Origin of the sequence: Streptomyces caeni (genome assembly GCF_042678285.1) — a bacterium.
GTDB lineage: Bacteria > Actinomycetota > Actinomycetes > Streptomycetales > Streptomycetaceae > Streptomyces > Streptomyces caeni.
In genome coordinates, this window is the sequence record NZ_JBHUDX010000022.1 from 1 (window position 1) to 56,621 (window position 56,621).

The 56,621-nt window shown below is 71.8% G+C and carries 50 protein-coding genes, 5 tRNA genes and 1 pseudogene (1 of these 56 running past the window's edge); 41 read left to right on the forward strand and 15 right to left on the reverse strand.

Annotated elements, in window-relative coordinates:
* Positions 1-2,316: sensor histidine kinase (locus tag ACFSL4_RS08885; RefSeq protein ID WP_381080342.1), on the reverse strand; the 2,316-nt coding region annotated here is incomplete at its 3' end.
* Between the two features lie 600 nt (positions 2,317-2,916).
* Between ACFSL4_RS08885 and ACFSL4_RS08890 the strand changes: the two genes are divergently transcribed.
* From ACFSL4_RS08890 to ACFSL4_RS08930, 9 genes are all read left to right on the forward strand, one after another.
* Positions 2,917-3,099, forward strand: a complete 183-nt coding sequence (locus ACFSL4_RS08890; RefSeq protein ID WP_381080344.1) for a hypothetical protein — start codon at positions 2,917-2,919, stop codon at positions 3,097-3,099.
* 201 nt (positions 3,100-3,300) lie between these two features.
* Complete coding sequence (locus ACFSL4_RS08895) at positions 3,301-4,077, forward strand: fumarylacetoacetate hydrolase family protein (protein ID WP_381080346.1); 777 nt, start codon at positions 3,301-3,303, stop codon at positions 4,075-4,077.
* Positions 4,070-5,545 (forward strand): glutamate--tRNA ligase, encoded by a 1,476-nt coding sequence (gene gltX / locus ACFSL4_RS08900; protein WP_381080348.1) that lies wholly within the window; start codon positions 4,070-4,072, stop codon positions 5,543-5,545. The genes ACFSL4_RS08895 and gltX overlap by 8 nt, the downstream gene beginning before the upstream one ends.
* Positions 5,546-5,615: 70 nt before the next feature.
* A complete protein-coding gene (locus ACFSL4_RS08905) occupies positions 5,616-6,371 on the forward strand; it encodes an HAD family hydrolase (RefSeq protein WP_381080350.1) in 756 nt (251 codons plus the stop codon).
* 90 nt (positions 6,372-6,461) lie between these two features.
* A tRNA-Gln gene (locus ACFSL4_RS08910) sits at positions 6,462-6,533 on the forward strand.
* 39 nt (positions 6,534-6,572) lie between these two features.
* Positions 6,573-6,645: transfer RNA gene (locus ACFSL4_RS08915), tRNA-Glu, on the forward strand.
* 87 nt (positions 6,646-6,732) lie between these two features.
* A tRNA-Glu gene (locus tag ACFSL4_RS08920) sits at positions 6,733-6,805 on the forward strand.
* Between the two features lie 21 nt (positions 6,806-6,826).
* Positions 6,827-6,898 (forward strand) — tRNA-Gln (locus tag ACFSL4_RS08925).
* A gap of 28 nt (positions 6,899-6,926) precedes the next feature.
* Positions 6,927-6,999, forward strand: a tRNA-Glu gene (locus ACFSL4_RS08930).
* A gap of 63 nt (positions 7,000-7,062) precedes the next feature.
* On the opposite strand, the gene ACFSL4_RS08935 is transcribed toward ACFSL4_RS08930, so the two are convergent.
* A complete protein-coding gene (locus tag ACFSL4_RS08935; RefSeq protein WP_381080352.1) occupies positions 7,063-7,707 on the reverse strand; it encodes a MerR family transcriptional regulator in 645 nt (214 codons plus the stop codon).
* 87 nt (positions 7,708-7,794) lie between these two features.
* On the opposite strand from ACFSL4_RS08935, the gene ACFSL4_RS08940 reads away from it, so the two are divergent.
* A complete protein-coding gene (locus tag ACFSL4_RS08940) occupies positions 7,795-8,313 on the forward strand; it encodes a DUF4188 domain-containing protein (RefSeq protein WP_381080354.1) in 519 nt (172 codons plus the stop codon).
* Positions 8,314-8,397: 84 nt separating this feature from the next.
* Here ACFSL4_RS08940 and ndgR read toward each other — a convergent pair whose 3' ends face one another.
* The gene (ndgR, locus tag ACFSL4_RS08945; protein ID WP_030649197.1) at positions 8,398-9,114 is read right to left on the reverse strand and encodes an IclR family transcriptional regulator NdgR; all 717 of its coding nucleotides are present in this window, start codon (positions 9,112-9,114) and stop codon (positions 8,398-8,400) included.
* Between the two features lie 189 nt (positions 9,115-9,303).
* Between ndgR and leuC the strand changes: the two genes are divergently transcribed.
* From leuC to ACFSL4_RS08965, 4 genes are all read left to right on the forward strand, one after another.
* Positions 9,304-10,728 (forward strand): 3-isopropylmalate dehydratase large subunit, encoded by a 1,425-nt coding sequence (gene leuC, locus ACFSL4_RS08950; protein WP_381080356.1) that lies wholly within the window; start codon positions 9,304-9,306, stop codon positions 10,726-10,728.
* A gap of 5 nt (positions 10,729-10,733) precedes the next feature.
* A complete protein-coding gene (gene leuD, locus ACFSL4_RS08955) occupies positions 10,734-11,327 on the forward strand; it encodes a 3-isopropylmalate dehydratase small subunit (RefSeq protein WP_381080358.1) in 594 nt (197 codons plus the stop codon).
* 264 nt (positions 11,328-11,591) lie between these two features.
* The gene (locus ACFSL4_RS08960) at positions 11,592-11,801 is read left to right on the forward strand and encodes an SCO5555 family protein (RefSeq protein ID WP_381080360.1); all 210 of its coding nucleotides are present in this window, start codon (positions 11,592-11,594) and stop codon (positions 11,799-11,801) included.
* A gap of 148 nt (positions 11,802-11,949) precedes the next feature.
* Positions 11,950-12,579, forward strand: a complete 630-nt coding sequence (locus ACFSL4_RS08965) for an HU family DNA-binding protein (protein ID WP_381080365.1) — start codon at positions 11,950-11,952, stop codon at positions 12,577-12,579.
* A 76-nt stretch (positions 12,580-12,655) separates the two neighbouring features.
* Here the strand turns inward: ACFSL4_RS08965 and ACFSL4_RS08970 are convergent, their stop codons facing one another.
* Positions 12,656-12,859, reverse strand: coding sequence for a hypothetical protein (locus tag ACFSL4_RS08970; RefSeq protein WP_381080367.1), 204 nt, complete (start codon positions 12,857-12,859; stop codon positions 12,656-12,658).
* A 144-nt stretch (positions 12,860-13,003) separates the two neighbouring features.
* Positions 13,004-13,651, reverse strand: a complete 648-nt coding sequence (gene cofC / locus ACFSL4_RS08975) for a 2-phospho-L-lactate guanylyltransferase (RefSeq protein ID WP_381080369.1) — start codon at positions 13,649-13,651, stop codon at positions 13,004-13,006.
* A 223-nt stretch (positions 13,652-13,874) separates the two neighbouring features.
* Between cofC and ACFSL4_RS08980 the strand changes: the two genes are divergently transcribed.
* The 3 genes from ACFSL4_RS08980 (at position 13,875) to ACFSL4_RS08990 (ending at position 16,920) form a co-directional block, all read left to right on the forward strand.
* Positions 13,875-14,645, forward strand: coding sequence for a lysophospholipid acyltransferase family protein (locus ACFSL4_RS08980; RefSeq protein WP_381080371.1), 771 nt, complete (start codon positions 13,875-13,877; stop codon positions 14,643-14,645).
* Complete coding sequence (locus ACFSL4_RS08985) at positions 14,642-15,652, forward strand: NAD(P)H-dependent glycerol-3-phosphate dehydrogenase (protein ID WP_381080373.1); 1,011 nt, start codon at positions 14,642-14,644, stop codon at positions 15,650-15,652. Before ACFSL4_RS08980 ends, ACFSL4_RS08985 begins: the two co-directional genes overlap by 4 nt.
* Before the next feature lie 110 nt (positions 15,653-15,762).
* Positions 15,763-16,920, forward strand: coding sequence for a D-alanine--D-alanine ligase family protein (locus ACFSL4_RS08990; protein WP_381080375.1), 1,158 nt, complete (start codon positions 15,763-15,765; stop codon positions 16,918-16,920).
* 19 nt (positions 16,921-16,939) lie between these two features.
* Here ACFSL4_RS08990 and ACFSL4_RS08995 read toward each other — a convergent pair whose 3' ends face one another.
* Both ACFSL4_RS08995 and ACFSL4_RS09000 read right to left on the reverse strand, forming a co-directional pair.
* Complete coding sequence (locus tag ACFSL4_RS08995) at positions 16,940-17,419, reverse strand: DUF3515 domain-containing protein (RefSeq protein ID WP_381080377.1); 480 nt, start codon at positions 17,417-17,419, stop codon at positions 16,940-16,942.
* A gap of 20 nt (positions 17,420-17,439) precedes the next feature.
* A complete protein-coding gene (locus tag ACFSL4_RS09000) occupies positions 17,440-17,673 on the reverse strand; it encodes an Lrp/AsnC family transcriptional regulator (RefSeq protein WP_037654619.1) in 234 nt (77 codons plus the stop codon).
* A gap of 206 nt (positions 17,674-17,879) precedes the next feature.
* On the opposite strand from ACFSL4_RS09000, the gene ACFSL4_RS09005 reads away from it, so the two are divergent.
* A complete protein-coding gene (locus tag ACFSL4_RS09005) occupies positions 17,880-18,845 on the forward strand; it encodes a thiamine-phosphate kinase (protein ID WP_381080379.1) in 966 nt (321 codons plus the stop codon).
* 183 nt (positions 18,846-19,028) lie between these two features.
* Here ACFSL4_RS09005 and rpmB read toward each other — a convergent pair whose 3' ends face one another.
* Positions 19,029-19,214, reverse strand: a complete 186-nt coding sequence (rpmB, locus tag ACFSL4_RS09010) for a 50S ribosomal protein L28 (RefSeq protein WP_003993230.1) — start codon at positions 19,212-19,214, stop codon at positions 19,029-19,031.
* 293 nt (positions 19,215-19,507) lie between these two features.
* On the opposite strand from rpmB, the gene ACFSL4_RS09015 reads away from it, so the two are divergent.
* Entirely contained in the window at positions 19,508-21,190 is a 1,683-nt protein-coding gene (locus ACFSL4_RS09015) for a DAK2 domain-containing protein (protein WP_381080381.1), read from the forward strand.
* A 78-nt stretch (positions 21,191-21,268) separates the two neighbouring features.
* Here ACFSL4_RS09015 and ACFSL4_RS09020 read toward each other — a convergent pair whose 3' ends face one another.
* Both ACFSL4_RS09020 and ACFSL4_RS09025 read right to left on the reverse strand, forming a co-directional pair.
* Complete coding sequence (locus ACFSL4_RS09020; protein WP_381080383.1) at positions 21,269-24,181, reverse strand: tetratricopeptide repeat protein; 2,913 nt, start codon at positions 24,179-24,181, stop codon at positions 21,269-21,271.
* Positions 24,178-26,025 (reverse strand): HSP90 family protein, encoded by a 1,848-nt coding sequence (locus ACFSL4_RS09025; RefSeq protein WP_381080563.1) that lies wholly within the window; start codon positions 26,023-26,025, stop codon positions 24,178-24,180. The genes ACFSL4_RS09020 and ACFSL4_RS09025 overlap by 4 nt, the downstream gene beginning before the upstream one ends.
* A gap of 167 nt (positions 26,026-26,192) precedes the next feature.
* Here ACFSL4_RS09025 and recG point away from each other — a divergent pair, with 167 nt between their 5' ends.
* The 8 genes from recG to mutM all read left to right on the forward strand — a co-directional run bounded on the left by recG (position 26,193) and on the right by mutM (position 33,687).
* Positions 26,193-28,406, forward strand: coding sequence for an ATP-dependent DNA helicase RecG (recG, locus tag ACFSL4_RS09030; RefSeq protein WP_381080385.1), 2,214 nt, complete (start codon positions 26,193-26,195; stop codon positions 28,404-28,406).
* Positions 28,407-28,494: 88 nt separating this feature from the next.
* Entirely contained in the window at positions 28,495-29,082 is a 588-nt protein-coding gene (gene rsmD / locus ACFSL4_RS09035; RefSeq protein ID WP_381080387.1) for a 16S rRNA (guanine(966)-N(2))-methyltransferase RsmD, read from the forward strand.
* A gap of 26 nt (positions 29,083-29,108) precedes the next feature.
* On the forward strand, positions 29,109-29,588 hold the full coding sequence (gene coaD, locus ACFSL4_RS09040) for a pantetheine-phosphate adenylyltransferase (RefSeq protein WP_381080389.1): 480 nt from the start codon (positions 29,109-29,111) through the stop codon (positions 29,586-29,588).
* A gap of 123 nt (positions 29,589-29,711) precedes the next feature.
* Positions 29,712-30,869, forward strand: a complete 1,158-nt coding sequence (locus ACFSL4_RS09045) for a cell division initiation protein (RefSeq protein ID WP_381080391.1) — start codon at positions 29,712-29,714, stop codon at positions 30,867-30,869.
* Positions 30,870-31,080: 211 nt separating this feature from the next.
* On the forward strand, positions 31,081-31,719 hold the full coding sequence (locus tag ACFSL4_RS09050; protein ID WP_381080565.1) for a YceD family protein: 639 nt from the start codon (positions 31,081-31,083) through the stop codon (positions 31,717-31,719).
* A gap of 2 nt (positions 31,720-31,721) precedes the next feature.
* Positions 31,722-31,895, forward strand: a complete 174-nt coding sequence (gene rpmF / locus ACFSL4_RS09055) for a 50S ribosomal protein L32 (protein ID WP_007493396.1) — start codon at positions 31,722-31,724, stop codon at positions 31,893-31,895.
* 19 nt (positions 31,896-31,914) lie between these two features.
* Entirely contained in the window at positions 31,915-32,748 is an 834-nt protein-coding gene (gene rnc, locus ACFSL4_RS09060) for a ribonuclease III (RefSeq protein ID WP_381080393.1), read from the forward strand.
* 78 nt (positions 32,749-32,826) lie between these two features.
* On the forward strand, positions 32,827-33,687 hold the full coding sequence (gene mutM / locus ACFSL4_RS09065; RefSeq protein WP_381080395.1) for a bifunctional DNA-formamidopyrimidine glycosylase/DNA-(apurinic or apyrimidinic site) lyase: 861 nt from the start codon (positions 32,827-32,829) through the stop codon (positions 33,685-33,687).
* Here the strand turns inward: mutM and ACFSL4_RS09070 are convergent.
* Both ACFSL4_RS09070 and ACFSL4_RS09075 read right to left on the reverse strand, forming a co-directional pair.
* On the reverse strand, positions 33,677-34,081 hold the full coding sequence (locus ACFSL4_RS09070; RefSeq protein ID WP_381080397.1) for a winged helix-turn-helix transcriptional regulator: 405 nt from the start codon (positions 34,079-34,081) through the stop codon (positions 33,677-33,679). The genes mutM and ACFSL4_RS09070 overlap by 11 nt on opposite strands.
* A gap of 115 nt (positions 34,082-34,196) precedes the next feature.
* Positions 34,197-35,138, reverse strand: a complete 942-nt coding sequence (locus tag ACFSL4_RS09075; RefSeq protein WP_381080399.1) for a CAP domain-containing protein — start codon at positions 35,136-35,138, stop codon at positions 34,197-34,199.
* A gap of 141 nt (positions 35,139-35,279) precedes the next feature.
* On the opposite strand from ACFSL4_RS09075, the gene ACFSL4_RS09080 reads away from it, so the two are divergent.
* The 3 genes from ACFSL4_RS09080 to smc all read left to right on the forward strand — a co-directional run bounded on the left by ACFSL4_RS09080 (position 35,280) and on the right by smc (position 39,920).
* A complete protein-coding gene (locus ACFSL4_RS09080) occupies positions 35,280-35,561 on the forward strand; it encodes an acylphosphatase (RefSeq protein ID WP_381080401.1) in 282 nt (93 codons plus the stop codon).
* A 378-nt stretch (positions 35,562-35,939) separates the two neighbouring features.
* Positions 35,940-36,143, forward strand: coding sequence for a hypothetical protein (locus ACFSL4_RS09085; RefSeq protein WP_043444185.1), 204 nt, complete (start codon positions 35,940-35,942; stop codon positions 36,141-36,143).
* Positions 36,144-36,365: 222 nt separating this feature from the next.
* Entirely contained in the window at positions 36,366-39,920 is a 3,555-nt protein-coding gene (gene smc, locus ACFSL4_RS09090) for a chromosome segregation protein SMC (RefSeq protein WP_381080403.1), read from the forward strand.
* A 465-nt stretch (positions 39,921-40,385) separates the two neighbouring features.
* Here smc and ACFSL4_RS09095 read toward each other — a convergent pair whose 3' ends face one another.
* Positions 40,386-41,414 carry an LLM class flavin-dependent oxidoreductase gene (locus tag ACFSL4_RS09095; RefSeq protein ID WP_381080405.1) on the reverse strand — a complete coding sequence of 343 codons (1,029 nt, stop codon included), beginning with the start codon at positions 41,412-41,414 and terminating at the stop codon, positions 40,386-40,388.
* A gap of 135 nt (positions 41,415-41,549) precedes the next feature.
* Between ACFSL4_RS09095 and ftsY the strand changes: the two genes are divergently transcribed.
* Positions 41,550-42,752 carry a signal recognition particle-docking protein FtsY gene (gene ftsY, locus ACFSL4_RS09100; RefSeq protein ID WP_381080407.1) on the forward strand — a complete coding sequence of 401 codons (1,203 nt, stop codon included), beginning with the start codon at positions 41,550-41,552 and terminating at the stop codon, positions 42,750-42,752.
* Between the two features lie 99 nt (positions 42,753-42,851).
* On the opposite strand, the gene ACFSL4_RS09105 is transcribed toward ftsY, so the two are convergent.
* Positions 42,852-43,514 carry a bifunctional DNA primase/polymerase gene (locus ACFSL4_RS09105; protein ID WP_381080409.1) on the reverse strand — a complete coding sequence of 221 codons (663 nt, stop codon included), beginning with the start codon at positions 43,512-43,514 and terminating at the stop codon, positions 42,852-42,854.
* Between the two features lie 450 nt (positions 43,515-43,964).
* On the opposite strand from ACFSL4_RS09105, the gene nsdA reads away from it, so the two are divergent.
* The 5 genes from nsdA to ffh all read left to right on the forward strand — a co-directional run bounded on the left by nsdA (position 43,965) and on the right by ffh (position 51,725).
* Positions 43,965-45,440: a transcriptional repressor NsdA gene (nsdA, locus tag ACFSL4_RS09110; RefSeq protein ID WP_381080411.1), complete on the forward strand. Its 1,476-nt coding sequence runs from the start codon at positions 43,965-43,967 to the stop codon at positions 45,438-45,440.
* Positions 45,441-45,866: 426 nt separating this feature from the next.
* On the forward strand, positions 45,867-47,204 hold the full coding sequence (locus ACFSL4_RS09115) for an ammonium transporter (protein ID WP_381080413.1): 1,338 nt from the start codon (positions 45,867-45,869) through the stop codon (positions 47,202-47,204).
* Positions 47,201-47,539 carry a P-II family nitrogen regulator gene (locus ACFSL4_RS09120; protein ID WP_381080415.1) on the forward strand — a complete coding sequence of 113 codons (339 nt, stop codon included), beginning with the start codon at positions 47,201-47,203 and terminating at the stop codon, positions 47,537-47,539. The genes ACFSL4_RS09115 and ACFSL4_RS09120 overlap by 4 nt, the downstream gene beginning before the upstream one ends.
* Positions 47,540-47,567: 28 nt before the next feature.
* Positions 47,568-50,015 (forward strand): [protein-PII] uridylyltransferase, encoded by a 2,448-nt coding sequence (locus tag ACFSL4_RS09125; RefSeq protein WP_381080417.1) that lies wholly within the window; start codon positions 47,568-47,570, stop codon positions 50,013-50,015.
* A 159-nt stretch (positions 50,016-50,174) separates the two neighbouring features.
* On the forward strand, positions 50,175-51,725 hold the full coding sequence (gene ffh / locus ACFSL4_RS09130; RefSeq protein WP_381080419.1) for a signal recognition particle protein: 1,551 nt from the start codon (positions 50,175-50,177) through the stop codon (positions 51,723-51,725).
* Positions 51,726-51,812: 87 nt separating this feature from the next.
* Here ffh and ACFSL4_RS09135 read toward each other — a convergent pair whose 3' ends face one another.
* A complete protein-coding gene (locus ACFSL4_RS09135) occupies positions 51,813-52,679 on the reverse strand; it encodes an SAM-dependent methyltransferase (RefSeq protein ID WP_381080421.1) in 867 nt (288 codons plus the stop codon).
* Positions 52,680-52,904: 225 nt separating this feature from the next.
* Here ACFSL4_RS09135 and proS point away from each other — a divergent pair.
* From proS to rimM, 5 genes and pseudogenes are all read left to right on the forward strand, one after another.
* Positions 52,905-54,319, forward strand: a pseudogene (proS, locus tag ACFSL4_RS09140) (proline--tRNA ligase).
* A gap of 240 nt (positions 54,320-54,559) precedes the next feature.
* Entirely contained in the window at positions 54,560-55,162 is a 603-nt protein-coding gene (locus ACFSL4_RS09145) for a hypothetical protein (RefSeq protein ID WP_381080423.1), read from the forward strand.
* 303 nt (positions 55,163-55,465) lie between these two features.
* Positions 55,466-55,885: a 30S ribosomal protein S16 gene (rpsP, locus tag ACFSL4_RS09150; protein ID WP_381080425.1), complete on the forward strand. Its 420-nt coding sequence runs from the start codon at positions 55,466-55,468 to the stop codon at positions 55,883-55,885.
* Positions 55,886-55,887: 2 nt separating this feature from the next.
* Positions 55,888-56,127, forward strand: a complete 240-nt coding sequence (locus tag ACFSL4_RS09155) for an RNA-binding protein (RefSeq protein WP_381080427.1) — start codon at positions 55,888-55,890, stop codon at positions 56,125-56,127.
* A gap of 110 nt (positions 56,128-56,237) precedes the next feature.
* Positions 56,238-56,621, forward strand: the 5' portion of a protein-coding gene (gene rimM, locus ACFSL4_RS09160; protein ID WP_381080429.1) for a ribosome maturation factor RimM. 159 nt of this gene lie beyond the right edge of the window; 384 of the gene's 543 nt are visible here — the first part of the coding sequence; the start codon lies at positions 56,238-56,240; the stop codon falls past the right edge of the window.

Sequence of the window (56,621 nt, forward strand, 5' to 3'; positions counted from 1 at the left end):
GAAGACGGTGCCGTGCGTCGCACCGATCACGGCGACCGCGGACGCGCCGGCACCGACGGACGGACCGCCCTGCTGGGCCTGGCGACGGGCCGCGGCCACACCGGCGGCGGCCTGCGCGGCGGCCGGGCCGCCGGACTGCGGGGCGCCCTGGCCCGGCTTGCCCGCACCGGGCTTCTTGCCGCCCTGGGCGACGTCGACCGGGAGCATGACCAGCGCGGTCGTACCACCGGAGTCGGACGGACGCAGCTGGATGCGGATGCCGTGGCGCTGCGACAGCCGGCCGACCACGAACAGGCCCATGCGGCGGGAGACGGAGACGTCCACCGTGGGCGGCGAGGCGAGCCGCTCGTTGATCGCGGCGAGGTCCTCCGGGGACAGACCGATACCGGTGTCGTGGATCTCGATCAGCACGCGGCCGTCGGGCAGCGCGTGACCGGTGACCTTGACCTTGGTCTGCGGGGAGGAGAACGAAGTGGCGTTCTCGAGCAGCTCGGCGAGCAGGTGCACGAGGTCGTTGACGACCCGGCCGGCGACCTCGGTGGCCGGGACGGCGGCCAGCTCGATGCGCTCGTACTGCTCCACCTCGGACGCGGCGGCGCGGAGCACGTCGACCAGCGGGACCGGGCGGGTCCAGCGGCGGCCCGGCTCCTCACCGGCGAGGACCAGGAGGTTCTCACCGTTACGGCGCATACGCGTCGCGAGGTGGTCGAGCTTGAACAGCGAGGAGAGCTGGTCCGGGTCGGCCTCGCGGGACTCCAGTTCGGAGATCAGCGACAGCTGGCGCTGGATCAGGCCCTGGGAGCGGCGCGAGAGGTTGGTGAACATCGCGTTGACGTTGCCCCGCAGCAGGGCCTGCTCGGCGGCGAGGCGGACCGCCTCGCGGTGCACGTCGTCGAAGGCCGCGGCCACCTGGCCGATCTCGTCACGGGAGTGCACACCGACCGACTCGACGGACGTGTCGACGTCCTGCGGGTCGGCCTCGGACAGCTGCTTGACCAGCTCGGGCAGGCGCTCCTGGGCGACCTTGGTCGCGGTCTCCTGCAGCCGGCGCAGCGAGCGGATCATGGAGCGGGCCACGACGAAGGCGCCGACCAGGGAGACACCGAGGACGAGGAGGATCAGCGCACCGGAGATGAGGGCCTCGCGCTCCGAGGCGCTGCGCAGCTCGCGGGCCTTCTGCTCCATCTCCTCCAGGAGCGTGCCCTCGATCTTCTTCATCTGCTCGAGCTTGGACGTGTCGGCGTCGACCCAGTCCCGGTACGAGCGCTTGGGCTGCGACCGCAGGCCGGTCGAGCTCTTCAGCACACGGCTGGCGTACTGGTCGGCGTCCACGATCGTGGGGCTGCCCTGGTCGATCGGCTTGGTCAGCTCCTCGGCGCCGGTGCCGTAGATGCTCTTGAAACTGTCCAGCTCGGACCCCTGGCTGTCCAGGGCCGACAGGGCGTACTGGCGGTCGTTCTCGGAGAGGTCGCCGAACGTGCGGTTGTTCGCCGGCAGGGCCGCCGCGATGACCGCGCGCTGCTCGGACGCGTACTCCTTGGCGGTCGAGAAGGCCGACAGGGCGCGGGTGCGCTGGATCATCTCGGGGTTGCTGGTGGCCTGTGCCATGTCCTGGGACAGGCTCAGCAGCTGCGCGACCAGGCGGTGGTACGCCTCGACCGTCTGGGTGGAGTTCTTCGGGTCCTTGTAGGCGTTGGCCCGGATCGCGCTGAGGTTGCTCAGCTCGCTCGCGATGCCCACGACGTTGTCGCGCACGCCGGACAGCTGGCCCTTGTCGGAGGCGTCGCTGAGCGCCTGGGTGCCCTCCAGGAAAGAGGAGCGGGCCCGGTCCGTCTTGTCGCGGACGCCCTTGACCCCCAGGTCGGTCCCCGGCGCGCCGTTGGCGAGGGGGCCGGCCGACTGGTCCCGCTCCTCCTGGAGCGCCTCGGCCAGCTGGGTCGCCTGCCTGGTCATGTCGGTCAGCAGCTTCATGTTGTCGAGCTGCTGCATCTCGTCCATCGAGTCGCTGATGCGCAGGGCACCGAGCGAGGTGGCGGCGACCACGGGGAGCGCGAGCAGCGAGACCAGACGGGTCGAGATACGCCAGTTGCGCAGAGCTATTCGTGTGCCCGGTGTGATCGGGGGAGCGGCCTTGGGCGGTGGGGGCGGCGGCGGGGAGTCCGCGGACGCACCGGAGTGCCCGGGCTGCTCGGAGCCACCGCCGGCCGGCGCCGATCCCGGGTTCTGGGCGTGCTGGGGCGAGGAACCACGGTCGGTCCCGCCGTGCGGCTCCGGCTCCGCCGAAGCGCTGCCATCCCTCTTGAAACGTCCCTGCACTAGCGTCGCAACCTCTGGACCAGGCGCCCCTCCGCGTGAACGGCGGGGCGGTGTCGGCGTCATGAGGGGCGCTCTGAGCACGCCCCTCTGTTGGTCGTGAGTGACCGGCGCAGGTTCCCCCTTCCCGCCGCTCCTCGGCGCTGCGTTGCGCCCCTGCGCGCCGGTTGGATCCCGCGGCGGTCCGTGGAATTCCAGCACAGTGCCGGATCTCCAACAAGGCCAATGGGCGAGCCCGTGACCACCATGACACGCTGTGAGGGGGGTGTCACAAGGAGTGGAGATTTATCTCGTACATAGAGGGCGTATCTCCGCGAGCCGCTGGGGTGTGTCCGGTGTCCCAGTCGCCATGATCAGGAGCGGAATGCGGGCTTCAATAGAGCAATGTCCGTTTCGATGGGGCAGGTTGACAGCCCGGATTGACCGTTTTGTTCGTGGGGCAGTGAGCAAACTCACACGCCGATCGGCCCCTCCCCGGGGCCTCGCGCGGGAATTGCATGTTTAGCCTGACGCTTTACAGGGATGGCGAATCCGACAACCTGCGCTTCGGCGGCGGCCCTTGAGGCCCACCGGGTGCCCGTAACGACGAGGTCAACGACAACAGTGAAGACCACGATGATGTTCCGCACGATAGCCAACCCGCGGCGCACGACGCTGGCGCACCTCGCCGACGCCGACGAGCTGCAGGCCCCGGCGGTGCCGGAACCCTCGGTCGACCTTCCCGCGCAGACCGCCAACCCCAGGCGCACCGTCCTCATGGAGGTCCCGGCCTCCGCCGTGGAGTAGCGCGGGAGCGCGCGAGCGGAGGAGCAGGCGCTGCCGCCCGTGTCGGGTCGCCCGCGGCTCCGCGTCGGCCGCCCGCCGCTTTGCCGGCGCCCGTCGGCACGCGGCGGGCGCCGGCTCCGTAATGCGTGAGGCGCCCGCCCCCTGCCGCGTTAGCCTGGAGCGTCAGACTCCAGCCAGCTCAGTGAGGGGCGCAAGGATCCCGTGCGCATCGCCAGGTTCTCCATCGACGGGAACGTCGCCTTCGGCGCGGTCGAGGGCGACAAGCCGGACGAGCTCGTCCTCGACATCATCAAGGGCATCCCGTTCGCGGACTTCGAGCTCTCCGGCACGAAGGTGCCGCTGAGCAAGGTCAGGCTGCTGCCGCCGGTGCTCCCCAACAAGGTCGTGGCCTTCGGGCGCAACTACGCGGAGCACGCCGGGGAACTGGGCAACGAGGTGCCCGAGGCCCCGTTCGCCTTCTTCAAGCCCTCCACCTCGGTGATCGGCCCCGGCGATGCGATCGCGTACCCGTCCTTCTCCCAGGAGCTGCACCACGAGGCCGAGCTGGCCGTGGTGATCGGCCGTATGTGCCGCGAGGTCCCGCGCGAGCGGGTAAAGGACGTGATCCTGGGCTACACCTGCGCCAACGACGTCACCGCGCGCGACGTGCAGCGGCGCGAGAAGCAGTGGGCGCGGGCCAAGGGCTTCGACACCTCCTGCCCGCTCGGCCCCTGGGTGGAGACCGACCTCGATCCGGCCGACCTCACCATCCAGCTCACGGTCAACGGCGAGCAGCGCCAGCTCGGCCGGACGAGCGAGATGATCCACCCGGTCGAGGACCTGATCGTGAACATCTCCGAGGCCATGACGCTGCTCCCCGGCGACGTGGTCCTCACGGGCACCCCCTCGGGGGTCGGCCCCCTCGGCGTCGGCGACGAGGTCGCCGTCACCATCGAAGGCATCGGCACTCTCACCAACAAGGTGATCAAGCGTGGCTAACGCGAACGTCCGTGTACGTTTCTGTCCGTCCCCGACCGGAAACCCCCACGTGGGCCTGGTCCGCACCGCCCTGTTCAACTGGGCGTTCGCCCGACACACCGGCGGTACGTTCGTCCTCCGCATCGAGGACACGGACGCGGCCCGCGACTCGGAGGAGTCGTACGTCCAGCTCCTGGACTCGCTGCGCTGGCTGGGCTTCGACTGGGACGAGGGCCCCGAGGTCGGCGGCCCCCACGCGCCGTACCGCCAGTCTCAGCGGATGGACGTCTACCAGGACGTGGCGCGCAAGCTCCTGGACGGCGGGTACGCCTACCACTGCTACTGCACGACGCAGGAGCTGGACGCCCGCCGCGAGGCCGCCCGGGCCGCCGGCAAGCCCTCCGGCTACGACGGCCACTGCCGCGAGCTGACCGCCGAGCAGGTCGCGGCGTACGAGGCCGAGGGCCGCGCCCCCATCGTCCGCTTCCGCATGCCCGACGAGACGATCACCTTCACCGACCTGGTCCGCGGCGAACTGACCTTCACGCCGGAGAACGTGCCGGACTACGGGATCGTACGGGCGAACGGGGCACCCCTGTACACGCTCGTGAACCCGGTCGACGACGCCCTGATGGAGATCACCCACGTCCTGCGCGGCGAGGACCTGCTCTCCTCCACCCCGCGCCAGATCGCCCTCTACAAGGCGCTGATCGAGCTGGGCATCGCGAAGGCCGTGCCCGCGTTCGGGCACCTGCCGTACGTGATGGGCGAGGGCAACAAGAAGCTGTCGAAGCGCGACCCGCAGTCCTCGCTGAACCTCTACCGCGAGCGCGGCTTCCTGCCGGAGGGCCTGCTCAACTACCTCTCCCTGCTGGGCTGGTCGCTCGCCGCCGACCACGACATCTTCACGATCGACGAGATGGTCGCCGCCTTCGACATCGCGGACGTGAACCCCAACCCCGCCCGGTTCGACCTGAAGAAGGCCGAGTCGATCAACGCCGACCACGTCCGGCTGCTCGACGTGAAGGACTTCACGGAGCGCTGCGCGCCCTGGCTGAAGGCCCCGTTCGCGCCGTGGGCGCCCGAGGACTTCGACGAGGCGAAGTGGCTGGCGATCGCCCCGCACGCACAGACCCGCGTCAAGGTCCTGTCCGAGATCACCGACAACGTCGACTTCCTGTTCCTGCCGGAGCCGGTGTCCGACGAGGCGTCCTGGGCCAAGGCCATGAAGGAGGGCAGCGACGCACTGCTCCGCACGGCCCGCGAGAACCTCGACGCGGCCGACTGGAGCTCCGCCGAGTCGCTGAAGGAGGCCGTCCTGGCCGCCGGCGAGGCCCACGGTCTCAAGCTCGGCAAGGCCCAGGCCCCGGTCCGCGTCGCCGTCACCGGCCGCACGGTCGGCCTGCCGCTGTTCGAGTCCCTGGAGGTCCTGGGCAAGGAGCGGACGCTGGCCCGCCTCGACGCGGCGCTGGCGAAGCTGACGGTCTGACCCGTCCGGATGCAGGGGCGGCACCCGATCGGGTGCCGCCCCTCGTCGTCTGCGACGGTACCGTCGGGGCATGGCGATCACAGCTGTCGTGTGGGACGTCGACGACACCCTCTTCGACTACACCACCGCAGACCGGGCCGGTATGCGCGGGCACCTGGCGGCCGAGGGCCTGCTCGACGCGTACGAGACCGTGGAGCGGGCCCTCGCGCGCTGGCGGGAGATCACCGACCGGCAGTGGGCGCGGTACGCGGCCGGGGAGATCTCGTTCGAGGGGCAGCGCCGGGACCGCGTGCGGGTCTTCCTGGGGGAAGAGCTGTCCGACGACGAGGCCGACTCCTGGTTCCGGCGCTACCTGGACCACTACGAGACGGCCTGGGCCCTCTTCCCCGACGTCCTGCCCGCTCTGGACGCCCTCGCCGCCAGCCACCGGCACGCCGTGCTGTCCAATTCCAGTCTCCACGTCCAGGACCCCAAGCTGCGCGCCCTCGGCGTCCGCGACCGCTTCGAGGCCGTCCTGTGCGCCGCCGAACTGGGCTTCTCCAAGCCGGACGCCCGGGCCTTCCGCGCGGCCTGCGACGCCCTGGAACTCGCCCCGCACCGGGTGGCGTACGTCGGCGACCATCCGGAGATCGACGGCCGCGGCGCCGCCGAGGCCGGGCTGCTGTCCGTGTGGATCGACCGTTCGGGCGTGAGCACCGTCACGGACACGCCGATGGCGTCGCGGCCCGAAGTACCCGCGGGCCTGCGCCGGATCGCCTCCCTCGCCGAACTCCCCGCGGTCCTCGGCGCGGATACCCGTTTTGGAGCGCCGTCCACCTTCGGGTAATGTTCTTCCTGCGCCGCCGGGGTCGGGCCGAAGGGCCGGTCACCGGAAGCGCGACCTAGAACAAGAACCCCTCAGGGGCTTGCGTTCCAGTGGCCTATGGTGTAATTGGCAGCACGACTGATTCTGGTTCAGTTAGTCTTGGTTCGAGTCCAGGTAGGCCAGCTCGCAGAGCTTTTCTGCACCCGCGGATCTCATCCGCGAGCCCCCGTTGTGTAGCGGCCTAGCACGCTGCCCTCTCAAGGCAGTAGCGCCGGTTCGAATCCGGTCGGGGGTACAGATCCTTCCCGCGAGGACAGCTCGGGTCGCTCCCGTTGTCCCCGTGTGGACGAAACCCGGCTGTCGCCGGGTGAGGATCGCCAAGGCCCCCGTTGTGTAGCGGCCTAGCACGCCGCCCTCTCAAGGCGGTAGCGCCGGTTCGAATCCGGTCGGGGGTACTGAAAGGTCTAAACCACCTTTGGTCTATGGTGTAATTGGCAGCACGACTGATTCTGGTTCAGTTAGTCTTGGTTCGAGTCCAGGTAGACCAGCTCGGACCTGCGGAAACGCAGGATCCTGGCCCCCGTTGTGTAGCGGCCTAGCACGCCGCCCTCTCAAGGCGGTAGCGCCGGTTCGAATCCGGTCGGGGGTACGTACGACGATCGATGGGCCTCCGGTTCCGGCCGGGGGCCCATCGGCGTTCCCGCGGCAGGGCCTACTCGAACCCGTACCGCCGCGCCGCCTCCTCCTCCTGCGCCAGCCGGTGCAGGGCCTGCAGGATCGGCTCCGCGAGGACCACCCCCAGGACCGCGGTCTCGGCCTTCTCGGCCTCCGACGGATGTGTCTCCACGAAGTCCAGGTCGAGCATGGCCACCTGGTGCATCAACCGCGCGTACGACGCGAGCAGTTCGGGGCCCCAGTCGTAGCCGAGCCGCCTGAACGCGGCCACCGCCACCACCAGCGAACGGTAGGCCGGGGAAATGGTGACCAGCGCCTTGGCGTGCGGCCAGCCCAGGGTGTCCAGCAGGTCGTCCACCTCGCGGTGCGCGGCCCGGATGTGATCGTCCTCCTCGTCGGGCTCGGCCACCTGCGGCAACGCCCACAGCGCCGCGCCCAGCCGGATCGTGCGCCCCAGGGAGTCGTCGTCGACGTGCCCGAGCACCTCCCGCACCGTCGCCACCGGGACCCGGCCGATCTGGATCATCGCCCGCACCAGCCGCAGCCGGCGCAGATGGCTCTCGTCGTACTCGGCCGTCGTCGCGTTGATCTGGTGGCCCGGCGCCAACAGCCCTTCGCGAAGGTAGTACTTGATCGTCGCGGTGGACACGCCACTGCGTTCGCTGAGCTGGGCCAGCCGCATCTCTTGCGCCCTTCCTTGGTAAGTGTCACTATCCAAGCACCGCCACAGAAGATAGTGCCGCTATCCGATCGAGGTCAGGGGTCGTTCATGTTCGTGAAACCGATTCCGGGACGCACCACCGCGGCCGTCGAAGGCGATGCCGTGGTGCTGCTGATCGGTATGCGCGTCAACCGCTTCTGGGCGGTGCACCAGTGGCTCCCGGTCATGCTGTCGATGTTCCGCATGCTGGGGGAGCTCGCCCGCGACAGGGACCGGGGGCTGCTGGGACGCGTCCTGCTGACGGCATCGCCGCGGACCTACTACGTGGTCCAGTACTGGGAGTCCAAGGAGAAGCTCTACGCCTACGCCGCCTCGCCCGACATGTTCCACCACAGGGTGTGGGGGATCGTGAACCGCAAGGAGCGCGCGGGCAAGGTGCGCGGACACGTCGGCCTGTGGCACGAGGCGTACGTCGTGCCCGAGGGCTCGTACGAATCGATCTACTTCGACATGCCGCCCTTCGGACTCGCGGCGGCCACGGGGGTGCTGCCGGTCGAGAGCCGGGGACGCCGGGCCGCGGACAGGTTCGCGCACCGCTCGTCCGGGAAGGCCGGGGAGGCCGCCTGACGGGGAGACGCGGAGACACGGGGGACCGGGAGGGGCCCGCCGCGGCGTTGAGGCGGACCCCTCCCCGATGACGGGCGGGACGGGTCAGCCGGAGCGGCGCAGCGCCTCGGAGAGGCGGGTGGCCGCGTCGATGACCGCCTGGGCGTGCATGCGGCCCGGGTGCCGGGTCAGCCGCTCGATGGGGCCGGAGACGGAGACCGCGGCCACCACACGGTTGGAGGGGCCGCGCACGGGCGCGGAGACGGAGGCGACACCCGGCTCGCGCTCCCCGATGGACTGCGCCCAGCCGCGGCGCCGCACCCCCGACAGGGCCGTGGCCGTGAAGCGGGCGCCCTGAAGACCGCGGTGCAACCGCTCGGGCTCCTCCCAGGCCAGCAGGATCTGCGCTGAGGAGCCCGCCTTCATCGTGAGCGTCGAGCCCACCGGAACCGTGTCCCTGAGGCCCGAGAGGCGCTCCGCGGCGGCGACGCAGATGCGCATGTCCCCCTGGCGGCGATAGAGCTGCGCGCTCTCGCCCGTGACATCGCGGAGGTGGGTCAGCACCGGGCCCGCCGTCGCCAGCAGCCGGTCCTCACCCGCCGCCGCGGCCAGCTCGGCCAGCCTGGGGCCGAGGATGAAACGGCCCTGCATGTCGCGCGCCACCATGCGGTGGTGTTCCAGCGCCACGGCGAGGCGGTGTGCCGTGGGTCGTGCCAGTCCGGTGGCGCCGACCAGACCCGCGAGGGTGGCCGGACCGGACTCCAGGGCGCTCAGGACCAGGGCCGCCTTGTCCAGAACGCCGACGCCGCTACTGTTGTCCATGCAACGATACTCGCGTCTCACTCTGTGAAACGCAAGTTCAATTTTCCGTGGAACGCGCCACCCTTGGAGTCACAGCGGCCCGCGGACCGACGGGTCCGGCGGCGGACGCCCGGAATCAGGGGGTGCGGGCGCCGCTTCCACACGATCTCTAGTTGGGCCGGCGCGCTCGTGCCGGCCGGAGGGAAAGCGATGGGTAGGACACTCGCGGAGAAGGTCTGGGACGACCACGTCGTCCGGCGCGCCGAGGGCGAGCCCGACCTCCTCTACATCGATCTGCACCTGCTGCACGAGGTGACCAGCCCCCAGGCGTTCGACGGCCTGCGCAAGAGCGGCCGCCGGGTGCGCCGGCTCGACCTCACCATCGCGACCGAGGATCACAACACCCCCACCCTCGACATCGACAAGCCCATCGCGGACCCCGTCTCGCGCGCCCAGCTGGAGACGCTGCGCAAGAACTGCGCCGAGTTCGGTGTCCGGCTGCACCCGCTGGGCGACGTGGAGCAGGGCGTCGTGCACGTCGTCGGCCCGCAGCTGGGCCTGACCCAGCCGGGCACGACCGTCGTCTGCGGCGACTCCCACACCTCCACACACGGCGCCTTCGGCGCGCTCGCGTTCGGCATCGGCACCTCCCAGGTCGAGCACGTGCTGGCGACCCAGACGCTGCCGATGGCCCGCCCGAAGACCATGGCCATCACCGTCGACGGCGAACTGCCCGAGGGCGTCACCGCCAAGGACCTGATCCTGGCGATCATCGCGAAGATCGGCACCGGCGGCGGCCAGGGCTACATCCTGGAGTACCGCGGCCCGGCCATCGAGAAGCTCTCGATGGAGGCCCGGATGACCATCTGCAACATGTCGATCGAGGCCGGCGCCCGGGCCGGCATGATCGCCCCGGACGAGACCACGTTCGCCTACCTCAAGGGCCGGCCGCACGCCCCCGAGGGCGCCGACTGGGACGCCGCGGTGGAGTACTGGAGCACGCTGCGGACCGACGACGACGCGGAATTCGACGCCGAGGTCCGCATCGACGCCGCCGAGCTGTCCCCGTTCGTCACCTGGGGCACCAACCCGGGGCAGGGCGCGCCGCTGTCGACCACCGTCCCCGACCTCGCTTCGTACGAGGACGCCTCGGAGCGCCTCGCCGCCGAAAAGGCCCTGGAGTACATGGGGTTGGAGGCGGGCCGGCCGCTGCGCTCCATCACCGTGGACACCGTCTTCGTAGGCTCCTGCACCAACGGCCGCATCGAGGACCTGCGCGCCGCCGCCTCGGTCCTCAAGAACCGCAAAGTCGCCGAGGGCGTACGGATGCTGGTCGTCCCGGGCTCCGCGCGGGTGGGCCTGCAGGCCGTCTCCGAGGGCCTGGACGTGGTCTTCAAGGAGGCCGGCGCCGAGTGGCGGCACGCGGGCTGCTCGATGTGCCTCGGGATGAACCCGGACCAGCTGGCCCCGGGCGAGCGCTCCGCGTCCACCTCCAACCGCAACTTCGAGGGCAGGCAGGGCAAGGGCGGGCGTACGCACCTGGTCTCGCCGCAGGTCGCCGCCGCCACCGCGGTCCTCGGCCACCTGGCCTCCCCGGCCGATCTGTCCGACGCCCCTGCGTCCGCTGGAGTCTGAGAACCATGGAAGCATTCACCACGCACACCGGCCGGGCCGTCCCGCTGCGCCGCAGCAACGTCGACACCGACCAGATCATCCCCGCCCACTGGCTCAAGAAGGTGACCCGGGACGGGTTCGAGGACGGGCTGTTCGAGGCATGGCGCAAGGACCCCGGGTTCGTGCTCAACCGCCCCGAGCGGCAGGGCGCCACCGTGCTGGTCGCCGGCCCCGACTTCGGCACCGGCTCCTCCCGTGAGCACGCCGTCTGGGCGCTGCAGAACTACGGCTTCAAGGCGGTCCTCTCCTCCCGGTTCGCCGACATCTTCCGCGGCAACTCACTGAAGAACGGTCTGCTCACGGTCGTCCTGGAACAGAAGACCGTGGACGCCCTGTGGGAGCTCACCGAGCAGAACCCCGAGGCGGAGATCACGGTCGATCTGGAGAACCGCGAGGTGCGCGCCGAGGGCATCACCGCCGCCTTCGAACTGGACGAGAACTCCCGCTGGCGGCTGCTGAACGGCCTCGACGACATCTCCATCACCCTCCGCAACGAGGACGACATCGCCGCGTACGAGGCGGGCCGCCCGGCGTACAAGCCGCGGACCCTCCAGGCCTGACACCCGGCTCTGCAAGGGCTGCTTTCGGCCATCGCGACACCTCTCTGTACCCCCAATCGTGGACGGTTGGGGGTACAGCCGTCTCTGCCGGCAACCGCCTCGGCGTGCTGCCACGAACGGCCTCAACTTCCCTGGTCACAAAGGTCATTGTCTGGGTGCGCGGTCCCGGCGGCGCGTTGCTCCAAGGTGCCCGAAGGGCCCCCGGAAGACGGCAGTTGCCCCCCAGCGGGGGCGACAACTCGCCCCAGATGGCACAATCTGTGCATGGACAACGACGGCCAACTCGAGCTCTATACGGCGGTCGCGGCCCAACTCAAGGAAGCGCACGCAAGGGTGCGCGCACTGCAAGTCCCGGAGGGCGTACGGATGGCGCTGACCCGGAAGCTGCTGGTCCTTACGGCCGCGGCCAAGCACGATCCCGCCGAAGCGGCCAGGCGTCTCGAGCGGTTCATGAGCGACCTCGACGAGGAGTGAATCCCCGAAGAGGAAGTCTGAAACGGCCGAGTCCGTTGCGGCACGAGGGTGATAAGCCCGTTTCGTGTTTGATTTGCGGTATATATCTGCCTAACGTGCGAAAAAGCTTGAACACTTTCGTTCTGGCGATGTCTCCGAAGGGGAAGACGTGAACAAGGCGCAGCTCGTAGAAGCGATTGCCGACAAGATGGGGGGCCGTCAGCAGGCCGCCGATGCTGTCGACGCGGTCCTGGACGCCATCGTCCGCGCGGTCGTCGGAGGCGACCGGGTCTCGGTCACCGGCTTCGGTTCGTTCGAGAAGGTCGAGCGTCCGGCCCGTTACGCCCGCAACCCTCAGACGGGCGAGCGGGTTCGGGTCAAGAAGACCTCTGTGCCGCGCTTCCGCGCGGGTCAGGGCTTCAAGGACCTGGTGAGCGGGTCCAAGAAGCTCCCGCGCGGTGGTGAGGTCGCCGTCAAGAAGGCGCCCAAGGGCAGCCTCACCGGGGGCGCCGCGGCCACGGTCAAGAAGGCGGCGGCCAAGAAGGTCACCGCCAAGAGGGCGGCGCCCGCGAAGAAGGTCACCGCGAAGAAGGTCACCGCCAAGAAGGCGGCACCCGCGAAGAAGGTCACCGCGAAGAAGACGACGGCCAAGAAGACCGCCGCGGCCGCGAAGAAGACCACCGCGAAGAAGACGACGGCCAAGAAGGCGGCGGCCAAGAAGGCCCCGGCGAAGAAGGCCCCGGCCAAGAAGTCCGCCGCCCGAAAGACCACCGCCAAGAAGACCACCGCCCGCAGGTAGACGGGGCGCACGGGCACTCACGCGCCGGGCCGGGCTCCCATGGGGAGGCCGGCCCGCGGTGTGTCCGGGAGCGGGATCAGAAGGTGTGCAGGGTCACCAGCGTGATGCGCCGGGCGTCACCCTCGCCCTCGGTCTCGATCCGCACCCGCTGCCCCGGACGAAGCAGCCTGAGCCCGCCCGCGTCGAAGGCCGGCGCGTCGAAGGGGACGGGCGTGCCGTCGTCGAGCAGCACCTGGCCGGTGCGGGTCTCGGGGTCGTAGGTGTACGCGGTCGCCTGCATGACGGAAGCCTATCGACCGCCACGGGAGCCTCTCGACGGCCGGGTTGCCCTCACGGCCGCCGCGGCGAGGAGCGGCGGACCCCTCTTCTCCGGCCGGCGTCCGGGACGTTTGGTGCGCCGAGGTCCGGCCGCGGGCCCTTCCCCTCAGCCGGCGGGCCCGTCGGGGATGAGCAGTCGTGCCGCCATCGCCGCCGTGCGGGGCCCCACACCCAGTGCCAGCGCCGCGCGCAGGTCGCCGCCGGTGTCCACGTCCTGGCGAACCGAGTCCACCGCGTCGAGCGCGAGCTCCCGCGCACCCGAGGCGCGGTGGCGCATCCGTGAATCCGGGCCGAACGCCGGCCGCAGTGCGCGACCCGGAGCGGCGGCCAGCAGCGTCGTGCCGATTCCCGCGGCATCGGGCAGAAAAGCGCGCGGAAATGCGGCGGCCGCGTCCAGGACCCGCGCCAATTCCGCGGGGTGCAGCGCCGGAAGATCCGCGTTGAGCGCCGCCAGGGCACAGCCGGGCCGGGCTCGCCGCACCCCCGCCTCCGCGTGTGTGAGCGCGGCGTTCAGACCGCCCCCGGGCTCGTCCGGGACGATCCGCGCACCCAGCGCCGCCAGCTCGCGCGCGGCGAGCGGGTCGTCCGTGACGACCGCCACATCGCGCACCGCCGCGCAGGCCAGTACCGCGGCCACCGTGTCCTGCGCGAAGGCGAGGGCAAGCCCCGGGCGCAGTCCGTCGGCCGCGGTGTCCGCGAGTCTGCTCTTCGCCCGCGCCAGGGCTTTCAGGGGTACGACCACAGTCCACTGCACGAGCGCTCCGTCCCTGTCTTGTCGCGTCCATTGTCACCCGGCCGCACCGGCGGCCCGCAGGGCGGGCGGCACGGCGAGAAGGCGCCCGAGCCCCGTACAAGGGCGGTGGCGGGAGACGGGCGGGCGTACGGTGTTCTCGACAGACAGGCGGCCTGGGGCGACACTTGTGCGTCCCACAGCCAGTGCCAGGCCCCGTGCCGGGTCCCTAGAGGAAGGTGTCCGCGTGCCCCGCCGCAGAATCGGCTTCTGGTACCGCTTCGCAGCGGTCCTCTGCAAACCGCCGCTGGTGGTTCTGCTCAAGAGGGACTGGCGCGGAATGGAGAACATTCCGGCCGACGGCGGATTTATCACGGCGGTGAACCACAATTCCCATGTGGACCCGTTCGGCTACGCGCACTATCAGTACAACACCGGGCGCGTTCCGCGATTCCTCGCCAAGAGCGGGCTTTTCAAGAAGGGGTTGGTCGGCGCCGTGATGCGCGGCACCGGGCAGATCCCCGTATACCGGGAGAGCACGGACGCGCTGAGTGCCTTCCGCGCCGCGATCGACGCCGTGGAGCGCGGCGAGTGTGTCGCCTTCTACCCCGAGGGCACCCTCACCCGTGATCCGGCCGGCTGGCCGATGACCGGCAAGACCGGCGCCGCCCGCGTCGCCCTGCAGACCAGGTGCCCGGTGATCCCCGTCGCCCAGTGGGGCGCCAACGAACTGCTGCCGCCGTACGCCAAGAAGCCCCACCTCCTTCCGCGCAAGACACACCACGTGCTTGCGGGTCCGCCCGTGGACCTCACGCGCTTCTACGGCAAGGAGATGACTCCCGAGCTGCTGAAGGAGGTGACGGAGGTCATCATGGCCGCCATCACCCGCCAGCTGGAGGAGATCCGCGGCGAGAAGGCGCCCGAGAAGCCGTACGATCCGCGCGAGGTGCGCATCGAACAGCGCCGCAGGGCCGCCGAACGGCACAGGCCGCGGCGCAAAGAGGGGGAGAGCAAGTGAGCAAGCCGGTCAAGGCGGCCGTCTTCGGAACGGGATCCTGGGGAACGGCCTTCGGCATGGTGCTCGCCGACGCGGGGTGCGAGGTCGTCCTGTGGGCGCGCCGTGCGGAACTCGTCGAGGCCGTCAACTCCACCCGCACCAACCCGGACTACCTGCCGGGCGTCGAACTCCCCGAGAACCTGCGGGCCACCACGGACCCCGCCGAGGCCGCCCGCGACGCCGACTTCACGATACTCGCGATCCCCTCGCAGACCCTGCGCGGGAACCTCGCGGAATGGGCGCCGCTGCTCGCGCCCGACACCGTCCTCGTCTCCCTGATGAAGGGCGTCGAACTCGGCTCCGCCATGCGGATGAGCGAGGTCGTCGAGGACGTCGCCAAGGTCGGCCCCGAACGCATCGCCGTCGTCACCGGGCCCAATCTGGCCCGGGAGATCGCCGCCCGCATGCCGGCGGCCGCCGTGGTCGCCTGCACCGACGAGGCCGTGGCCCGGCGGCTCCAGGCCGTCTGCCACACGCCGTACTTCCGGCCGTACACCAACACCGACGTGGTCGGCTGCGAACTCGGCGGCGCGGTCAAGAACGTCATCGGCCTGGCCGTCGGCATCGCGGACGGCATGGGCCTCGGGGACAATGCAAAAGGCTCGCTCATCACCCGCGGCCTCGCCGAGACCACCCGGCTCGGGCTCGCCATGGGCGCCGACCCGCTGACCTTCTCCGGGCTCGCGGGCCTGGGCGACCTGGTGGCCACCTGCTCCTCGCCCCTGTCGCGCAACCACACCTTCGGCACCAACCTCGGCAGGGGCATGACCCTGGAGGAGACCATCGCGGTCACCAAGCAGACCGCCGAGGGCGTCAAGTCCTGTGAGTCCGTGCTGGATCTGGCCCGCCGGCACGGGGTCGACATGCCCATCACGGAGACGGTCGTCGGCATCGTCCACGAGGGGAAGCCGCCGGTGGTCGCGCTCAAGGAGCTCATGTCGCGCAGCGCGAAACCCGAACGGCGCTGAGCCACCCCGGGCCCCGTTCCCGGCTCGTTCGCCTCCGGGGCGCCCCTTCGGCCCACTCACGGAGGCGGACGCTGTCTCAGGGCTCTGCCACCGGGTACGCTCAACGCGATATGAGCAGCGAGAACCTCCCCAAGAGCCCCGAGCAGCCGCCCCGCAGGCCCCGTGTTGCCGTTGTCTTCGGCGGCCGCAGCTCCGAACACGGGATCTCCGTGGTCACCGCCGGCGCGGTGCTGCGCGCCATCGACCGGACGAAGTACGACGTCCTGCCGATCGGAATCACCCAGGACGGCCGTTGGGCGCTCACCGCCGACGAACCGGACCGCATGGCGATCACCGAGCGCCGTACGCCCAGCGTCGAGGACCTGGCCGAGTCGCAGGAGGGCGGAGTGGTCCTGCCGGTCGACCCGTCGAGCCGCGAAGTCGTCTACGGCGAGCCCGGTTCGGTGCCCAAGGCGCTGGGTGAGGTCGACGTCGTCTTCCCGATGCTGCACGGCCCGTACGGCGAGGACGGCACCCTGCAGGGGCTCCTGGAGCTGTCCGGCATCCCGTACGTGGGTTCGGGCGTGCTCGCCTCGGCCGTGGGCCAGGACAAGGAGTACATGAAGCACGTGTTCACCTCGTTCGGGCTCAAGGTCGGGCCGTACGTGGTGATCCGGCCGCGCGAGTGGCGGCGCGACGAGTCCGCCGCCCGCAAGAAGATCGTCGACTTCGCGGGCGAGCACGGCTGGCCGCTGTTCGTTAAGCCCGCCCGCGCCGGGTCGTCGATCGGCATCACCAAGGTCGACGGTCCGGCGGATCTGGACGAGGCGATCGCTCAGGCCCAGCGGCACGACCCGAAGATCCTGGTGGAGGCCGCGGTGCGCGGCCGCGAGATCGAGTGCGGCGTCCTGGAGTTCGAGGACGGGCCGCGCGCCTCGGTGCCCGCCGAGATCCCGCCGCCGGACGCGCACACGTACTACGACTTCGAGGCCAAGTACATCGACTCCACCCCCGGCATCGTGCCCGCCCCGCTGACCGAGGAGCAGACCGCCGAGGTCCAGCGGCTCGCGGTGGGGGCGTTCGAGGCGGCCTCCTGCGAGGGACTGGTGCGCGCGGACTTCTTCCTCGCCGAGGACGGCGAGTTCGTGATCAACGAGATCAACACGATGCCCGGGTTCACCCCGATCTCGATGTACCCGCAGATGTGGCAGGCGAGCGGGATCGGCTACCAGGAACTGGTGGACCGACTGATCCAGGCGGCGCTGAACCGCTCGACGGGCCTGCGCTGAAGCGCGTCCCCGCCCTCCCTCAGCCGGCGATCCCGGGGATCGCCTTCTTGACGGGCTCGGCGAGGTCGGTCAGCGGGGCCAGCCCGTCGCCGGTGCGTTCCCGGGGCAGGCTCACCTCGACATAGGCCAGACGCAGCGTCGTGGTGAAGCGGAACGAACCGTCGTCCCGTTTCTGCAGCAGCCAGCCGACGCCGTTCACCTCCACGCCGTCCGCCTCCGGGTCGTTCAGCTCCTGGGGCCTCGCCACTCCGCAACGCAGTATGATCGCCGGGCTTCCCCAGCCCGCCCTGAGCGCGGACCGGGGCTCGGGATCGTTCCGCTCGAGGCCGTCCACCTTCCGCGGCAGCACCTTGTCCAGGTTCCGGCACAGCTTCGTGACCTTCGCGTCCGGGGTGGGAACCGCGGCCGAGGGGTTGTCGTCGCTTGAGGAGCAGCCCGCCGCCGCGATCAGCAGAGCGAGGGCGGGCAGTCCATGGAGCCGGCGGCGGAAAGAAGTCACCGGCCAAGGGTAGACGGGGGCTACAGGTGCACCACCGGGCAGGTCAGGGTACGGGTGATGCCGTCCACTTGCTGGACTTTCGCCACCACCATCCGGCCGAGTTCGTCGACGGTCTCGGACTGGGCGCGCACGATGACGTCGTACGGACCTGTCACGTCCTCGGCCTGGATGACTCCAGGGATCTTGCTGATCGTCTCGGCGACGGTCGACGCCTTGCCGACCTCCGTCTGGATCAGGATGTACGCCTGTACCACGGAACCTCCAGGGCGGCCACGAGGATCATGTGGGGAGAAGGGACGCCACGGTATCGCGTCGCCGCTCGCCGCGGGGAGACCCGCGGGGGCTGTGGCGTGATCGCCGGGGAGCACCGGCAACACAAGTTGACGGTCGACTCGACCGTATCCACGACGATGACGGCTCGCGACCGGGCCCGGCAGGCAAGAGAAGGGGACCTACGACGATGAAGGGCACCGTGGGCGAGCTCGGCGAGTTCGGGCTCATCAGGGAGCTGACCTCCCGGCTCACCACCACCCCGGCGGTCCGGGTCGGGCCCGGCGACGACGCCGCGGTGGTGGCCGCGCCCGACCGCAGGGTGGTGGCGAGCACCGACATCCTCCTGGAGGGCCGGCACTTCCGCCGCGACTGGTCCACGGCGTACGACGTCGGGCGCAAGGCGGCCGCGCAGAACCTCGCGGACATCGCGGCGATGGGCGCCGTGCCGACCGCGCTGCTGCTCGGTCTCGTCGTTCCCGCCGAACTGCCCGCCACCTGGCCCACCGAGCTGATGGACGGCCTGCGCGACGAGTGCCAGGTCGCGGGGGCGGCGGTGGTCGGCGGCGACGTGGTGCGCGGCGACACCATCATGATCTCGATCACCGCGCTCGGGGATCTGCGCAACCACGAGCCGGTCACCCGCGCCGGAGCCCAGCCCGGCGACGTCGTCGCGGTGACCGGCTGGCTCGGCTGGTCCGCGGCCGGGCACGCGGTGCTCTCCCGGGGCTTCCGTTCGCCGCGCGCGTTCGTCGAGGCGCACCGGCGCCCCGAGCCGCCCTACCACGCGGGTCCGGCCGCCGCCGGCCTCGGCGCGACCGCGATGTGCGACGTCAGCGACGGCCTCATCGCCGACCTCGGGCATATCGCGGAGGCGAGCAAGGTACGGATCGACATCCGCTCCGGCGCCATCGACATCCCGTCCCAGATGAACGACATCGGGCAGGCCGTGGGTGTCGACCCCATCCAGTGGGTGCTGACGGGCGGCGAGGACCACGCGATCGTGGCGACCTTCCCGCCGGACGTGAAGCTGCCCGCCCGCTGGAAGGTGATCGGCGAGGTGCTCAACCCGTCGGCGCTGCCCCAGGTGACGGTCGACGGGGCGCCGTGGACCAGCAAGGGCGGCTGGGACCACTTCGCGGACATCGAGTCGTAGGGGGCTGTGGCGCGGCCGCGGGCTGGTGCCTCCCGGCGGGAGCAGGGAGGTGCCCACCACCGTTTCCGGGTGCGGCCGGGCGGGGCGCGGCCCCGGTGGCGCCGCGCGGGCACAGCAAAAAGCCGGCCCACGTTCGTGGACCGGCTCAGTGCGGCGAACCAGCGGGCCGCGCGCCGCTTTGCGTCAGCGCGAGACCTTGCCGGCCTTGATGCACGAGGTGCAGGCGTTCACGCGCTTCGGCGTCCCGCCCACCACGGTACGCACACGCTGGATGTTCGGGTTCCAGCGGCGGGACGTACGGCGGTGCGAGTGCGAGATGTTGTTGCCGAAGCCCGGCCCCTTGCCGCAGACGTCGCAGTTGGCAGCCACGGGTCACTCCAAAGACTTCAGATGCACTTACGGTTGATCCCGGCATGCCGGGATCGAGATCGTGGGATCTGAGTGGCGCTGCCAGGGGGAAGGCCCGATCTGGATCGGGCAACCGGAGCAGCATACAACGGCTGCGCCCGTGGAACGAAACTACCACGGTCGACCGGGCCCCCGCTCCGGCCCTCGGGGGCGGCCGCCCCGCCACATCGTGCCGGGCCCCGTCAGGCCCTCTTCCGGTACGGAGCCCTTCTGGGTCTACGCTGCTCCACGTCCAGCAGCTCGAGGAGGCGCAGGTGGCGCAGGTGCCGCAGCCATTGGATGCTCTCGCGGTGCGCACCTGGTGCGGTCTCGCGCTCCAGGCGCTGGGGCGGGCCCGGGAGGAGATCGACGCGATCAACGTCTACCCCGTGGCCGACGGGGACACCGGCACGAACCTCTATCTGACCGTGGAGTCGGCCGCCGCGGCCGTCGAGGCGGTCTTCGCCGGCCACGAGACGGGCGCCGCGGGCGCGGTGCGGCGCCCGACGCTGGCCGAAGCCGTGCGGGCCATGGCGCACGGCGCGCTCATCGGGGCCCGCGGCAATTCCGGGACGATCCTCGCGCAGCTGCTGCGCGGCATGGCACAGGTGCTCGCCGCCGACGGCGAGAGCGCCCCCGGCGGCGCGCAGGGCCTGCGGCTCGCCCTCCGGCAGGCCGCCGACTCCGCGCGGGAGGCCGTCGCGCACCCCGTGGAGGGCACCGTGCTGAGCGTCGCCTCCGCCGCCGCCGACGCGGTCACCGGCGCCGAGGGCGACTGCGGGTCGGTCGCGCGGGCGGCGTACGAGGGGGCGCGCGCGGCCCTCGCGGCGACCCCCGGGCAGCTACCGGTCCTCAAGCGCGCCGGTGTGGTCGACGCGGGCGGCCAGGGGCTGGTGGCCGTGCTGGCGGCCCTGGTGGAGACGTTCACGGGGGAGGCGCCGCACGGCCGCGACGGGTCGATGCGGCACGTCCACGCGCGCGCGGTCGCCTCGGTCGCGCCCCGGGAGTGCGCGGACGCCCCCGGGGACGGGGGCGGCGGGCCCGCGTACGAGGTCGTCTATCTCCTGGAGGCCGACGACGCGGCCGTCACCCGGCTGCGGGAGCGGCTCGACGCGCTCGGGGACTCGCTGGTCGTGGTCGGCGGTGACGGGCTGTGGAACGTCCATGTGCACGTCGACGACGCGGGCGCCGCCGTCGAGACGGGGGTGGAGGCCGGGCGGCCGTACCGGATCCGGATCACGCACTTCGCCGCCGGGGACGTGCACACCTCGGGCACGGTGCCGCCGCGGGAGCGGGTCCGGCGGGCGGTGGTGGCCGTGGTGCCGGGGGAGGGACTGGCCGGGCTGTACCAGGAGGCCGGGGCGACGACCGTGCTCGCCCGGCCCGGGGAGCCACCGGCGAGCGGGGAACTGGTGGAGGCGGTGCGGCGGGCGCACGCACGCGAGGTGGTGCTGCTGCCGAACCACGCGGACCTGCACCACACCGCGGCCGCCGCGGCCGAGCAGGCGCGCGCCGAGGGCGTCCGGACGGCACTGATCCCGACGCGGGCCGCGGTGCAGGGGATCGCGGCGCTGGCCGTGCACGAGCCGGAGCGGCGCTTCGACGAGGACGTCGTGGCGATGACGTCGGCGGCGGGGGCCACGCGGTACGCCGAGGTGGCCGTCGCGGAGCGCCAGTCCTGGACGACGGCCGGCATCTGCCAGGCCGGCGACGTGCTCGGCCTGATCGACGGCGACGTCGCGGTCATCGGCTCCGACGTCACGGCGACGGCCGAGGCGGTCCTGGACCGCATGCTGGCGGCGGGCGGCGAGATGGTCACCCTCGTCCTGGGCGACGACGCCCCGGAGTCGGCCGCGGCGCGGCTGGAGGCCCGGGTGCGCGAGGCGTACCTGGCGGTCGACACGGTGGTGTACCGGGGCGGCCGCCAGGGGGCGCTGCTGCTGATCGGCGTCGAGTGAGGCCCGGCGGAAGCCGGTGAAGCGGAAGGCCGGGCGGAGCGGAACCGCGCCTGGCTGCCGCGGCGACCGGCCCGGCCCTCACTCCTCCAGGTGCGCCGTCACCAGCTCCAGCATCCGCTGCGCCTCCGCCCGCCGCGCCCGCGCCGTCTCCGCGTCGCTGTCGGCCTCCGCGTCCTCGTAGGCGGACAGCACCGCACGCGCGCGTGCCGACGCCGCGTCCGGGCGGCGAAGGTCGGCCTCCAGCCAGCCCGCCGCCAGTTCCGCGCCCGTACGGGCGTCACGCGCGCCCGGGCCGAGGGACTCGAAGGCCGCGATCGCCTCCGTGAGATGTCTCAGTGCCTCGTCGAAGGCCGTCCGCATCGTCTCCTCGTCCGCCTCCTCACCGGCCGAGCGGGCGATCAGGTCGCCGAACTGGCGGTGGGTGTGCCCGAGTTCCGTGAGCAGGCCGTCGCGGGTGTCGTCGTCCGCCGCGGAGGCCGCCGCCGAGGCGCACTCCTGTGCGGCCTGCGCCATCAGCTCCCGCGCCGCCTCCAGACCCGCCTCCCCGCGCGCCGCGAGCCACGCGCGGGCGCGCAGGGCGCGCACCAGGCCGTGGGTGTTGCCCAGCTCCCGCCACAGGTCGCCGGCGCGCGCGTACGCCCGCTCCGCCTCCGCGGGCAGCTCCGCGCGGCCCAGCGCCTCGGCGGCCAGGTGGGCGAGCATCGCGTGATCGCGCTGTTGCGGCCAGTGCCGGGCGATCTCCGCGGCCTTGAGCCACTGCTCGGCCGCCGCCCGGTGTTCGCCCAGCTCCGTGTGGCAGTCGCCGAGCCACCACCGCGTCTGCACGATGGCCCCGTCACCGTGCGTCTCGGCCGTCAGGTCGGGCAGTGCCGACTCCAGCACCTCGGCCGCCTCCGCGAAGCGGCCCTGCCGGAGCAGGAATCCGCCCAGCTGATACCGCGCCCACGCGCCCAGCGTCGGACCCTCGCCCGCCTCGTCGGCCCAGTGCGCGGCCTCCAGGGCGTGCTCGGCGGCCTCCGGGAACTCCTCCGAAGCCCCCAGCACCTCCGCCAGCTGGAGGTGCAACTGCGCCTGGCCGACCGGCTCCAGATACTCCCGGCCGTGCTCCAGCGCCGCGCGGGCCGCCCGCTGGGCCCCCTCCGCGTCGCCGAGCTGCCGCGCGAGCCCGGCCAGCCGCGCCTCGTGCTCCACCGCGAACCACGGCAGGCCCGCCGCCACGTACTCCTCGGCCGCCCGTGCCAGCAGCTCCGCGCCCGCCTCCGCGTCCCCGGCGCGTCCCGCGAGCTCCCCGAGCATGGCCTTCGCCTCGGCGGCCCGGGACGCGAGACGCACATCGCAGGTGTGCGGCTCGGCGAACGCCAGCAGCTCCCGCACGGCCTCTTCGGCGGCCTGAGCGACGCTCTCGTCCTCCCGCAGCCGGTGCATCAGGATGCGGGCCCGCCCGACGAGCACGGACGCCGTCGGCCGTACCTCCGTCGCGCCCTCCTCGAAGAGCGCGAGCACCCGCTCGCGCAGCCCGGCGACCGTCTCCGGCGCATCGTCGGACTGACCCGTCAGGGCGCGGACGAACGTGGCACGCGTGCGTGCCGCGAGCGCCTCGCCGGGGTCGCCCGCCGCCTCGTACAACTCGGCCGCGCGGTCGAAGAGCGCGGCGCCCTCGGGGCCGCGGCTCAACGCCTCGTGGTCGGCCAGGTCCGCCTGGTCGCGGGGGTCCAGCTCCGTGCCCTCCGCGGCCGCGGCCCGCGCCACCGCGGCCCACGCGTCCATGGAGGCCGGGTGCAGGGCGTCCGACAGGCGCCGGGCCTCGGCGAGCAGTTCTGCGAGGCCGCGCTCCGGGGCGGGCGCGGCCGGTGCCGGCGCCGCCACGGGCGCCGCCCGCACCACCCGCACGCCCAGCGGCAGCCGGTCCACCAACGGGCGGCGGTCCATCCGCTCCCGGGTGCGCTCACTGACGTACGAGGTGCCGTTGCGCGCGTCGAAGCGGGCGGCCAGCGACAGCGCCTCACCGCGCGCGTGGGCGGCCAGCTCCCGGGCGGTCCACTCCCGGCCCGCCGGCCCCGGCACCGTGCGCTCCCCGAGTCCCCGTTCGACCAGCCGCCCCATCAGCAGCGCCACCACGGCCAGGAAGTCCAGCTTGCTGCGCGGTTCCCCGGAGTCCGTGAAGTACGCCGGACGCTCGGCCAGCAGTTCGAGCCCGCGCGCCTCGTTGCCGGTCAGCGCGCAGAACTCCACATGGTCGGCGTACGAGCCGCGCATGCTCTCCATGGCCCGCACGAGCCGGAAGCCGCGCAGGTGGTGTGCCCGTGCCTCGCCGAGGCGGTCCAGCCGCAGCAGCGGCAGCAGGGAGGAGGCCAGCACGGCGTGCGGTTCGTGTGCGCAGACGTACTCGCCCTCCAGCACGGGCCGCCACAGCTCCAGCGCCCGCTCGTCCTCGCCCCTGCGCGCCTGCCACCACCCCTGGTCGTGCAGCTCGCACGCGTGGCAGTCGGCCATCTCGTCACGGTCGGCGGCCAGCCACGCCGCATAGGCCCGTTCCGCGCGCTCCAAATCCCCGATGTGCGCGGCGACGCTGAACTCCGCGCCGCGCACGGCGCGTTCGGAGTGCCCGGCGAGCCGGTAGCGGTGCTCCATCTCGCCGAGCCACTTCTCGATGGAGGCGAGCGGAATGTGCGGCTGGCCCAGCATGCCCGCCGACATCCACTTGAAGACCCAGTGCAGCGAGTGCACCTCGTACTCGTCGAAGTCCTCCGGGCGCTCGTCCCACATGCGCAGCAGCCGCGCGAAGGGGACGAACATCTTGTCCTTCTCGGAGCTGTAGTTGTAGACCTTCAGCTGGTGTCCGAGCGCCTCGATCACGGCCAGCGGGATGTCCAGCTTCTCGGCCTCCACGAGCAGCTGCTCCGCACGCGCATTGCGCGCCGGGCCCTCCGGCTGGTCGTAGTTGTCCGCCATCGCCCGGCGCAGCGACTCGAAGTCCATGACCTGGCTCATCGGGAACCGTCCTCCGGTGAGTTGGTGTGGGTGGCCCATTCGAGGAGGCCGATGAACGCGCGGTTCAGCAGCGCGGAGTCGGCGGGACGCAGCGGGCGCTGGGCCATCAGCAGCGCCTGCCCGTAGAGGGACTCCGTGGCGGTGCCGATCAGCTCCGGGTCCCCCAGCGCGCCGATCCTCCTGACCAGCGGATTGAGATGGTTGAGGACCAGGCGCGCACGGGGTGCGCTGCCCCGCAGCGAGCCCAGGATGCCGGCCCACAGGTCGTCGGCCTGCTCCTCCGCCTCGGCGCGGGCCTGCTCGTGGCGGGCCGCCCGGTCGTCCAGGTGCAGTGCCGGAACGGACAGGGGGTGGAAGGCGCGCAGGACCACATCGCAGCCCAGAGGGTCGAGCCGGGCGCGCGCGGCCCCGAGGAAGGCGGACAGGGCCAGTTCCTCGGCCGGGTCGACGGCGTCCAGATGCGCGGTCACGGTGTCCGCGTCCAGCTCCGCGACCACTGTTTCCGGGCGCACCGACGGCAGCGCCTCCACCAGCTCGCTGTCGTACGTGTAGCCGCCGTTGACCACCCCGACGCCCTGCGCGGACGCGATCGGGGCCACCTGCCGGTACTCCTCCACGGTCCGCGTGAAGTGCACGACCGGGTGCCGCTGTGCGAACTCCTCCAGGGACAGCCGCCCGTCCGTCGTCTCGAAGGGGAGCCACGGCAGCATCGTGCGCAGCATCTCCTTGTCGTGCCGCGCGAGCGACTTCACCCCCAGGTGGTGCACGGACAGGAAGGCGGCGAGGCGCTCGGGGTCGCCGGCCGCGAGCCCGGTCAGCCAAGACCGGATGCGCTCGCCGAGGGCCTCGCGCACGGCTGTCAGGGTCTCGTCCTCGTACAGCGACTCGCGGGAGGCCGTGGGCCGCAGGCTGTCCGTGTCGAGCACACAGCGCACGAAGAACGCCCAGTCGGGCAGCAGCTGTTCGGCCCGCTCGGTCAGCAGCATGCCCTTCAGGTGCACGCGGTGGCTCGCCCGCTGGGCCGGGCTGACCGCGCTCGGCAGCACATAGGCCACTCCCCGGATCCCGGCGAGCGGCACGTCCAGGTCGACGGTGTCCAGCGGGGTGAAGCCGAACAGGTCGTGGCAGTGACGGGCCAGGGCCACTCTGCGGGTGGCGGGGGAGGGGTACGCGCGGTCCCAGGGCGCCGGCAGGTCCGTGACCGGCTCGTCGCCGACCCGTACGTCGTACGGCAGCAGCGACCCGAAGTCCCGCGCCAGGGACCGCACCCGGTCCGCGGAGAGCCAGTCGGCGGCGCCGGGACGCGCCGCCAGGTGCACGGTGGTCCCGGGTTCGGGCCGGGCGTCGTGCGGCAGGGTCCGCACGACGTACGACCCGTCGTCGCGGGCCGTCCACTCCACGGGCGCCGCGTCGGGCGTGCGGGCGCTGCGGCTGACGACCCGGATGCGCTCGGCGACGACGAAACACGCCAGCAGGCCGATGCCGAACTGCCCCAGGAAGTCGGAGCGGACCTCCTGCAGTCCGTCCGCCCGCTTCGAGCTGCGCCCGATGGTGGCGAGGAGGCTGTGCACATCCGACTCGGTGAGCCCGATGCCGGAGTCCTCGACGCGGAGGGTGCCGCCCTCGGCGTACAGCCGGACCGTGGCGGGCGCGTCCGGCTGCCGGGCCCGGCGGGCGGTGATCGCGTCCACGGCGTTCTGCAGCAGTTCGCGCAGATAGACCTTGGGACTGGAGTAGAGGTGATGGGACAGCAGGTCCACCAGACCGCGCAGGTCGACCTGAAACGTACGAGGTGAGTGAGGTGACTGAGGTGCCTGTGATGACTGTGAGGTCTGGGAGTCCATCGTCACGGCGCCGCGGATGGGGGAGGTCGACGGCGCGGGGTCGGGCGGTCCCGGTGGGGCGGTGACCGCGGGGCGAGCCGGGAAGTTGGCCATCCTAGGCCGCGAGCCATCCCGCTGACCAGCGGGTTCGCAAGACGTTTACGGCATTGTCGGTGGCGTGGTGTGCAATGGATCTCGTGCCCGCACTGGAAGAACCGCTGAAGAAGGTGCTCGGCCCCGCCACCGCGAAGGTGATGGCCGAGCATCTCGGCCTGCACACCGTCTCAGACCTGCTCCACCACTATCCGCGCCGGTACGAGGAGCGCGGCCAGCTCACCCACCTCGCCGACCTCCCCATGGACGAGCACGTCACAGTGGTCGCCCAGGTCGCCGACGCCCGTCTGCACACCTTCGCCTCGGCCAAGGCGCCCCGCGGCAAGGGGCAGCGACTGGAGGTCACCATCACCGACGGCAGCGGCCGCCTCCAGCTGGTCTTCTTCGGCAACGGCGTGCACAAACCGCACAAGGAGCTCCTGCCGGGCACCCGCGCCCTGTTCGCGGGCAAGGTCTCCGTCTTCAACCGCAGGCTCCAGCTCGCCCACCCGGCGTACGAGCTGCTGCGCGGCGACGACGTCGCCGAGACGGTGGACAGCTGGGCCGGCGCCCTGATCCCCCTCTACCCGGCCACCGCCAAGCTGGAGTCCTGGAAGATCGCCAAGGCCGTGCAGACGGTGCTGCCGAGCGCCCGGGAGGCGATCGACCCGCTGCCGGACTCCCTCCGCGACGGCCGGGGCCTGGTCCCCCTCCCCGAGGCCCTCCTCAAGATCCACCGCCCCCACACGAAGGCGGACATCGCCGACGCCCGCGCCCGCCTGAAGTGGGACGAGGCATTCGTCCTCCAGGTCGCCCTCGCCCGCCGCCGCCACGCCGACGCACAGCTCCCGGCCGTCGCCCGCGTCCCCGCCCGGGACGGCCTGCTCGCGGCCTTCGACGCGAAGCTCCCCTTCACGCTCACGGAGGGCCAGCGGAAGGTCTCGAAGGAGATCTTCGACGACCTGGCGACCCAGCACCCCATGCACCGGCTGCTCCAGGGGGAGGTCGGCTCGGGCAAGACCCTGGTGGCCCTGCGTGCCATGCTCGCCGTCGTCGACGCGGGCGGACAGGCCGCGATGCTCGCGCCCACCGAGGTGCTCGCCCAGCAGCACCACCGCTCGATCGTCGAGATGATGGGGGAACTCGCCGAGGGCGGCATGCTCGGCGGGGCCGAGCATGCCACCAAGGTCGTGCTGCTCACGGGCTCCATGGGGGCGGCCGCGCGGCGGCAGGCACTGCTCGACCTCGTCACCGCGGAGGCCGGGATCGTGATCGGCACGCACGCGCTGATCGAGGACAAGGTGCAGTTCCACGACCTCGGCCTCGTCGTGGTGGACGAGCAGCACCGGTTCGGGGTGGAGCAGCGGGACGCGCTGCGCGGCAAGGGGAAGCAGCCGCCCCATCTGCTGGTGATGACCGCCACGCCCATTCCGCGGACCGTCGCCATGACCGTCTTCGGCGACCTGGAGACCTCCGTCCTCGACCAGCTCCCGGCCGGGCGCTCGCCGATCGCCAGCCATGTGGTGCCGGCCGCCGACAAGCCGCACTTCCTGGCACGCGCCTGGGAGCGTGTGCGCGAGGAGGTCGCCGGCGGTCACCAGGCGTATGTCGTCTGCCCCCGCATCGGCGACGACATCGACGAACCCGGCGCCCCCGAGCAGGCCGGGAAGCAGCCCGAGGACGAGGCGGAGAAGCGGCCCCCGCTCGCCGTGCTCGACGTGGCCGACCAGCTCGCCACGGGCCCCCTGCGGGGGCTGCGGGTCGAGGTGCTGCACGGGCGCATGCCGCCCGACGACAAGGACGCGGTGATGCGCCGCTTCGCCGCCGGTGACACGGACGTCCTGGTCGCGACGACGGTCATCGAGGTCGGCGTGAACGTCCCGAACGCCACGGCCATGGTCATCATGGACGCCGACCGCTTCGGCGTCTCGCAGCTGCACCAGCTGCGCGGCCGCGTCGGCCGGGGCTCGGCGCCCGGGCTCTGCCTCCTGGTCACCGAGATGTCCGGGGCGAGTGCGGCCCGCCGGCGGCTGGACGCCGTGGCCTCCACCCTCGACGGCTTCGAGCTCTCCCGTCTCGACCTGGAGGAGCGCCGCGAGGGCGACGTCCTCGGGCAGGCTCAGTCCGGTGCCCGCTCCTCGCTGCGCATGCTCGCCGTCATCGACGACGAGGAGATCATCGCCGAGGCACGCCGGGAGGCCGCCGCGGTGGTCGCCGGCGACCCGGACCTGCGGCAGCTGCCCGGCCTGCGCACGGCTTTGGAGGCGCTCCTGGACGAGGAGCGGGAGCGCTACCTGGACAAGGGCTGATCCCGGCCCGTCCGGGCGGGCGGGCGGCCGCGCACGGCTGAGACACTGGAGAAGTCACCGCCCCCGCACACCGACAAGGACCGCAGAGATGACCCGCGTGATCGCCGGCCGGGCCGGCGGACGCCGCCTGGCCGTACCGCCGGGGAACGGCACCCGTCCCACCTCCGACCGGGCGCGCGAGGGCCTCTTCTCCACCTGGCAGTCCCTCCTCGGCGGGCCCCTGGACGGCGAGCGCGTGCTCGACCTGTACGCCGGCTCGGGCGCGGTCGGCCTGGAGGCGCTCTCCCGCGGCGCCGGCCACACCCTGCTCGTCGAGGCCGACGCCCGGGCCGCCCGCACCGTCCGCGAGAACGTCAGGGCACTGGGCCTGCCCGGCGCCGAGGTGAGAGCGGGCAGGGCGGAACAGATCATCCGCGCGCCGGCGCCGCAGCGGCCGTACGACCTCGTCTTCCTGGACCCGCCGTACGCCGTCTCCGACGACGATCTTCGCGAGATTCTGCTCACACTCCGCACGGGAGGCTGGCTCGCGGCCGATGCCCTCGTCACCGTGGAGCGCAGCACCAGAGGCGGAGAATTCCGGTGGCCGGACGGCTTCGACGCGATCCGGGCCCGTCGCTACGGCGAAGGAACCTTTTGGTACGGTCGCGCCGCCTCTACGTGCGAAGACGCACGATGACCGGACCGGAGAGCGAGGGATCACAAGTGCGCCGCGCCGTATGCCCCGGGTCGTTCGACCCGATCACCAATGGACACCTCGACATCATCGCCCGTGCTTCGAAGCTGTACGACGAGGTGTACGTGGCGGTGATGATCAACAAGTCCAAGAAGGGCCTGCTGGAGATCGACGAGCGGATCGATCTCATCCGCCAGGTCACCGCCGAGTTCGGGAACGTCCAGGTGGAGGCGTTCCACGGTCTCCTGGTCGACTTCTGCAAGCAGCGCGACATCCCCGCCATCGTCAAGGGGCTGCGCGCCGTCAGCGACTTCGACTACGAGCTGCAGATGGCCCAGATGAACAACGGCCTGTCCGGTGTGGAGACCCTCTTCGTCCCCACCAACCCCACCTACAGTTTCCTGTCCTCCTCGCTCGTCAAGGAGGTCGCGGCCTGGGGCGGGGACGTCTCCCATCTGGTGCCGCCGGTCGTCCTGGAGGCGCTCACCAGGCGGCTCAGGCAGGACTGAGCTCCTCCGCGGGGCACCCCCCTCGGATCTGACAGACCGTCATCCGGTGTCGGGTGGGGCGGGAGTGGTCGTACAGTCGATCCGTCCGTCTCCAACACAGCTGTAGAGAGTGGCGAGCACACGGTGGACGTGCAGAAGAAGCTCGACGAGATCGTCGCGATGGTCTCCAGCGCCCGGTCCATGCCCATGTCGGCCTCGTGCGTGGTCAACCGCGCCGAGCTGCTCTCGATGCTCGAAGAGGTGCGCGCGGCGCTGCCCGACTCTCTGGCCCGGGCCCAGGAGCTGATCGGCGACCGCGAGCAGATGGTCGAGCGGGCCCGCCAGGAGGCCGAGCGGATCATCGAGCACGCGCACGCCGAGCGCGGCTCCCTGATCTCCGACACGGAGGTCGCCCGCCGCTCCCAGAACGAGGCCGACCGCATCCTCGCCGAGGCCCGCCAGGAGGCCGAGGAGGTCCGCGCGGAGGCCGACGACTACGTCGACTCCAAGCTCGCCAACTTCGAGGTCGTCCTCACCAAGACCCTCGGCTCGGTCGGCCGGGGCCGAGAGAAGCTCCTCGGCACCGGCCCCGGCCTCGACGAGCACGGCTACGAGGACGAGGACGCCCCCGAGCGCAGCCACGACCCCGAGACCCTGCGCCGCGACGCCGACGCGTACGTGGACGCCAAGCTCGGTGCCTTCGAGGCCGTCCTCGCCAAGACCCTGGAGGCCGTCGGCAAGGGCCGCCAGAAGCTGCACGGCCGGATCGCCACCGACGACCTCGGTGCCCTCGCCGACGACACCTCGACCGTGCGGCACGCCAGCGACGCCGACTACCTCGCCGATCTCGCGGCGCTCTCCGACACCCCGGACCGGACCCCGGCGCCGCCGGCCCAGGCCCCCGTGATCCCGGCCCAGCAGAGCCGGCCCGCCTACGCCCAGCAGCAGGACCCGTACGGCTACCAGCAGCAGGCCGACCCGTACGGCTACCAGCAGACGTACGCCCAGCAGGACGCGTACTCCACTCCCGACTACGCTCCGGCGGGAGGGGCCCCCGTCCAGCAGGCCGATCCGTATGCCGCCTACCCGCAGGCGCAGGGGTACGACCAGCAGGACACGTACGACCAGCAGGACACGTACGACCAGCAGGACACGTACGACCGGCAGGACACGTACGACCAGGCGCGGGGCCGGCAGGGCTATGACCAGGGCAACGCCCTCGACGAGACCAGCCTCTTCGACACCAGCATGATCAGCGCCGAGCAGTTGCGGGCGTACGAACAGGGACGCGGCGGTCACTGAGCGCCCCGGACCCCCGGCCCGGGGCGTCCGGCGCACCGGATTGGGCGCACGGCGAAAGGTCCAGTATCCTGGCTCTTCGGTCGCGCATGCCCCGACGCCGATTTCGCCGGCATCCGCGATCGACGCTGCCCGTACCCCATGGGTGCACCGGGATCCCCGGTGCCGGGCCGCACCTCCCCATGAGCCCCGAAGACCGAAAGCAGGAACGGCCCTGAACGCCCGCCTCGACCACCGCAACCCCCTCGTGTTCGACACGCACGAGCTGGGTCGGCGTCCTGGTGCGCTGCAGCGCCTGACCCGCACGGTCGACGCCCCGAAGGACTTCGGGATCCACGGGGTGGTCGGAGTGCCGGAAGGCGCCCCGGTCGAAGTGGAGCTCCGGCTCGAGTCGGTCATGGAGGGGGTGCTCGTCACGGGCACCGCCCGTGCCACGGCCGAGGGGGAGTGCGTAAGGTGTCTGGAGCCGCTGGAGCTGGAGCTCGACGCGGACTTCCAGGAGATGTTCTCGTACCCTGACGCCGACGACCGGGGCCGTGTCATCACGGAACCCGGCGACGACGCCGAGGACGACGAGGACAGGCTCTTCCTCGAGGACGGCCTGTTCGACCTCGAACCCGTGCTGCGCGATGCGGTGGTGCTCGCACTGCCGATGCAGCCGGTGTGCCGGGACGACTGCCCGGGCCTGTGCTCCGAGTGCGGAGCGCGGCTCGCGGACGACCCGGACCACCACCATGACGCCGTCGACATCCGTTGGGCGGCACTGCAGGGACTCGCCGCTTCACTCGAAGCCGGCGATAAGGACGAGATGAGCGGCGCCGAAGCGGGCGTCGACGAGAAGCAGGAGAAGTAGCCGTGGCTGTTCCGAAGCGGAAGATGTCGCGCAGCAACACGCGCCACCGCCGGTCGCAGTGGAAGGCTGCGGTCCCCACCCTGGTTGCGTGCGAGCGCTGCCACGAGCCCAAGCTGCAGCACATCGCGTGCCCCTCGTGCGGCACCTACAACAAGCGCCAGGTCCTCGAGGTCTGAACGGCTGGTGAGAGGTCTGATGTCTGACGCCAAGAACGGTCCCCGCCGCAGCGGGGGTGGTCCGGCGGACAACTCGGCCTCGTCCCACACGCTTCTGGAAGGGCGGCTCGGCTACAAGGTCGAGTCCGCCCTTCTGGTGCGTGCGCTGACCCACCGTTCGTACGCGTACGAGAACGGCGGTCTGCCGACGAACGAGCGGCTGGAGTTCCTCGGGGACTCCGTGCTGGGCCTCGTCGTCACCGACACGCTGTACCGCACCCACCCCGACCTGCCCGAGGGCCAGCTGGCCAAGCTGCGGGCCGCGGTGGTCAACTCTCGTGCGCTGGCGGAGGTGGGCCGGGGGCTCGACCTCGGCTCCTTCATCCGGCTCGGCCGGGGCGAGGAGGGCACGGGCGGCCGGGACAAGGCGTCCATCCTCGCCGACACCCTCGAAGCGGTGATCGGCGCGGTCTACCTCGACCAGGGTCTGGACTCGGCGGCGGAGCTGGTGCACCGCCTGTTCGACCCGCTGATCGAGAAGTCCTCGAATCTCGGGGCCGGCCTGGACTGGAAGACCAGTCTCCAGGAGCTGACCGCGACCGAGGGGCTCGGCGTGCCCGAGTACCTGGTCACGGAGGCCGGCCCGGACCACGAGAAGACCTTTACTGCTGCCGCCCGCGTCGGAGGCGTCTCGTACGGCACCGGCACCGGCCGCAGCAAGAAGGAGGCGGAGCAGCAGGCCGCGGAGGCCGCCTGGCGCTCCATCCACGCCGCCGCGGACGAGCGTGTGAAGGCGGCGGCCGCGGCAGACGGTTCCCCCGGCGAGGGCAGCGGCGCGACCGTGGCCCCGGCGAGCGGCACGGCCACGGCCTGACACTCCTTACGGACCCCGCCCGGCGAACGCGCCGCGGCGGGGTACGCCGTCCCCGGATCACCCCTGCGAAGGAGCCCTGTGCCCGAACTGCCCGAGGTCGAAGTCGTGCGGCGTGGCCTGGAGCGCTGGGTCGCCCACCGGACCGTGGCCGACGTCGAGGTGCTGCACGCGCGCGCCGTGCGCCGGCACACCGCGGGCGGCGAGGACTTCGCACACCGGCTGACGGGGCGGCGCCTCGGCACCCCGAGCCGGCGCGGGAAGTACCTCTGGATCCCGGTCGAGACCTCCGGCACGGCGATCGTGGCCCATCTCGGCATGAGCGGCCAGTTCCTGGTCCGGCCGCACGACGCCCCCGACGAGAAGCACCTGCGTGTCCGCATCCGGTTCCAGGACGGCCCGGGAACCGAACTCCGCTTCGTCGACCAGCGCACCTTCGGCGGTCTCTCGCTGCACGACACCACCGCCGACGGGCTGCCCGACGTCATCGCACACATCGCCCGCGACCCCCTCGACCCGCTCTTCGACGACGAGGCGTTCCACCAGGCGCTGCGCCGCAAGCGCACGACCATCAAACGCGCCCTGCTCGACCAGTCGTTGATCAGCGGCGTCGGCAACATCTACGCGGACGAGGCGCTGTGGCGTGCCCGGATCCACTACGAGCGCCCGACCGCTCGCCTCACCCGTCCGCGCACCTCCGAACTCCTCGGCCGGATACGCGAGGTGATGAGCGACGCGCTCGCCGTCGGCGGCACCAGCTTCGACAGCCTCTACGTCAACGTCAACGGGGAGTCGGGCTACTTCGACCGGTCGCTGAACGCCTACGGCCGTGAGGGACTGCCCTGCCGGCGCTGTGCCGCGCCCATCCGCCGCCGCTCCTGGATGAACCGCTCCAGCTATTTCTGCCCCAGGTGCCAGCGGGCACCGCGCGTCAGCCCGTGAGGGGCGTGCGGGCCGCGCGTGCCTCGTCGTAGCCGCGGCGCGCCGAGAGGACGTCGTCCATGCGCCTCTCCACACAGTGGATGAGGGCCAGCAGCCGCTCGGCGACCTCGCGGCCCAGCGGGGTGAGTTCGTAGTCCACGCGCGGAGGGTTCGTCGGCTGTGCCTCGCGGTGCACGAGACCGTCGCGCTCCAGCGCCTGCAGGGTCTGGGACAGCATCTTCTCGCTCACGCCGTCGACGCGGCGGCGCAGCTCGTTGAACCGGAACGAGCCCTCGTGCAGCGCCCCGAGGGTGAGCGCCCCCCAGCGGCCCGTGACGTGCTCCAGCGTGCCGCGCGACGGACACGCCCTGGAGAACACGTCGTACGGGAGGCCCTGCTCCTGCGCGGTGGTCATGACACAAGCGTATGCGAGCGCAGCGCTCCCCCTGGGCTGCGCCGTCCATCCGTCAGCGCAAGGCGGGCACGGCGACCGTCCACCACCGGCCGGGGCGCGCGGGCGCACGCATGCCTCAGTAGCCGAAGTCCTGTGTCCACCAGGGCCCGCCGGTCCCGAAGTGCACCCCCACGCCCAGTGTCTTGAAGTCGCAGTTCAGTATGTTCGCCCGGTGCCCGGGGCTGTTCATCCAGGCGTCCATCACGTCCTGGGCGGTCGCCTGGCCGCGGGCTATGTTCTCGCCGCCCAGACTGGTGATGCCGAACGCGGCCGCGCGGTCCCAGGGGTCCTGGCCACTGGGATCGGTGTGGTCGAAGAAGTTCCGCACGGCCATGTCCAGGCTGAACGCCTCCGCCAGCTTCCTCAGATCACCGTTCTGGGTCACCGGGCTGCAGCCCACCTTGGCCCGCTCCTGGTTGACGAGCTTGATCACCTCGGCCTCGGTCGCGGCCTCGACGGACACCTTCGCCGGAGGGGTGACCGGCTTCGGCTTCTCGGTGGGCTTGGCGGCCGGCGGTGCGGTCGTCGCCGGTTTCGTCGCCGTCGCGGACGGTTCCTCGCTCGGCGTCGTCGGGGACGCCGGCGTCGAGGGCGTGGTGACCGGGGCGGTCGAGCGGTGGGCGTCGCGGCTCGTGGACGTGGAGTCGCGGTCGTCCGCGGAGCCGCTCGTGCCGCCCTGCTGGGTCGCGAACCCCGATGGGGCGCTCCCGCCGGCCTCCGCGTCGCCGGCGCTGCCGCTCACCGTGAACTGCTTGCCGCCGGGCAGCACTCCGGTGGCCACGGCCACGGTGCCGAGCGCGACGGCGGCGGAGACGCCCAGCAGGCCCGTGCGTACCGGCGTCGCGGCCTTCTTCCTGCGGCGCGAGCGGGTCGCGCGCCGCTCGGCCTCCAGTACCGCGGCGAAGCCGTAGAGGTTCTCCGGGCCGTAACCCTCCGGAGGGATCTCGTGCTTCTGGGTGACCCTGGTGGGGCGGCCGGTGGCGGCGTGTCCGGCGGCGGAGCGTCGGTGGCGTCCCAATCTCCTGGCCTTCCTCGTCTTGCGGTCAGCGCGGCTCACTCGATCGAGTGAGTTTCACATGAGATTTATGGGTCGGGACGGTACAGCATGGCGCCCGGGGAGGAAGTGCCCGGTGCGACATTGTCCGGTTAGCGTGCAGCCATGAATGACGATGCACGGCTCATCGCATGGGTGCGCGGGCGTGTCCAAGGTGTGGGTTTCCGCTGGTTCACGCGGGCCAAGGCGCTGCAGATCGGCGGCCTGAGCGGCTTCGCCCTCAATCTGGACGACGGACGCGTCCAGGTGGTCGCTGAGGGCCCCCGCCGGGGGTGCGAGGGTCTGCTGGAGTGGTTGCGGAGCGACGACACACCCGGGCGCGTGGACGGAGTCACTGAGATTTGGGACACGCCCCGCGGCGGCTACGACGGCTTCGCGGTGCGGTGAGCACCGGGCCGCAGGGCGCGGCGCGGAAGCGGACCGGTGTGCCAGGAGTGCCCGCCCGAAGTGAAAACGGCCTGGTGGTTGCCAAGAACGGCTTGTCGTGGCAGGCTCCGCGGGACAGGATGATCTCCACGCCCTCCGGGGTCCGCAGGAGCCGCAGTGCCGCCCGCAGAGGGCCGCCCGCCCCGGGCCACCCGCCAACGCAGGGTGTGATCGTGTTGACCGTCAAACTTTTTGGTGAGACGCTGAAAGCCCCGCGCACCTTAGCTGTTTGGCATGGCAGAACGGCAGCACAACTCAAGAGTGCCAAGCACCGCGGGTGCGAATCCCTCACGACCCACACCGCATCGGTCGGTCACTCAGTGTGGAGGACCATCCATCATGGCAAAGGCGCTTCTCGGTTACGTCGGCGGCTCCGACCCGCGACTCCTCGCCGAGATGCGACGGCTCCAGCAGCGCGTCCAGGAGCTCGAGTCCGAGCTCGTACGGATCCAGGCGGAGAACGACGCGCTGACGGCTGCCGCTTCTCACGACAGGATCATGGAGAGCATCGACGCACACCAGGCGGAGCCTGCGCTCACCTGATCACTGCATCGCTCCACGACAGCACAGGCAGTGGACGGGCCGCCCGTATCAACCGCTCAGTTGTCAGATATGCAAGGGACGCCTCGGCGTCCCTTCTTTCTTGCCCCCGCGCACCCTTCCAGTCTCCTTAACGGATGGTGTGCCCTGCATGTTCATACGTGAAACCGCGGGGTTGCCGGGGTTCATAGTGTGAGATACGGGCGGAAGGTAGAGTCCGGCGGCGTGCACCTCAAGGCCCTGACCCTCCGCGGGTTCAAGTCGTTCGCCTCGGCGACCACGCTCCGGTTCGAACCGGGGATCACGTGCGTCGTGGGGCCGAACGGCTCGGGCAAGTCCAACGTGGTGGACGCGCTCAGCTGGGTCATGGGTGAGCAGGGGGCCAAGTCGCTGCGCGGCGGCAAGATGGAGGACGTCATCTTCGCCGGCACCACCGGGCGCCCGCCGCTCGGCCGCGCCGAGGTGTCCCTGACCATCGACAACAGCGACGGGGCCCTCCCGATCGAGTACGCCGAGGTCACCATCACGCGGATCATGTTCCGCAACGGCGGCAGCGAGTACCAGATCAACGGCGACACCTGCCGCCTGCTGGACATCCAGGAGCTGCTCTCCGACTCCGGCATCGGCCGCGAGATGCACGTGATCGTTGGCCAGGGCCAGCTCGACTCCGTCCTGCACGCCGACCCCACGGGCCGCCGCGCCTTCATCGAAGAGGCCGCGGGCGTGCTCAAGCACCGCAAGCGCAAGGAGAAGGCGCTGCGGAAGCTGGACGCCATGCAGGCGAACCTCGCCCGCGTCCAGGACCTGACCGACGAACTGCGCCGCCAGCTGAAGCCGCTGGGCCGGCAGGCGGCGGTCGCGCGCCGGGCGGCCGTGATCCAGGCCGACCTCAGGGACGCCCGGCTGCGGCTGCTCGCCGACGACCTCGTACGCCTGCGGGAGGCACTCCGGGCCGAGGTCGCGGACGAGGCCGCACTCAAGGAGCGCAAGGAGGCGGCCGAGGCCGAGCTGAAGAAGGCAGTGCAGCGCGAGGCCCTCCTGGAGGACGAGGTACGGCGGCTGACGCCGCGTCTGCAGCGGGCCCAGCAGACCTGGTACGAGCTGTCGCAGCTCGCGGAGCGGGTGCGCGGCACGATCTCGCTGGCCGACGCGCGCGTGAAGAGCGCCACCTCCGCACCCCCGGAGGAACGGCGCGGGCGCGACCCCGAGGACATGGAACGCGAGGCCGAGCGCATCCGCGAGCAGGAGGCCGAGCTGGAGGCCGCCCTGGAGGCCGCCGAGCGCGCCCTGGAGGACACCGTCGCGCACCGGGCCGACCTGGAGCGCGAACTGGCCGTCGAGGAGCGGCGCCTGAAGGACGCGGCCCGCGCCCTCGCCGACCGCCGTGAGGGCCTGGCCCGGCTGAACGGACAGGTGGGCGCGGCCCGTTCCCGCGCCGGCTCCGCCCAGGCCGAGATCGACCGCCTGGCCGCCGCCCGCGACGAGGCGCAGCAGCGCGCCGTCGCCGCCCAGGAGGAGTACGAGGCGCTCAAGGCGGAGGTCGACGGCCTGGACGCGGGGGATGCCGACCTGGCCGAGCAGCACGAGACCGCCAAGCAGGCGCTCGCCGCGGCGGAGGCGGGCCTGTCGGCCGCACGCGAGACGGTCACCGCCGCCGAGCGCAAGCGCGCGGCGCTCGCGGCCCGCCACGAGGCTCTCGCCCTGGGACTGCGCCGCAAGGACGGCACGGGCGCCCTCATGGAGGCGACGGACCGTCTCTCCGGGCTCCTGGGCCCGGCGGCCGAGCTGCTGTCCGTGACTTTGGGCTACGAGGTCCCCCTCGCGGCGGCCCTTGGCGCGGCGGCGGACGACGTCGCGGTCGCCACCCCGGCCGCGGCGGCCGATGCCATCCGCCTGCTGCGCAAGCAGGACGCGGGGCGGGCCGCACTGCTGCTGGGCGGCGCCCCCGACGACGCGGTGGAGCAGCCGCCCATGGTGGGTGGCCCGTACGCCGCCGACCTCGTCCGCGGCCCCGCCGAGCTGATGCCCGCCCTGCGGCGGCTGCTGCGGGGCATCGTCGTGGTCGGCACCCTGGAGGACGCCGAGGAACTCGTCTACGCGCGACCCGATCTCACGGCCGTCACCGCCGAGGGCGACCTCCTGGGGGCACACCTCGCGTACGGCGGGTCCGCCGGGGCGCCGAGCCTGCTCGAAGTACAGGCGTCCGTCGACGAGGCCGCCGCCGAGCTGGACGAACTGGCCGTGCGGTGCGAGGAGCTGGCCGAGACGCAACGGCGGGCGGCCGAGCGCCGCACCGAGTGCGCCGCGATCGTCGAGGAACTGGGGGAACGGCGGCGGGCGGCCGAACGCGAGAAGTCCGCGGTCGCGCAGCAGCTGGGCCGGCTGGCCGGGCAGGCCCGGGGCGCCGCCGGGGAGGCCGAGCGCTCCGCCGCGGCCGCGGCCCGCGCCCAGGAGGCTCTGGAGAAGGCCCGGCAGGAGGTCGAGGAACTCGTCGAGCGGCTGGCCGTCGCCGAGGAGATGCCCGTCGAGGAGGAGCCCGACACCTCCGTGCGCGACCGGCTGGCGGCGGACGGGGCCAACGCACGGCAGACCGAGATGGAGGCCCGGCTCCAGGTCCGTACGCACGAGGAGCGGGTCAAGGGCCTGGCCGGCCGCGCCGACTCCCTCGACCGGGCCGCCCGTGCCGAACGGGAGGCACGCGCGCGTGCCGAGCGGCTGCGGGCCCGGCTGCGGCACGAGGCCGCCGTGGCTCAGGCCGTCGCCTCCGGTGCCCGGCAGCTCCTCGCCCATGTCGAGGCGTCGCTGAGCAGGGCGGAGGCGGAGCGCGTCGCCGCCGAGGGCGCCAAGGCCCGCCGCGAGGAGGAACTCGCCGCGGCCCGCGCCGAGGGCCGCGACCTCAAGGCCGAACTCGACAAGCTCACCGACTCCGTCCACCGCGGCGAGGTGCTCGGCGCCGAGAAGCGGCTGCGCATCGAGCAGCTGGAGACCAGGGCACTGGAGGAACTCGGCGTCGAGCCGGCGGGCCTGATCGCCGAATACGGCCCCGACCAGCTCGTGCCGCCCTCGCCGCCGGCCGAGGGCGAGGAACCGCCCGAGGACCCGCAGCATCCGCGCAACCGGCCCCGGCCGTTCGTGCGCGCCGAGCAGGAGAAGCGGCTCAAGGCCGCCGAGCGGGCCTACCAGCAGCTCGGCAAGGTCAACCCGCTCGCCCTGGAGGAGTTCGCGGCGCTGGAGGAACGCCACAAGTTCCTCAGCGAGCAGCTGGAGGACCTGAAGAAGACCCGTGCCGACCTGCTTCAGGTGGTGAAGGAGGTCGACGAGCGCGTCGAGCAGGTCTTCACCGAGGCGTACCGGGACACGGCCCGGGAGTTCGAGGGTGTCTTCAGCCGGTTGTTCCCCGGGGGCGAGGGGCGGCTCGTGCTGACCGACCCGGACAACATGCTCACCACGGGCGTCGACGTCGAGGCGCGTCCGCCGGGCAAGAAGGTCAAGCGGCTTTCCCTGTTGTCCGGCGGGGAACGGTCGCTGACCGCCGTCGCGTTGCTCGTGTCGATCTTCAAGGCGCGGCCCAGCCCGTTCTACGTCATGGACGAGGTGGAGGCGGCCCTCGACGACACCAACCTGCAGCGGCTGATCCGCATCATGCAGGAACTGCAGGAATCCTCGCAGCTGATCGTGATCACGCACCAGAAGCGCACGATGGAGGTCGCCGACGCGCTCTACGGCGTCTCCATGCAGGGCGACGGGGTGTCGAAGGTGATCTCCCAGCGGCTGCGCTGACGCCGTGCCAGATTCAGACGATCGCGTCAAGTTCAAGAAGTGAACCATGGAGAATGCTCGCGCCCGCACTTCGCGTCAAGCGTGGACGGATGCATGCGGTTGTATGTGGCGTGGTGTCCGGGGTACCGGGATTCGGATTCCGGCTGTGGCGGCATGGGCCGCGTGGCATGGTGATCACGAGAGTGCGGAGCGTGCGCAAGAGCAGCGGCGGTCCGGGCACCGAGCCCGGCTGGTACGCGGCGCGAGCCCGCCGCCGCAAGGTAGGTGGGGATCTCACCGGCTGAAGCTGAAGCCGGGAGAGCACTTCAATCGTTCGCTGCCTCGATATCGACATCAGTGGGTACCGGATCATCTTCGGCATCGTCGGCACGGTGATCGCGATGGTCTTCGTAGACCGCGTCGGCCGCAGGCGCCGGGCCGTCGCACCTGCCCTGACGGACACCGACAGCCCGGGGCCCGGGAGGATCAGCCGTCGAGCCGGGGCAGCACCCGCTCGGCGAACAGGTGCAGGCTGCGCCAGCCCTCGTCGAGCGGCATCCCGCCGGCCAGCGGGTGCAGCACATAGTCGTCCAGGCCCAGGGCCGCGCAGTCGTCGGGCGTCAGGATCCGGTAGACGCCCTCCGTGCGCAGTTCGTCCACCGTCGTGGCCGCCGACCTCACAGCGGACCGGATGCCGTCCGGCTGCCAGGACGCGTAGGTGCGCGCCTCGTGCAGGAAGTGCTCGCCGTAGTGCGCCCACGCCCGGTCCGGGTCCTCGGCGACGTGCAGCAGCGAGGTCTCGGCCGGGGGCATCATCGTCCAGCCCTCGGTGCCGTACTCGGCGAGCCGTTCCTTGTAGTACGCCTCCAGCTCCGGCAGGTGCGCACTCGGGAAGAAGGGCAGGCCGAGGCGGGCGGCCCGGCGGGCCGCCGCCTTCGAGGAGCCGCCGACCAGCAGCAGCGGGTGCGGCCGGGTGCAGGGGCGCGGGGTGACGCGCACGGTACGGCCGCGGTAGCGGAACTCCTCGCCGGTCCACGCCATGAGCAGGGTCTCCAGGAGCTCGTCCTGGAGCCTGCCGCGCCGGCTCCAGTCGACGCCGAAGTGCGCGTACTCCTCGGGCCGGTAGCCGATGCCCGCGACCGTGACCAGCCGGCCGCCGCTGAGCAGATCCAGCACGGCGATGTCCTCGGCCAGCCGCAGCGGGTCGTGCAGCGGGCCGATGGCCGCAGAGACGGTCACCACGATCCGCCCGCCCGTCTCCCGGCCACCACCGCTCGACGAGGCGCCGTGCGTCGCGGTACTTCCCTGCGTCGCGCCGAAGACCGCCCCGGCGAAGGCGAACGGCGACGGCAGCCAGTTGTTCGCCACCCCGTGGTGCTCCTCCGTCTGCACGGTGGTGATCCCGCGGTCGTCGGCGTAGGCCGCCATCTCCACCGCGGTCCGGTAGCGGGCGCCGAGCGAGGCGGGTGTGGCGCCGGGCTCGACGAGGTTGAAACGTACGACCGTCACGGGCATGGGGAGCCCCTTTCACCGTCGCCGGGCGGGTCTGCAGGGCGACGTTAGCTGACGGGTCATCAGACAACCAGGGGTTGCGCGCCCCGGAGCCGCCGCCGAACGGCCCGGTGCCCGGTCGCGCATACTGGACCCGTTATGGAAACCGTCATCCTTGCTGTAGTCATCGCCGTGGTCGTGCTCGGCGTGCTCGGCGGGCTCCTGGTCGGCAGCCGCCGGAAGAAGCCGCTGCCCCCGGCACCCCCCACGCCGCCCGACATCACCGCCCCTCCCGCCGAGCCGCATGTCGGCGAGGAGGCCGAGGCGCCGCGCGACGAGGAGCGCCGGACGATCGAGGAGGTGGGCCTGCCGGAGGGCTCGGCTCCCGTCGCCGTCGAGGAGCCGCCCGTCGTCGAAGCGCCCCCGATCGAGATCCCCGAGCCCACCGCCGGCCGGCTGGTCCGCCTGCGCGCCCGGCTGTCGCGCTCGCAGAACGCACTCGGCAAGGGACTGCTCACACTCCTGTCCCGCGAGCACCTCGACGACGAGACCTGGGAGGAGGTCGAGGACACGCTGCTCACCGCCGATGTCGGTGTGCAGCCCACCCAGGAACTGGTGGAGCGGCTGCGTGAGCGCGTGAAGGTGCTCGGCACCCGGACGCCCGCGGAGCTGCGCGGACTGCTGCGCGAGGAACTGCTCACCCTGGTCGGCACCGGCATGGACCGCACCCTGCGCACGGAGCCCGAGGCACGCAAGCCCGGCATCGTGATGGTCGTCGGCGTGAACGGCACCGGCAAGACCACCACCACCGGCAAGCTCGCCCGGGTCCTGGTGGCCGACGGCCGCACCGTCGTGCTGGGCGCCGCCGACACCTTCCGTGCCGCCGCCGCCGACCAGCTGCAGACCTGGGGCGAGCGGGTCGGCGCCTACACCGTGCGGGGGCCGGAGGGCGGCGACCCCGCCTCCGTCGCCTTCGACGCGGTCAAGGAAGGCAAGGAGATGGGCTACGACGTCGTGCTCATCGACACCGCGGGCCGTCTGCACACCAAGACCGGTCTCATGGACGAGCTGGGCAAGGTCAAGCGCGTCGTGGAGAAGCACGCCCCGCTGGACGAGGTGCTGCTCGTGCTCGACGCCACGACCGGGCAGAACGGTCTCGTCCAGGCCCGTGTCTTCGCCGAGGTCGTGGACATCACCGGCATCGTGCTGACGAAGCTGGACGGCACCGCCAAGGGCGGCATCGTCGTGGCGGTCCAGCGTGAGCTGGGCGTGCCGGTGAAGCTTGTGGGTCTCGGCGAGGGCGCCGACGACCTGGCTCCCTTCGAGCCGGAAGCGTTCGTGGATGCGCTTATCGGAGACTGACGGCACGCCCGGGGCGCACGGCGTCGCGGGCGGCGTACCCGGAGAAGGGCCCCGCCATCCGGTCCAGCGGATGGGAGGGGCCCTTAGCCGTCGCCGCCCTCACACCCGTGAGCGGTGGGCCGCGTACGCCAGCGTGCCGATCAGCAGACGGGCGGCCGGCGGGTTCGTCGCCGAGTCGAGGTCGGGGGAGCGCAGCCAGCGGACCGGGCCGAGGCCGCCGCGGTCCGAGGGCGGGGCCGTGATGCAGGCGCCGGGGCCCAGGGCGTGCAGGTCGAGGGCCGCGTCGTCCCACGCCATGCGGTACAGCAGCTCGGGGAGCTGCGCCGCGGACCCCGGGGCGACGAAGAAGTGGGCGCGGCGGTCCGGGGTCGCCGTCACCGGGCCGAGGGGGACGCCCATGCGCTCCAGCCGGACCAGTGCGCGCCGTCCCGCCGCCTCGGCGACCTCGATCACGTCGAAGCCGCGGCCGACCGGCAGCATGACCGTGGCGCCCGGCACCTCCGCCCAGGTCTCGGCCGCTTCATCGAGGGTGGTTCCGGCGCGCACCACGGGAGCGAAGTCCAGCGGATGAGCGCCGGGTGCGACGCAGTCCGCCCTGCCGCACGAGCACACTCCCGCGGCCGCCCGTGCGCCGGGCACCACGTCCCAGCCCCACAGGCCCGTGTACTCGGCCACGGCGGTGCACTCCGGCGAGCGGCCCCGGCGTCGAGCGCCGGGCCGGATCTCGCGGATCCCCCGCGTGCCGCCGATCGTGAAGCCCATGCCCCCTCCAACGGTTCCAGCGAGCCGGTGGTTACGGGGTGGAAGCGGAGAGTGACTCTGTGTTTCCTTCCCGTCGGTCGTTCCGCGGGGTTCGGGCAGTGCCCCGTTGTGCCCGGGGTGGTGCGGCCGGTGGCGCGCGCCGGTGAGTGCACCGCTCCACCCGCTTCCGTCCGGCATGTGTCAAGTGAATCGTGCGGAGGCGCGTGTGGGTTCATTCGAAGGGGTGGCGAATGGTGGCGATTCTTGAACCGCCATGGTTGGGCGGGTGATCGTGAGACTACATTGAGTGCACGGTTCCTGGGGACGCGTGCACGCGTAGGTATGCCGGAGGCAAGTCGGGTTCCCGTCCGGCGGGTGAGAAGTGCCGGACGCGGGACCGTATCCACCGGCAAGCTGGTAGTGCTTGGCGCAGGCAAGCGCACAAGTGGTTTCAGGGATGGGGGCGTTCCAGTGGGCGGCAACGGCGAGAGTGGTGCGAACGCTGACAAGCGCCCCAACGAGCTTCTCGGCTCCTGGTTTGTGCGCAGCGGCTGGTCGAAGGGCGAGCTGGCACGTCAAGTGAACCGCAGGGCACGCCAGTTGGGGGCCAACCACATCTCCACGGACACCTCCCGCGTGCGCCGCTGGCTCGACGGGGAGAACCCGCGCGAGCCGATCCCGCGGATCCTGTCGGAGCTGTTCTCGGAGCGCTTCGGGTGCGTGGTGGCGGTCGAGGACCTCGGGCTGCGCACCGCCCACCAGTCACCCTCCGTGTCCGGCATCGACCTGCCCTGGACGGGCCCGCAGACGGTGGCGCTGATCAGCGAGTTCTCGCGCAGCGACCTGATGCTGGCGCGGCGCGGCTTCCTCGGGACCTCGCTGGTCCTGTCCGCGGGCCCGTCCCTCATCGAGCCCCTGCAGCGCTGGCTGGTGCCGGCCCCCGCGGCCCCGGGCGACGATGCGCGGCCCGTGTCGTCCGGGCGTGCCCGCGGCCGGCTCTCCAAGCCCGAGCTGGACCTCCTCGAGACCACCATCGTGATGTTCCGGCAGTGGGACGCGCAGTGCGGCGGCGGACTGCGCCGCAAGGCGGTCGTCGGCCAGCTGCACGAGGTCACCGACCTCCTCCAGGAGTCCCAGCCCGAGGCCACCGCCAGGCGCCTCTTCAAGGTCGCCGCCGAGCTTGCCGAGCTGGCCGGCTGGATGAGCTACGACGTCGGGCTGCAGCCCACCGCGCAGAAGTACTTCGTCCTCGCGCTGCACGCCGCCAAGGAAGCGGGGGACAAACAGCTGGGGTCGTACATCCTTTCCAGCATGAGCCGCCAGATGATCCACCTCGGCCGGCCCGAGGACGCCCTGGAACTCATCCACCTCGCCCAGTACGGCAGCCGGGACTGCGCGAGCCCGCGCACCCAGGCGATGCTGTATGCGATGGAGGCGCGCGCCTACGCCAACATGGGCCAGCCCGGCAAGTGCAAGCGTGCCGTCCGGATGGCCGAGGACACCTTCGCCGACGCGCTGGAGTTCGAGGAGCCCGAGCCCGACTGGATCCGTTTCTTCTCCGAGGCCGAGCTGTACGCGGAGAACTCCCACTCCTACCGCGACCTCGCCTATGTGGCGGGCCGCAGCCCCACCTACGCCTGCCTGGCCGAGCCCCTGATGCAGAAGGCCGTCGACCTCTTCGAGGCGGACGCCGAGCACCAGCGGTCGTACGCCCTCAACCTCATCGGCATGGCCACCGTGCACCTTCTCCAGCGCGAACCCGAGCAGAGCGCGGTGGTGGCCAAGAAGGCCATGGACATCGCCGGAAAAGTGCGCTCCGAGCGCGTCAACACTCGTATTCGAAAAACCGTCGACACGGCCGTACGCGATTTCGGTGATCTTTCCCAGATCGTCGAATTGAGCGATCACCTCGCCGCCCGGCTGCCGGAGACCGCCGAGGCGGTCTGACCCCTCCCCCGCCCGCCGGACCCCAAGGGCCCCAACGACCCCGGCCGCGGCGGCCGTCCCGAACTGCCCGACTCGGCTCCCCCATGCCAGGTCATCGGATGGCCGCCGCGGCCGGATCCGTCTGCCGCGCCCCGCGGAGCGCCGGCGCCGGGGGTGCGGCCGGACATCGCGGGTGATCCATCGGGGGCATTTGGCCATGCCGTTCATGAGAGGTTGCGTCACGATAACGATCGGCGCGGCCGCCATCCGGCAGTTCATCAATGCGTAACACGCCCGGCGCCTTCGTCACTGCGGCGAAACATCGAGGGCGGTCGACCGAAACCGCGCTGCGCCAATCTCATGGCGCATAACCGGCCCACCCCTCATGACACCGGACCGCTCAGGCTTCGCCCGCACGGGGCCGTACCAACCGACGAGGAGATGCCGATGGCACCAGCCATCATGCTTGCGGCGGACGCACCCAAGTTGTCGTCCGCCAACACAGGCTTCATGCTGATCTGTTCCGCCCTGGTGATGCTCATGACCCCGGGCCTGGCCTTCTTCTACGGAGGCATGGTCCGCGTCAAGAGCACCCTGAACATGCTGATGATGAGCTTCATCAGCCTGGGCATCGTCACCATCCTGTGGGTGCTCTACGGCTTCTCCATGGCCTTCGGCACCGACAAGGGTTCGATCGTCGGGTGGACCTCCGACTTCGTGGGCTTCGGCGGCATCGGGACGACGGACCTCTGGGACGGCTACACCATCCCGGTCTTCGTCTTCGCCGTCTTCCAGCTGATGTTCGCCATCATCACGCCCGCCCTGATAAGCGGCGCGCTGGCCGACCGGGTGAAGTTCACGGCCTGGTCGCTCTTCCTGGTGCTGTGGGTCACGGTCGTGTACTTCCCGGTCGCCCACTGGGTCTGGGGCGCCGGCGGCTGGGCCTTCGAGCTGGGTGTGATCGACTTCGCCGGCGGTACGGCGGTCCACATCAACGCGGGTGCGGCGGCGCTCGGCGTGATCCTCGTCATCGGCAAGCGCGTCGGCTTCAAGAAGGACCCGATGCGTCCGCACAGCCTCCCGCTGGTCATGCTCGGCGCCGGTCTCCTGTGGTTCGGCTGGTTCGGCTTCAACGCCGGATCGTGGCTCGGCAACGACGACGGCGTCGGCTCGCTGATGTTCGTCAACACGCAGATCGCCACCGCGGCCGCCATGCTCGCCTGGCTCGCCTACGAGAAGATCCGCCACGGCGCGTTCACCACGCTGGGCGCCGCGTCCGGTGCCGTCGCCGGCCTGGTCGCCATCACCCCGTCCGGCGGCGCGGTCTCCCCGCTCGGCGCGATCGCCGTCGGCGCCATCGCCGGTGTCCTGTGCGCCATGGCCGTCGGCCTGAAGTACAAGTTCGGCTACGACGACTCCCTCGACGTCGTCGGTGTCCACATGGTCGGCGGTGTGGTCGGCTCGCTGCTGATCGGCTTCTTCGCCAGCGGCAAGGGCCAGTCCGATGTCAAGGGCCTCTTCTACGGCGGCGGCATGGACCAGTTCTGGAAGCAGTGCGCCGGTGTCTTCGCGGTCCTCGCCTACTCGCTGGTCGCCTCCGCGATCCTCGCCTTCATCCTCGACAAGACGATCGGGATGCGGGTCTCGGAGGACGAGGAGGTCTCCGGTATCGACCAGGCCGAGCACGCCGAGACCGCATACGACTTCAGCGGCGTGGGCGGCGGCGTCGTCGGAAGCGCCGCGTCGGCCCTGGCCGCCACGGAGACCAAGAAGGTGGACGCATGAAGCTCATCACCGCCGTTGTGAAGCCCCACCGGCTCGACGAGATCAAGGAGGCCCTCCAGGCCTTCGGGGTACACGGACTGACGGTCACCGAGGCGAGCGGTTACGGTCGGCAGAGGGGACACACCGAGGTCTACCGCGGCGCCGAGTACACCGTGGACCTCGTCCCCAAGATCCGCATCGAGGTGCTGGCCGAGGACGACGACGCCGAACAGCTCATCGACGTCATCGTCAAGGCGGCCCGTACCGGCAAGATCGGAGACGGCAAGGTCTGGTCCCTCCCGGTCGAGACGGTCGTCCGGGTCCGGACCGGTGAGCGCGGCCCCGACGCGCTGTAGGGCACCACAAGGAACAAGGAGTCGCCGGGTGACGAGTACGCACGCACGTACGGAAGCAGAGGACTCGGGACCCAGCGGCTACGCGGCGGCCCGGCTGCGCCTCCTCCAGGAGGGGGCGCGGTCCGGGCCGCCGCGCCGCGCGGCCCTCGCGGAACTGACGGACGGCTGGCTCGCGGACCTGTTCACCGCGGGTGCCGAGGGACTGCACGGCGTCTGTCTGGTCGCGGTCGGCGGGTACGGCCGCGGCGAGCTGTCCCCGCGCAGCGACCTCGATCTGCTCCTGCTGCACGACGGCAGCGACCCCAGGGCGGTCGCCGCCCTCGCCGACCGCCTCTGGTACCCCGTCTGGGACCTCGGTCTCGCCCTCGACCACTCCGTCCGCACCCCGGCGGAGGCCCGCAAGACGGCCGGCGAGGACCTGAAGGTGCAGCTCGGCCTGCTGGACGCCCGGCATCTGGCCGGTGACCTCGGGATGACCGCGGCCCTCCGCACGACCGTCCTGGCCGACTGGCGCAACCAGGCGCCGAAACGCCTCCCCGAACTGCGGGACCTGTGCGCCGAACGGGCCGAGCGGCAGGGCGAACTGCAGTACCTGCTGGAGCCGGACCTCAAGGAGGCGCGGGGCGGGCTGCGCGACGCCACGGCCCTGCGTGCGGTCGCCGCCTCCTGGCTCGCCGACGCCCCGCGCGAAGGACTGGCGGACGCCCGGCGCAGGCTCCTGGACGTACGGGACGCGCTGCATCTGACCACCGGGCGGGCCACCGACCGGCTGGCCCTGCAGGAGCAGGACCAGGTCGCAGCCGAGCTCGGGCTGCTGGACGCCGACACACTGCTGCGCGAGGTGTACGAGGCAGCGCGCGTGATCGCGTACGCCAGTGATGTCACCTGGCGCGAGGTCGGGCGCGTGCTGCGGTCGCGCGCCGCGCGACCGCGGCTGCGCACCATCCTGGGCGGCGGCAAGGCGGTCGCGGAGCGGTCCCCGCTGGCGGAGGGCGTGGTGGAACAGGACGGCGAGGTGGTGCTCGCCCGCGCCGCACGCCCGGAGCGCGACCCCGTGCTCCCCTTGCGCGCCGCCGCGGCCGCCGCCCAGGCCGGCCTTCCCCTCTCCCTGCACGCCGTACGGCGCATGGCGGCCGGCGCGCGTCCCCTGCCCACGCCCTGGCCCGCCGAGGCGCGCGAACAGCTCGTGACCCTGCTGGGCTCCGGCCGCCCGACCGTGGAGGTGTGGGAGGCACTGGAGGCCGAGGGGCTGATCACCCGCCTGCTGCCCGACTGGGAGCGCGTGCGCTGCCGCCCGCAGCGCAACGCGGTGCACATCTGGACCGTCGACCGGCATCTGATCGAGACCGCCGTACGCGCCTCGGAACTGACCCGCCGCGTCGGCCGCCCCGACCTCCTCCTGGTCGCCGCGCTCCTGCACGACATCGGCAAGGGCTGGCCCGGCGACCACTCCGTCGCGGGCGAGATCATCGCGCGGGACGTGGCGGGCCGCATCGGCTTCGACCGCGACGAGGCCGCCGTCCTGGCCACCCTCGTACGCCACCACCTGCTGCTCGTCGAGACGGCGACCCGGCGCGACCTGGAGGACCCGGCCACCGTGCGCTCGGTCGCCGAGACGGTCGGCTCGCCGAGCACGCTGGAGCTGCTGCACGCCCTGACCGAGGCGGACGCGCTGGCCACCGGGCCCGCGGCCTGGTCGTCCTGGCGGGGCGCGCTGGTGGCGGACCTCGTCAAGCGGGTCTCGGCGGTGCTCGCCGGCGACGAGCCCGCCGACCCGGAGGCCGCCTCCCCCACCGCCGAGCAGGAACGGCTCGCCATCGAGGCCATCCGCACGGGCGGCCCGGTCCTGGCGCTGCGCGCCCAGACCGAGCCGCCGTCCGAGGAGCCCTCCGGCGAACCGGAACCCCTCGGCGTGGAACTGCTCATCGCCGTACCGGACCAGCCCGGCGTGCTGCCCGCGGTCGCCGGCGTCCTGGCCATGCACCGCCTCACCGTCCGCACGGCGGAACTGCGGACCCTGGACCTCCCGGACGGTGTCCACGACGGCTCGGTCCTGCTGCTCGACTGGCGGGTGGCGGCGGAGTACGGTTCCCTGCCGCAGGCCGCGCGGCTGCGCGCCGACCTCGTACGGGCCCTGGACGGCTCCCTGGACATCGCGGGGCGCCTGGCGGAGCGCGACGCGGCCTACCCCAGGCGCCGGGGCGTGGTGCCGCCCCCGCCGCGTGTGACGGTCGCGCCGGCCGCCTCGCGGCACGCCACGGTGATCGAGGTGCGGGCCCAGGACGCGCCGGGGCTGCTGTTCCGGATCGGGCGGGCGCTGGAGAAGTCGGGCGTACGGGTGCGCAGCGCTCACGTCAGCACGTTGGGTGCGAACGCCGTCGATGCGTTCTATGTGACGACGGGCACGGGCGCGTCGCTGCCGGGGGAGGAGGCGGTTTCGGTGGCGCGGATGCTGGAGGAGACGCTGCGGGCGTGACATTGCCGACACGCGGTGCGTTCACTCGATGCGGTCTCCACCGGCACGGCGAATCGTTCCCGCCCGCTGGAAGACGACGGGCGGGAACGATTCGCTTGCCGGGCCGGATACCCTGGAGGGCAGCCCAAGACGACTCCGACCCCGAGGACCGACGCCGCCGTGTTCGATACCCTCTCCGACCGACTTAGCCTGACTTTCAAAAACCTCCGCGGGAAGGGCCGGCTGAGCGAAGCGGACATCGACGCCACGGCGCGCGAGATCCGCATCGCGCTCCTCGAAGCCGATGTGGCCCTGCCCGTGGTCCGCTCCTTCATCAAGAACGTGAAGGAGAGGTGCCTCGGCACCGAGGTCTCGAAGGCTCTCAACCCCAGCCAGCAGGTCCTCAAGATCGTCAACGACGAGCTTGTCACCATCCTCGGCGGTGAGACCCGCCGTCTCCGCTTCGCCAAGCAGCCCCCGACCGTGATCATGCTCGCGGGTCTGCAGGGCGCCGGTAAGACCACCCTCGCGGGCAAGCTCGGAAGGTGGCTCAAGGAACAGGGCCACTCGCCGCTGCTGGTCGCCGCCGACCTCCAGCGCCCCAACGCGGTCAACCAGCTGAGCGTCGTCGCCGAGCGCGCCGGCGTGGCGGTCTACGCTCCGGAGCCGGGCAACGGCGTGGGCGACCCGGTCAAGGTCGCCAAGGACTCCATCGACTTCGCGAGGACGAAGGTCCACGACATCGTGATCGTGGACACCGCCGGCCGTCTCGGCATCGACCAGGAGATGATGCAGCAGGCCGCGGACATCCGGGACGCGATCGGCCCCGACGAGATCCTGTTCGTCGTCGACGCCATGATCGGTCAGGACGCCGTCAACACGGCGGAGGCGTTCCGTGACGGCGTCGGCTTCGACGGCGTGGTCCTCTCCAAGCTCGACGGTGACGCCCGCGGTGGCGCCGCCCTGTCGATCCGCCAGATCACCGGCAAACCGATCATGTTCGCGTCGAACGGCGAGAAGCTCGACGACTTCGACGCCTTCCACCCGGACCGGATGGCCTCCCGCATCCTCGACATGGGTGACCTGCTCACCCTGATCGAGCAGGCGGAGAAGACCTTCAGCCAGGCCGAGGCCGAGAAGATGGCCTCCAAGCTGGCCTCCAAGAAGGGCCAGGACTTCACCCTCGATGACTTCCTGGCCCAGATGGAGCAGGTCAGGAAGATGGGCTCGATCTCCAAGCTGCTCGGCATGCTCCCGGGCATGGGGCAGATCAAGGACCAGATCAACAACCTCGACGAGCGGGACGTCGACCGCACGGCCGCGATCATCAAGTCGATGACCCCGACCGAACGCCAGGACCCGACGATCATCAACGGCTCACGCCGTGCCCGTATCGCCAAGGGGTCCGGCGTCGAGGTCAGCGCGGTCAAGAACCTGGTGGAGCGGTTCTTCGAGGCGCGCAAGATGATGTCCCGCATGGCCCAGGGCGGCGGCATGCCCGGCATGCCGGGGATCCCGGGCATGGGCGGCGGTCCCGGCCGCGCCAAGAAGCAGCCCAAGAAGTCCAAGGGCAAGCAGCGCTCCGGCAACCCGATGAAGCGCAAGCAGCAGGAGCAGGAGGCCGCCGCGCGCCGCGCCGCCGCGGCCCAGAGCGGGGGCGCCTTCGGACTGCCCCAGCAGAGCGGGCAGGAGTTCGAGCTGCCGGACGAGTTCAAGAAGTTCATGGGCTGACGCCCACGACGGTTTGTCGGCCACGGCGTGGGGCGCCTCTCTCCGCAGGGGCGCCCCACGTGTGCCTCCCCGCCCGCGACCGGACCGTCAGGGGGCCCGCGCGATCAGGTACCGGAAGACATTGGGCATCCACACCGTTCCATCGGCCCGCCGGTGCGGGTGCAGCGACTCCGTCAGCTCCTTGCCGACCTGTTCCCGGTCCGTCGCGGCGATCGCCGCGTCGAACAGTCCCGTCGACAGCATCCCCCGTACCGCGCTGTCCATGTCCGCGTACCCGAAGGGGCAGGCGACCCGCCCCGACCCGTCCGGGCTGAGCCCGCAGCGCTGCGCGGCCTCCTCCAGGTCGTCGCGCCGGGCCGGACGCCAACCGCCCCGGCCGTGCTCGGGGTCGGCCAGCCGGCTGACGGCGCGGAGCACGGACGAGGTGCTGCACCGTTCCGGCGGATCCCATGCGGCGAGCACCACGGGCGCTCCGTGCTCGGCCAGAGGCGTGGCCTCGGCCAGCAGGGCCCGCAGACCCTCGCGGTCGCCGACCGTGCACCCGATCGGTTCGAAGGAGGTCAGCAGGGTGTAGGCCGCCTCCCCGGCGGCCGGTGCCGCGTCCCGGGGAGCGCCGTGGACGATCCGGGCGACGGCACGCGCGCGTGCCCGCGGCGCCGGCGCCGCGGGCAGCAGCCGCTCGTGGGCGAGGGCCAGCCGCTCGGGGGCGCCGCCATCGACTCCGGTGACCGCGGCACCGCGCAAGGCGGCCAGGAGCAGGGCGAGTCCGGTACCGCAGCCGAGCCCGAGCAGCCGCGTCCCGGATCCCACGTCGAGCCGCTCGTAGACCGCCTCGTAGAGCGGTACGAGCATCCGCTCCTGGATCTCGGCCCAGTCTCGCGCACGTGCGCACCGGTCCGCGCCGGGAGCGGGTTCCGCAGGGGGGAGGCGGTGCCCCGCGAGCGTAGGTGTCATCGAATGCGCCCCCATCCTCAAAGGCGTGCCGCCGTGTCCGGTCCCATGGCCCCGTGACGTCCGCTCGCGCTCCCCTCCCATGACGCCCGTATGCCAGGAAACTGCGCGCCCGCCGTGGCGTCCAGGGGGTGCGGAGCACTCCGTGTGAGCCGTCCGTGCGCCCCCTGCCCACCCCGGGTGACAATTGGCGCACGCCGTGGGCAGGCGTCCCCGTACGATCGCGCCATGGCCAAGGCACCCGTTCTCACACCCCGGGCGGACGACTTCCCGCGCTGGTACCAGGACCTGATCAACAAGGCCGAACTGGCCGACAACGGGCCGGTGCGCGGCACCATGGTCATCCGACCGTACGGGTACGGGCTGTGGGAGCGGATGCAGCGGGAGATGGACGCCCGCATCAAGGAGGCGGGCGCCTCCAACGCGTACTTCCCGCTGTTCATCCCGCAGTCGTACCTGGCCAAGGAGGCCGAGCACGTCGAGGGCTTCGCCCCCGAGCTCGCGGTCGTCACCCACGGCGGCGGCAAGGACCTGGAGGAGCCGGTCGTCGTCCGCCCCACCTCCGAGACGATCATCAACGAGTACTTCTCCAAGTGGGTGCAGAGCTACCGCGACCTGCCGCTGCTGATCAACCAGTGGGCGAACGTGGTGCGCTGGGAGATGCGCCCCCGCCTGTTCCTGCGGACGACCGAGTTCCTGTGGCAGGAGGGGCACACCGCCCACGCCACCTACGAGGAGGCCAGGGACTATGCCGCCCACGTCCATCAGAAGGTGTACGCCGACTTCATGGCCGACGTCCTCGGCATCGATGTCGTCCTCGGCCGCAAGACGGCGAGCGAGCGCTTCGCCGGTGCCGTCAACACCCTCACCCTGGAGGGGATGATGGGCGACGGCAAGGCGCTCCAGATGGGCACCAGCCATGAACTCGGCCAGAACTTCGCCAAGGCGTTCCACACGCAGTACCTGTCGAAGGACGGAAGACAGGAGTTCGTCTGGCAGACCTCCTGGGGCTCGTCCACGCGCATGGTGGGTGGCCTGATCATGTCCCATGGCGATGACAACGGGTTGCGGGTCCCGCCGCGGCTCGCGCCGGTCCAGGCCGTGGTCCTCGCGGTCAAGGGCGACGAAGCGGTTCTGGCCACGGTCCGCGAACTCGGCGACCGGCTGACCGCGGCCGGGATCCGCGTCCATGTTGACGACCGCACCGACACCCCGTTCGGCCGCCGCGCGGTCGACTGGGAGCTCAAGGGAGTGCCCGTCCGCATCGAGATCGGCCCCCGTGACCTGGCAAGCGGCACCGCGATGCTGGCCCGCCGTATCCCGGGGGGCAAGGAGCCGGTGGCGCTGGAATCGCTCGACCGGCTGATCCCCGGGATCCTCGAAGAGGACCAGGCGCTGCTCCTGGCGCAGTCGCGCGAGCGCCGGGAGTCCCGTACGGCGGACGTGTCGACGATCGAGGAGGCCGTCGAGGCGGCCGGGGCCGGCGGCTGGGCGCGTGTTCCGTGGGCTCTGCTCGGGGCAGACGGCGAGGCCAGGCTGGCCGAGCAGGGGTGACCGTACGATGTCTGGTCGCCGAGGACGGGTCGGTCCCTGACAACGATGACGCACCCGGTAACGTCGCTGTCGTGGCGCGCGCTTACTGAGGTACGAGGAGCGCGGCCGAAACGCCTCTTGCGCACCAGCGGATCATGGGCACCCCATGTGGGAGAGCCGGTGGGCGTACGCATCGCTACGCACCACCTTGGGACGGGCTGCGCGGCTTCTCCACACATCAGCGCACGCGCCCTCCTCGGGATGCATCAGGAGCAACTGACGGGTACGTGCAAATTATTTGGGATGCCCCGGAATAGGAACACACGGGCCCCCAGGCTCGTTGTCATTACGTGAGCACGACACCACCTGTTCTCGCCGCAGAGCTGGCGCAGGCGTGGGCCGACATTCAGCGGCACCACCCCGAGCTGCCGGATCTTGCCGCGCCCGAGTCCCTGATCGGGGAGTCGTCGTCCGCCTGCGGACACGAACTCTCCTTCGAGCGACTGCTCCATGAGGCAGTCCATGGCATCGCGGCCGCCCGAGGGGTGCGCGACACCTCCCGAGCCGGCCGCTATCACAACCGCAGATTCCTCGCGATCGCCGAGGAGCTGGGTCTGGACCATCCCGAGGAGCCGCATCCGAGCAGCGGCTTCTCCCTGGTCACGCTCAGCCCCGAGGCGAAGCGGCGCTACCGCCCGACGATGGAGCGGCTCCAGCGCGCGCTGAAGGCCCACTCGGCGGCGACAGCCGACGACACGGCCCGTACGTTCCGGGGCCCGGCCGCCCGTCACGGTTCCTCCGGCGGCGGCGTCCGCGTCAAGGCGGTCTGCGACTGTGGCCGCAACGTCCGCGTCGTTCCGTCGGTCCTGGCCCAGGCGCCGATCGTGTGCGGCGGATGCGGAAAGCCCTTCCGCATTCCCGAGCCGGAGCCCGTGGGGGCGGCGGCGGGCTGAGAAGCGGCTGTTCGTGGCAGCCGCACTCGGTCCGCCGCATCGCGGGCCGCAGACACCCTGCGAGCGCCGGGCGGCGTGACCCACGCCCGGGGAGCCCGGCGCCGGGTGTCCCTCAGGCGTGCCCGCGTGCGCTCGCGGCTCAGGGCGACCCCCGGGGTATGGCACAATGGCTCGCTGTACTCGACAGCCGCACAGGACCCCTCTCTCCTCCGGCTGACGCGTCCATCGGGCACTCGGGTACCGCAACCCCACGCGGCCGCTCCGCCGTGCCCAACCACGTCAAATCCAGGAGAACCCACTCCCGTGGCAGTCAAGATCAAGCTGAAGCGTCTGGGCAAGATCCGTTCGCCTCACTACCGCATCGTCGTCGCCGACTCCCGCACGCGCCGTGACGGCCGGGCGATCGAGGAGATCGGCAAGTACCACCCGACGTACCACCCGTCGGTCATCGAGGTCGACGCCGAGCGCGTGGCGTACTGGCTCTCCGTCGGCGCCCAGCCGACCGAGCCCGTTCTCGCCATCCTGAAGAAGACCGGCGACTGGCAGAAGTTCAAGGGCGAGCCCGCCCCGGCGCCGCTGCTGCAGCCCGAGGCCAAGGGCGCGCGGCCGTCGTTCGAGGCCCTCGGCGGTGACGACGAGGGCAAGGGTGAGGCGATCACCCAGAAGAAGAAGGCTGAGAAGAAGGACGAGGCCGCAGCCGAGTCCTCCGTGTCCGAGGCCTGAGCATGCTCGAGGAGGCTCTCGAGCACCTCGTGAAGGGCATCGTCGACAACCCTGACGATGTGCAGGTGTCCTCGCGCACCCTGCGCCGCGGGCGTGTGCTCGAGGTCCGGGTGCACCCCGACGACCTCGGCAAGGTGATCGGCCGCAACGGCCGCACCGCACGCGCTCTGCGCACCGTCGTGGGCGCCATCGGAGGCCGCGGCGTCCGCGTCGACCTCGTCGACGTGGACCACGTCCGCTGAACGCAACGCAGCACCGGCTCGGGCCGGGGAGGGCCACTGGGCCGTCCCCGGCCCGTCGTCGTCACCGGGCCGCATGACGCAGGACCCGGCAGGACAGGAGAGCAAGCACAGTGCAGCTGGTAGTCGCACGGATCGGCCGCGCCCACGGCGTCAAGGGCGAGGTCACCGTCGAAGTACGTACCGACGAGCCGGAGCTGAGGCTCGCGCCCGGCGCGGTCCTGGCCACCGACCCGGCCTCGGCCGGACCGCTGACCATCGAGACGGGCCGGGTGCACAGCGGCCGCCTCCTGCTGCGGTTCGAGGGGGTGGGCGACCGCAACGCCGCCGAGGCGCTGCGCAACACCCTGCTGATCGCCGAGGTCGACCCGGACGCACTGCCCGAGGGTGAGGACGAGTACTACGACCACCAGCTCATCGACCTGGACGTCGTCACCAAGGACGGCACCCAGGTCGGCCGGATCACCGAGATCTCCCACCTGCCCTCGCAGGACCTG

Coding starts and splice junctions, on each gene's coding strand:
- ACFSL4_RS09070 (WP_381080397.1), bottom strand. CDS start 34,081: ATGACCACCGCGCAGGAGCAGGGCCTCCCGTACGACGTGTTCTCCAGG.
- ACFSL4_RS08935 (WP_381080352.1), bottom strand. CDS start 7,707: ATGCGGCTGGCCCAGCTCAGCGAACGCAGTGGCGTGTCCACCGCGACG.
- ACFSL4_RS09080 (WP_381080401.1), top strand. CDS start 35,280: ATGAATGACGATGCACGGCTCATCGCATGGGTGCGCGGGCGTGTCCAA.
- ndgR (WP_030649197.1), bottom strand. CDS start 9,114: ATGGACAACAGTAGCGGCGTCGGCGTTCTGGACAAGGCGGCCCTGGTC.
- ACFSL4_RS09005 (WP_381080379.1), top strand. CDS start 17,880: ATGAAGGGCACCGTGGGCGAGCTCGGCGAGTTCGGGCTCATCAGGGAG.
- ACFSL4_RS09155 (WP_381080427.1), top strand. CDS start 55,888: ATGCTCGAGGAGGCTCTCGAGCACCTCGTGAAGGGCATCGTCGACAAC.
- ACFSL4_RS09025 (WP_381080563.1), bottom strand. CDS start 26,025: ATGGACTCCCAGACCTCACAGTCATCACAGGCACCTCAGTCACCTCAC.
- ACFSL4_RS08960 (WP_381080360.1), top strand. CDS start 11,592: ATGGACAACGACGGCCAACTCGAGCTCTATACGGCGGTCGCGGCCCAA.
- ACFSL4_RS09135 (WP_381080421.1), bottom strand. CDS start 52,679: ATGACACCTACGCTCGCGGGGCACCGCCTCCCCCCTGCGGAACCCGCT.
- rsmD (WP_381080387.1), top strand. CDS start 28,495: ATGACCCGCGTGATCGCCGGCCGGGCCGGCGGACGCCGCCTGGCCGTA.
- ACFSL4_RS09085 (WP_043444185.1), top strand. CDS start 35,940: ATGGCAAAGGCGCTTCTCGGTTACGTCGGCGGCTCCGACCCGCGACTC.
- ACFSL4_RS09095 (WP_381080405.1), bottom strand. CDS start 41,414: ATGCCCGTGACGGTCGTACGTTTCAACCTCGTCGAGCCCGGCGCCACA.
- ACFSL4_RS08940 (WP_381080354.1), top strand. CDS start 7,795: ATGTTCGTGAAACCGATTCCGGGACGCACCACCGCGGCCGTCGAAGGC.
- rnc (WP_381080393.1), top strand. CDS start 31,915: ATGTCTGACGCCAAGAACGGTCCCCGCCGCAGCGGGGGTGGTCCGGCG.
- leuC (WP_381080356.1), top strand. CDS start 9,304: ATGGGTAGGACACTCGCGGAGAAGGTCTGGGACGACCACGTCGTCCGG.
- ACFSL4_RS09020 (WP_381080383.1), bottom strand. CDS start 24,181: ATGAGCCAGGTCATGGACTTCGAGTCGCTGCGCCGGGCGATGGCGGAC.
- ACFSL4_RS09115 (WP_381080413.1), top strand. CDS start 45,867: ATGGCACCAGCCATCATGCTTGCGGCGGACGCACCCAAGTTGTCGTCC.
- ACFSL4_RS09120 (WP_381080415.1), top strand. CDS start 47,201: ATGAAGCTCATCACCGCCGTTGTGAAGCCCCACCGGCTCGACGAGATC.
- recG (WP_381080385.1), top strand. CDS start 26,193: ATGGATCTCGTGCCCGCACTGGAAGAACCGCTGAAGAAGGTGCTCGGC.
- leuD (WP_381080358.1), top strand. CDS start 10,734: ATGGAAGCATTCACCACGCACACCGGCCGGGCCGTCCCGCTGCGCCGC.
- ACFSL4_RS08990 (WP_381080375.1), top strand. CDS start 15,763: ATGAGCAGCGAGAACCTCCCCAAGAGCCCCGAGCAGCCGCCCCGCAGG.
- ACFSL4_RS08970 (WP_381080367.1), bottom strand. CDS start 12,859: ATGCAGGCGACCGCGTACACCTACGACCCCGAGACCCGCACCGGCCAG.
- ftsY (WP_381080407.1), top strand. CDS start 41,550: ATGGAAACCGTCATCCTTGCTGTAGTCATCGCCGTGGTCGTGCTCGGC.
- ACFSL4_RS09105 (WP_381080409.1), bottom strand. CDS start 43,514: ATGGGCTTCACGATCGGCGGCACGCGGGGGATCCGCGAGATCCGGCCC.
- ACFSL4_RS08905 (WP_381080350.1), top strand. CDS start 5,616: ATGGCGATCACAGCTGTCGTGTGGGACGTCGACGACACCCTCTTCGAC.